54 protein-coding genes, 1 tRNA gene and 1 pseudogene (1 of these 56 cut by a window edge) are annotated in these 56575 nt (G+C 71.8%); 28 read left to right on the top strand and 28 right to left on the bottom strand.

Going from position 1 to position 56575, the window contains the following annotated elements; all coding sequences use genetic code 11:
- Positions 1-77, bottom strand: partial view of an MDR family MFS transporter gene (locus IE318_RS17660; protein ID WP_189901430.1) — the 5' end (the start) only. Its footprint begins 2038 nt before the window's first position; 77 of the gene's 2115 nt are visible here — the first part of the coding sequence; the start codon lies at positions 75-77; the stop codon falls past the left edge of the window.
- Positions 78-699: 622 nt separating this feature from the next.
- On the opposite strand from IE318_RS17660, the gene IE318_RS44935 reads away from it, so the two are divergent.
- A complete protein-coding gene (locus IE318_RS44935) occupies positions 700-2169 on the top strand; it encodes a peptidoglycan-binding protein (protein ID WP_229903573.1) in 1470 nt (489 codons plus the stop codon).
- Positions 2170-2171: 2 nt separating this feature from the next.
- On the opposite strand, the gene IE318_RS17650 is transcribed toward IE318_RS44935, so the two are convergent.
- The gene (locus IE318_RS17650; RefSeq protein ID WP_189901428.1) at positions 2172-2831 is read right to left on the bottom strand and encodes an HAD-IA family hydrolase; all 660 of its coding nucleotides are present in this window, start codon (positions 2829-2831) and stop codon (positions 2172-2174) included.
- A 241-nt stretch (positions 2832-3072) separates the two neighbouring features.
- A complete protein-coding gene (locus IE318_RS17645; protein ID WP_030169663.1) occupies positions 3073-3651 on the bottom strand; it encodes a TMEM165/GDT1 family protein in 579 nt (192 codons plus the stop codon).
- A 387-nt stretch (positions 3652-4038) separates the two neighbouring features.
- On the opposite strand from IE318_RS17645, the gene IE318_RS17640 reads away from it, so the two are divergent.
- The 4 genes from IE318_RS17640 (at position 4039) to IE318_RS17625 (ending at position 8289) form a co-directional block, all read left to right on the top strand.
- Positions 4039-4692, top strand: a complete 654-nt coding sequence (locus IE318_RS17640) for an HNH endonuclease family protein (RefSeq protein WP_189901426.1) — start codon at positions 4039-4041, stop codon at positions 4690-4692.
- Positions 4693-4886: 194 nt separating this feature from the next.
- Entirely contained in the window at positions 4887-6530 is a 1644-nt protein-coding gene (locus tag IE318_RS17635; protein WP_189901424.1) for an alkaline phosphatase D family protein, read from the top strand.
- A 282-nt stretch (positions 6531-6812) separates the two neighbouring features.
- Positions 6813-7265, top strand: a complete 453-nt coding sequence (locus IE318_RS17630) for a DoxX family protein (protein WP_030169672.1) — start codon at positions 6813-6815, stop codon at positions 7263-7265.
- Between the two features lie 388 nt (positions 7266-7653).
- Positions 7654-8289: a DedA family protein gene (locus IE318_RS17625; protein WP_189901422.1), complete on the top strand. Its 636-nt coding sequence runs from the start codon at positions 7654-7656 to the stop codon at positions 8287-8289.
- 58 nt (positions 8290-8347) lie between these two features.
- Here IE318_RS17625 and IE318_RS17620 read toward each other — a convergent pair whose 3' ends face one another.
- Entirely contained in the window at positions 8348-8581 is a 234-nt protein-coding gene (locus IE318_RS17620) for a DUF2277 domain-containing protein (protein ID WP_189901419.1), read from the bottom strand.
- A gap of 141 nt (positions 8582-8722) precedes the next feature.
- Here IE318_RS17620 and IE318_RS17615 point away from each other — a divergent pair, with 141 nt between their 5' ends.
- Positions 8723-9511, top strand: coding sequence for an MBL fold metallo-hydrolase (locus tag IE318_RS17615; RefSeq protein ID WP_189901417.1), 789 nt, complete (start codon positions 8723-8725; stop codon positions 9509-9511).
- A 97-nt stretch (positions 9512-9608) separates the two neighbouring features.
- Here the strand turns inward: IE318_RS17615 and IE318_RS17610 are convergent, their stop codons facing one another.
- Positions 9609-10121, bottom strand: coding sequence for a GNAT family N-acetyltransferase (locus IE318_RS17610; protein WP_189901532.1), 513 nt, complete (start codon positions 10119-10121; stop codon positions 9609-9611).
- Positions 10122-10279: 158 nt separating this feature from the next.
- On the opposite strand from IE318_RS17610, the gene IE318_RS17605 reads away from it, so the two are divergent.
- The 4 genes from IE318_RS17605 to IE318_RS17590 all read left to right on the top strand — a co-directional run bounded on the left by IE318_RS17605 (position 10280) and on the right by IE318_RS17590 (position 13258).
- Positions 10280-10630 carry a DUF8825 domain-containing protein gene (locus IE318_RS17605; protein ID WP_189901415.1) on the top strand — a complete coding sequence of 117 codons (351 nt, stop codon included), beginning with the start codon at positions 10280-10282 and terminating at the stop codon, positions 10628-10630.
- Between the two features lie 85 nt (positions 10631-10715).
- A tRNA-Val gene (locus tag IE318_RS17600) sits at positions 10716-10790 on the top strand.
- Between the two features lie 275 nt (positions 10791-11065).
- Complete coding sequence (locus IE318_RS17595) at positions 11066-11836, top strand: DUF4097 family beta strand repeat-containing protein (protein WP_189901413.1); 771 nt, start codon at positions 11066-11068, stop codon at positions 11834-11836.
- Between the two features lie 72 nt (positions 11837-11908).
- Positions 11909-13258 carry a coiled-coil domain-containing protein gene (locus IE318_RS17590; protein WP_189901411.1) on the top strand — a complete coding sequence of 450 codons (1350 nt, stop codon included), beginning with the start codon at positions 11909-11911 and terminating at the stop codon, positions 13256-13258.
- A gap of 67 nt (positions 13259-13325) precedes the next feature.
- Here IE318_RS17590 and IE318_RS17585 read toward each other — a convergent pair whose 3' ends face one another.
- The 3 genes from IE318_RS17585 to IE318_RS17575 all read right to left on the bottom strand — a co-directional run bounded on the left by IE318_RS17585 (position 13326) and on the right by IE318_RS17575 (position 18280).
- On the bottom strand, positions 13326-14510 hold the full coding sequence (locus tag IE318_RS17585) for an amidase domain-containing protein (protein ID WP_189901409.1): 1185 nt from the start codon (positions 14508-14510) through the stop codon (positions 13326-13328).
- 119 nt (positions 14511-14629) lie between these two features.
- Entirely contained in the window at positions 14630-15916 is a 1287-nt protein-coding gene (locus tag IE318_RS17580) for a polysaccharide deacetylase family protein (RefSeq protein ID WP_189901407.1), read from the bottom strand.
- Between the two features lie 132 nt (positions 15917-16048).
- Positions 16049-18280: a transglycosylase domain-containing protein gene (locus IE318_RS17575; RefSeq protein ID WP_189901530.1), complete on the bottom strand. Its 2232-nt coding sequence runs from the start codon at positions 18278-18280 to the stop codon at positions 16049-16051.
- Positions 18281-18812: 532 nt separating this feature from the next.
- Here IE318_RS17575 and IE318_RS17570 point away from each other — a divergent pair.
- Positions 18813-19043 carry an FmdB family zinc ribbon protein gene (locus IE318_RS17570; RefSeq protein ID WP_030169696.1) on the top strand — a complete coding sequence of 77 codons (231 nt, stop codon included), beginning with the start codon at positions 18813-18815 and terminating at the stop codon, positions 19041-19043.
- Between the two features lie 44 nt (positions 19044-19087).
- Here IE318_RS17570 and IE318_RS17565 read toward each other — a convergent pair whose 3' ends face one another.
- The 3 genes from IE318_RS17565 to IE318_RS17555 all read right to left on the bottom strand — a co-directional run bounded on the left by IE318_RS17565 (position 19088) and on the right by IE318_RS17555 (position 23588).
- A complete protein-coding gene (locus tag IE318_RS17565) occupies positions 19088-19900 on the bottom strand; it encodes an HAD family hydrolase (RefSeq protein ID WP_189901405.1) in 813 nt (270 codons plus the stop codon).
- Positions 19900-22356 carry a phosphoribosyltransferase gene (locus IE318_RS17560; protein ID WP_189901403.1) on the bottom strand — a complete coding sequence of 819 codons (2457 nt, stop codon included), beginning with the start codon at positions 22354-22356 and terminating at the stop codon, positions 19900-19902. Before IE318_RS17560 ends, IE318_RS17565 begins: the two co-directional genes overlap by 1 nt.
- Before the next feature lie 62 nt (positions 22357-22418).
- Positions 22419-23588: an HpcH/HpaI aldolase/citrate lyase family protein gene (locus IE318_RS17555; protein WP_189901401.1), complete on the bottom strand. Its 1170-nt coding sequence runs from the start codon at positions 23586-23588 to the stop codon at positions 22419-22421.
- Between the two features lie 199 nt (positions 23589-23787).
- On the opposite strand from IE318_RS17555, the gene IE318_RS17550 reads away from it, so the two are divergent.
- On the top strand, positions 23788-24558 hold the full coding sequence (locus IE318_RS17550) for a TerD family protein (protein ID WP_030169708.1): 771 nt from the start codon (positions 23788-23790) through the stop codon (positions 24556-24558).
- A 9-nt stretch (positions 24559-24567) separates the two neighbouring features.
- Here IE318_RS17550 and IE318_RS17545 read toward each other — a convergent pair whose 3' ends face one another.
- The 6 genes from IE318_RS17545 to IE318_RS17520 all read right to left on the bottom strand — a co-directional run bounded on the left by IE318_RS17545 (position 24568) and on the right by IE318_RS17520 (position 29210).
- A complete protein-coding gene (locus tag IE318_RS17545) occupies positions 24568-25305 on the bottom strand; it encodes a TerD family protein (protein ID WP_189901399.1) in 738 nt (245 codons plus the stop codon).
- Between the two features lie 131 nt (positions 25306-25436).
- Entirely contained in the window at positions 25437-26585 is a 1149-nt protein-coding gene (locus IE318_RS17540) for a DUF475 domain-containing protein (RefSeq protein ID WP_030169716.1), read from the bottom strand.
- Between the two features lie 51 nt (positions 26586-26636).
- Positions 26637-27215 carry a TerD family protein gene (locus tag IE318_RS17535; RefSeq protein WP_030169719.1) on the bottom strand — a complete coding sequence of 193 codons (579 nt, stop codon included), beginning with the start codon at positions 27213-27215 and terminating at the stop codon, positions 26637-26639.
- Positions 27216-27341: 126 nt separating this feature from the next.
- Entirely contained in the window at positions 27342-27917 is a 576-nt protein-coding gene (locus IE318_RS17530) for a TerD family protein (protein ID WP_030169722.1), read from the bottom strand.
- Between the two features lie 157 nt (positions 27918-28074).
- Positions 28075-28533 carry a peroxiredoxin gene (locus tag IE318_RS17525; RefSeq protein ID WP_030169725.1) on the bottom strand — a complete coding sequence of 153 codons (459 nt, stop codon included), beginning with the start codon at positions 28531-28533 and terminating at the stop codon, positions 28075-28077.
- Between the two features lie 239 nt (positions 28534-28772).
- Complete coding sequence (locus tag IE318_RS17520) at positions 28773-29210, bottom strand: DUF3052 domain-containing protein (RefSeq protein WP_030169728.1); 438 nt, start codon at positions 29208-29210, stop codon at positions 28773-28775.
- Positions 29211-29625: 415 nt separating this feature from the next.
- On the opposite strand from IE318_RS17520, the gene aceE reads away from it, so the two are divergent.
- Together aceE and IE318_RS17510 are read left to right on the top strand one after the other, a co-directional pair.
- Positions 29626-32382 carry a pyruvate dehydrogenase (acetyl-transferring), homodimeric type gene (gene aceE / locus IE318_RS17515; RefSeq protein WP_189901397.1) on the top strand — a complete coding sequence of 919 codons (2757 nt, stop codon included), beginning with the start codon at positions 29626-29628 and terminating at the stop codon, positions 32380-32382.
- Between the two features lie 71 nt (positions 32383-32453).
- Positions 32454-33200: pseudogene (locus tag IE318_RS17510) on the top strand (potassium channel family protein); the annotation flags it as partial.
- 24 nt (positions 33201-33224) lie between these two features.
- On the opposite strand, the gene IE318_RS44930 reads toward IE318_RS17510, so the two are convergent.
- Together IE318_RS44930 and IE318_RS17505 are read right to left on the bottom strand one after the other, a co-directional pair.
- Positions 33225-33536: a small hydrophobic protein gene (locus IE318_RS44930; protein WP_229903564.1), complete on the bottom strand. Its 312-nt coding sequence runs from the start codon at positions 33534-33536 to the stop codon at positions 33225-33227.
- Between the two features lie 289 nt (positions 33537-33825).
- Positions 33826-35439, bottom strand: a complete 1614-nt coding sequence (locus IE318_RS17505; protein ID WP_030169739.1) for an MFS transporter — start codon at positions 35437-35439, stop codon at positions 33826-33828.
- Positions 35440-35561: 122 nt separating this feature from the next.
- On the opposite strand from IE318_RS17505, the gene IE318_RS17500 reads away from it, so the two are divergent.
- The 3 genes from IE318_RS17500 (at position 35562) to IE318_RS17490 (ending at position 38643) form a co-directional block, all read left to right on the top strand.
- Entirely contained in the window at positions 35562-36242 is a 681-nt protein-coding gene (locus IE318_RS17500) for a TetR family transcriptional regulator (RefSeq protein ID WP_189901395.1), read from the top strand.
- Between the two features lie 241 nt (positions 36243-36483).
- On the top strand, positions 36484-37701 hold the full coding sequence (locus IE318_RS17495; RefSeq protein WP_189901393.1) for an alpha/beta hydrolase: 1218 nt from the start codon (positions 36484-36486) through the stop codon (positions 37699-37701).
- Positions 37702-37767: 66 nt separating this feature from the next.
- On the top strand, positions 37768-38643 hold the full coding sequence (locus tag IE318_RS17490; protein WP_189901390.1) for a DUF4429 domain-containing protein: 876 nt from the start codon (positions 37768-37770) through the stop codon (positions 38641-38643).
- Between the two features lie 81 nt (positions 38644-38724).
- Here the strand turns inward: IE318_RS17490 and IE318_RS17485 are convergent, their stop codons facing one another.
- Together IE318_RS17485 and IE318_RS17480 are read right to left on the bottom strand one after the other, a co-directional pair.
- Positions 38725-39741, bottom strand: coding sequence for an aldo/keto reductase (locus IE318_RS17485; RefSeq protein WP_189901388.1), 1017 nt, complete (start codon positions 39739-39741; stop codon positions 38725-38727).
- Entirely contained in the window at positions 39738-40238 is a 501-nt protein-coding gene (locus IE318_RS17480) for a MerR family transcriptional regulator (protein WP_189901386.1), read from the bottom strand. The genes IE318_RS17485 and IE318_RS17480 overlap by 4 nt, the downstream gene beginning before the upstream one ends.
- Before the next feature lie 105 nt (positions 40239-40343).
- Between IE318_RS17480 and IE318_RS17475 the strand changes: the two genes are divergently transcribed.
- Entirely contained in the window at positions 40344-40814 is a 471-nt protein-coding gene (locus tag IE318_RS17475) for a GNAT family N-acetyltransferase (RefSeq protein ID WP_189901384.1), read from the top strand.
- A 17-nt stretch (positions 40815-40831) separates the two neighbouring features.
- The gene (locus tag IE318_RS17470; RefSeq protein ID WP_189901382.1) at positions 40832-41650 is read left to right on the top strand and encodes a serine hydrolase domain-containing protein; all 819 of its coding nucleotides are present in this window, start codon (positions 40832-40834) and stop codon (positions 41648-41650) included.
- Positions 41651-41689: 39 nt separating this feature from the next.
- On the opposite strand, the gene IE318_RS17465 is transcribed toward IE318_RS17470, so the two are convergent.
- Positions 41690-42430, bottom strand: coding sequence for a TetR/AcrR family transcriptional regulator C-terminal domain-containing protein (locus IE318_RS17465; RefSeq protein WP_189901528.1), 741 nt, complete (start codon positions 42428-42430; stop codon positions 41690-41692).
- 155 nt (positions 42431-42585) lie between these two features.
- Between IE318_RS17465 and IE318_RS17460 the strand changes: the two genes are divergently transcribed.
- The gene (locus IE318_RS17460; RefSeq protein WP_189901526.1) at positions 42586-44241 is read left to right on the top strand and encodes a CocE/NonD family hydrolase; all 1656 of its coding nucleotides are present in this window, start codon (positions 42586-42588) and stop codon (positions 44239-44241) included.
- On the opposite strand, the gene IE318_RS17455 is transcribed toward IE318_RS17460, so the two are convergent.
- Positions 44162-44827, bottom strand: coding sequence for a pirin family protein (locus IE318_RS17455; protein WP_030169769.1), 666 nt, complete (start codon positions 44825-44827; stop codon positions 44162-44164). The two genes, IE318_RS17460 and IE318_RS17455, sit on opposite strands and share 80 nt — an antisense overlap.
- A 157-nt stretch (positions 44828-44984) precedes the next feature.
- Here IE318_RS17455 and fasR point away from each other — a divergent pair, with 157 nt between their 5' ends.
- The 5 genes from fasR (at position 44985) to fabF (ending at position 49996) form a co-directional block, all read left to right on the top strand.
- The gene (gene fasR, locus IE318_RS17450) at positions 44985-46190 is read left to right on the top strand and encodes a fatty acid biosynthesis transcriptional regulator FasR (protein ID WP_030169773.1); all 1206 of its coding nucleotides are present in this window, start codon (positions 44985-44987) and stop codon (positions 46188-46190) included.
- Between the two features lie 89 nt (positions 46191-46279).
- The gene (locus IE318_RS17445) at positions 46280-47197 is read left to right on the top strand and encodes an ACP S-malonyltransferase (RefSeq protein ID WP_030169776.1); all 918 of its coding nucleotides are present in this window, start codon (positions 46280-46282) and stop codon (positions 47195-47197) included.
- A gap of 22 nt (positions 47198-47219) precedes the next feature.
- Positions 47220-48287: a ketoacyl-ACP synthase III gene (locus tag IE318_RS17440; protein WP_030169779.1), complete on the top strand. Its 1068-nt coding sequence runs from the start codon at positions 47220-47222 to the stop codon at positions 48285-48287.
- Positions 48288-48388: 101 nt separating this feature from the next.
- Positions 48389-48637 carry an acyl carrier protein gene (locus IE318_RS17435; RefSeq protein WP_018545314.1) on the top strand — a complete coding sequence of 83 codons (249 nt, stop codon included), beginning with the start codon at positions 48389-48391 and terminating at the stop codon, positions 48635-48637.
- 87 nt (positions 48638-48724) lie between these two features.
- Positions 48725-49996 (top strand): beta-ketoacyl-ACP synthase II, encoded by a 1272-nt coding sequence (gene fabF / locus IE318_RS17430; RefSeq protein WP_030169782.1) that lies wholly within the window; start codon positions 48725-48727, stop codon positions 49994-49996.
- Between the two features lie 141 nt (positions 49997-50137).
- On the opposite strand, the gene IE318_RS17425 is transcribed toward fabF, so the two are convergent.
- Positions 50138-50632, bottom strand: a complete 495-nt coding sequence (locus IE318_RS17425; protein ID WP_030173395.1) for a DUF3145 domain-containing protein — start codon at positions 50630-50632, stop codon at positions 50138-50140.
- Between the two features lie 269 nt (positions 50633-50901).
- Here IE318_RS17425 and IE318_RS17420 point away from each other — a divergent pair, with 269 nt between their 5' ends.
- Together IE318_RS17420 and IE318_RS17415 are read left to right on the top strand one after the other, a co-directional pair.
- A complete protein-coding gene (locus IE318_RS17420) occupies positions 50902-51798 on the top strand; it encodes an SGNH/GDSL hydrolase family protein (RefSeq protein WP_189901380.1) in 897 nt (298 codons plus the stop codon).
- A gap of 15 nt (positions 51799-51813) precedes the next feature.
- A complete protein-coding gene (locus IE318_RS17415; protein WP_189901378.1) occupies positions 51814-52791 on the top strand; it encodes an aldose epimerase family protein in 978 nt (325 codons plus the stop codon).
- A 1-nt stretch (position 52792) separates the two neighbouring features.
- Here IE318_RS17415 and IE318_RS17410 read toward each other — a convergent pair whose 3' ends face one another.
- The 3 genes from IE318_RS17410 to IE318_RS17400 form a co-directional block, all read right to left on the bottom strand.
- Positions 52793-53773 carry a hypothetical protein gene (locus IE318_RS17410; protein WP_189901376.1) on the bottom strand — a complete coding sequence of 327 codons (981 nt, stop codon included), beginning with the start codon at positions 53771-53773 and terminating at the stop codon, positions 52793-52795.
- 216 nt (positions 53774-53989) lie between these two features.
- The gene (locus IE318_RS17405) at positions 53990-54397 is read right to left on the bottom strand and encodes a RidA family protein (protein WP_189901373.1); all 408 of its coding nucleotides are present in this window, start codon (positions 54395-54397) and stop codon (positions 53990-53992) included.
- Positions 54398-54408: 11 nt separating this feature from the next.
- A complete protein-coding gene (locus IE318_RS17400; RefSeq protein ID WP_189901372.1) occupies positions 54409-55260 on the bottom strand; it encodes an NAD(P)-dependent oxidoreductase in 852 nt (283 codons plus the stop codon).
- A gap of 49 nt (positions 55261-55309) precedes the next feature.
- Between IE318_RS17400 and IE318_RS17395 the strand changes: the two genes are divergently transcribed.
- Positions 55310-56305 carry a LysR family transcriptional regulator gene (locus IE318_RS17395; RefSeq protein WP_030173375.1) on the top strand — a complete coding sequence of 332 codons (996 nt, stop codon included), beginning with the start codon at positions 55310-55312 and terminating at the stop codon, positions 56303-56305.
- On the opposite strand, the gene IE318_RS44925 is transcribed toward IE318_RS17395, so the two are convergent.
- Positions 56268-56575: EI24 domain-containing protein (locus IE318_RS44925; protein ID WP_229903563.1), on the bottom strand; the 308-nt coding region annotated here is incomplete at its 5' end. The two genes, IE318_RS17395 and IE318_RS44925, sit on opposite strands and share 38 nt — an antisense overlap.

The following is a 56575-nucleotide window of genomic DNA, read 5'->3' as shown; positions in this document are numbered from 1 at the left end:
GACCGGGCGCCGTCACCGTCCGGCACATCGCCCGTGGTGCCCGTTGCCCCGGTCCTGCCGTGCCCATCCCCGGCCATGAGACCTCCCGACGCTTGCGTGACTTGTTCCATCCTCATCGGTGTGTCCCGCTATGGCCTGTTGAGTCCCGCTCGGAGGCCGCCATTCCGGGGGCTTCGGGGAGGCGGTGTGGAGAGGATCTGCATAATCCTTGGAGTTCTCTAGGGGAGGGACCGACGCGTGGAACAGCCGAACGGGCACGTCTGCCCGGAGTGCGGAGCACCCCGGGCCACGGACAACTCCCCGTCGTGCGCCTGCGCCCGGCGAGCAGCCGACGCCCTGCGCGACACCCGCACAGCCGAGGCAGCCGCAGCGGAGGACTTCGACCCCCTGCGCATACGGCCATACGTGAACGTGGGCAGACCGCCGGGGGCACCGGGCACGACGGGGGCAACAGGAACAACGGACGCTGCGGGCGCTACGGGCGCTACGAGAGCAGGGGACGCGGAGGGCGCGGAGGGCGCGGGGCGCACCGGGGAGGCGGGGAGCCACAGGGACGCGGGGCACGGCGGGCACTCCGGGGACACGGGGACACACGGAGGCGCGGAGGCTGCCGCCGTCGGCCGCCGGGAGGCGGGAGACGCCGGGCGCCTGGCGGACGGTGCATACGGTGCGGGCCGCCGCAGCGGTCACCCGGAGGGCGTGGGCCATACGGGGCAGACCGGCAGAGAGAGCGGCGCGGTACAAGCCCACGGCGAGAGCGGCACGGCACACCCCGGCGGCCCGGAGGGTGCTGCGCACGGCCCCGTCGCGGACAACACCCGGCAGATGCCCGGCACCGGCAGCAGCGTGCACGCCTCCGACGAGAGCGGCACGACGCACCCCGGCCACGCAGGCGGCACGGCGCACAGCCCCGGCTCGGGCAGTGTTGCGTGCACCCCTCACACGGACGGCACCGCACACACAACCGGCGCGGACGGCACCCCGCACACGCCCGGCACGGGCAGCACCGTGCACACCTCCGACGAGAGCGGCACGACGCACCCCGGCCACGCGGACGGCACAGCACACGGCCCCGGCTCGGGCGGTGCCGTACACGCCCCCGGGGAGGGCGACACCATGCGCATCCCCCGCGTGGACGACACCGTGCGCGCGCCCCGGGAGAGCGGCACCGCACAAACCGCCGGCGGGACGGGCACCGCACAAACCGCCGGCGGGACGGGCGCCGTACACACCTCCGGCGCGGACACCACAAGGCACATCCCCCGCGCGGACGGCACCCCCGGTTCCGCCGGTACCGTGCCCACCGGCAACGGCCCAGGCGCCGCCGGCCCTCCCGAGGCGGAGACGCGTCCCGTGGCTGCCGTCGAGGAGACGATGCAGTTGCGGCCGGCCATGTTGCCCACTCCGTTGGCGCCGCGGGCGGGTGAGCCGACTGCCTCGGACCTGAGCCTGTTCGACTCCGGCGGCGCCGGCCGCGACGGCGGTCCGGCGGGCGCGCCGGGCCGGCCCGGCGAGGACGGGGCGCGGGGGCGCGCGGCGCGCGGTCGGCGTCGGCCCGGCGCCCTGCTCGCGGTGTCCGGAGCCGTGGTCGCGGTCGTGGCGGCGGCCGGGTACGCGAGCGGGCTGTTCTCGTACGAGTCCCCGGCGCGGGACGGGGCCGCGGCCCAGGAGGTGCGGGAGAGCATCCCGGACGGCCCGTCGCACACGGCCTCGCCGTCCTCGCCGGCGGCCACCGCCTCGTCGACCTCGCCGTCGGTGTCCGCGTCGGCGAGCGCGTCGCCGTCCCGCAGCGCGAGTCCTTCGCCGTCACCGTCGCCCTCGGCGACGAGCGCCTCGCCGACGCCGTCGCCGTCGGGTTCCGGGTCCGGCTCGGGGCAGGGCGCGGAGCCTCCCGCGCCGACACAGACCGCGGCGACGGTCAGGGCCACGGCGACCGCGCAGCCCGCCCCCGTCCTGCGCCGGGGCGACCGCGGCCCCGAGGTGACCGAACTCCAGCAGCGCCTGGCCCAGTTGTCCCTGTACACCGGCCGGATCGACGGCGTCTTCGGCCAGCGGCTGGAGAACTCCGTACGCACCTACCAGTGGGCCCGCGGCGTCACCTCGGACGGCCTCGGGGTCTACGGAGCGGCGACACGGGCGAGCCTGGAGTCGGAGACGTCGCGCCCCTGACGTCAGCCGATGTGCAGACGGACGGCGCCGGACTCCGCCGGCTCGACGCGGACCTGGGTGAGGTCCCGTACCACCACGTCCGGGCGGTGGAAGCCGGCGCGCGGGCCGACGCCGACCACGCGCATCCCGGCGGCGCGCCCGGCCGCGATGCCCGCGCCGGAGTCCTCGAAGACGACGCAGTCGGCGGGGGCGACGCCCAGTTCGGCGGCGCCCTTCAGGAAGCCCTCGGGGTCGGGCTTGCTCGCGCCGACGGACTCGGCGGTGATGCGCACGTCGGGCAGCGGCAGGCCGGCGGCGGCCATCCGGGCGGTGGACAGACCCACGTCGGCCGAGGTCACGAGCGCGTGCGCCACCCCGAGCAGGGAGGCGAGGAACTCCGGCGCGCCGGGCACCGGGACGACGCCGTCCATGTCCGCGGTCTCCTCGGCGAGCATGCGGGCGTTGTCGGCGAGGTTCTGCTCCTTGGACCGGTTCGGCAGCAGCACCGCCATCGAGGCGTGGCCCTGGCGACCGTGGACGACCTTCAGCACCTCGTCGCCGTCCAGACCGTGCCGGTCGGCCCAGCGCCGCCAGATCCGTTCCACGACGGCGTCGGAATTGACGAGGGTGCCGTCCATGTCCAGCAGGAGGGCGCGGGCGGTGAGCACGGCGGTGGCCGTCATCGGCAGCTCCAAGGCGGCGGAAGGGTCGGGCGTACGGAGTTGGGAGGCACGTAACGGATGGGCCCCGGGTGCCCCCGGAATCCCGGAGCCCCTCGGAGCTCCCGCGGGGACAAGGCGGCCCCGCCCGCCGGTCAGGGGAAGCGGGCGGGAACCACTTTGTTCCCCCACGGTACAAAACCAATCCGTATCCCGCCACCGCCCCACCGCCCGTTCATCCGGAGCCGGCCCTCCCGCGGCCCGCTCAGGCCACCGCCTCCCACAGGCTCCACGCGCCGAGCGCGGCCATCAGAAGGGCCGCGATCTTGGTGATCAGGGCCAGCGGAACCCGCTTCATCAGCGCCTTTCCGCCCACGATGCCGAGGCCCGCCACCGCCCAGAGGGCCAGCACCGCGCCCAGACCCACGGAGACCGGGTCGTCGTAACGGGCCGCGAGGTTCGCCGTCATGATCTGGGTGAGGTCGCCGAACTCGGCGACGAGGATGAGCATGAAGCCGGTCCCGGCGACCTTCCAGAAGGACTGGTCCTCGGGCCGGCGTATCTCTTCCTCGCCGTCGTCCTTCTTGAGCAGCAGCACCGCCGCGCCACCGAGGAAGAGCACGCCGGTGAGCGCGTGCACGATCCGCTGCGGCAGCAGGGTCAGCGCGCTGCCCGCCGCCACGGCGAGGGCCACGTGCAGCAGGAACGCGGCGGCGACGCCGGCGAAGACGTACGAGGCGCGGTAGCGGGTGCCGAGGACGAGTCCCGCGAGGGCCGTCTTGTCCGGCAGTTCGGCGAGGAAGACGACGCCGAAGACGAGCGCCAGGACGCTGAGACTGATCATTCCTTCTCAATCGGTCGGGGCCGCCCGGCCGAGAGGGTGCGACGTTCGCGATCAGACGCCTCGGCAGGGCAGCACACGTATGCACCCGTGCCGTACGCACGGGTGTGCACTGCTTGCCGAAGGTCTCGCCGGCCGACCTCACCGTCCTACGGTGCGAGGTCCGCCTCCGGGCGCCGGCTCAGGCGGGCTGAGCAGTATGTCGACGGTCCCGGCGTAGGGCTACTCCCCTTCTGCGCCGCCCATGGTACGGGATCCGAAAGTTCAGCCGCGAACCTTGTCGTGTCATGAACGCGTCACTAGCTTCTTACCGGACACACACCTCCCCGCAACGTGGCGCCGCGAGCATTCCCTCGCTCGCCCCACACCCCACCCCAAAAGGGAGTTCACGTGACTCGTTCCTCGAAGGTCTACGCGCGTCGACGGCTGAGCATACTCGCGGCCCTCACCGGACTCATAGCCTCCGTCGCACTGTTCAACTCCCCGACCGCCTCCGCCGCCCTCCCCACGCCGATCAGCGCCTCCACCGCCCGCAGCTACCTCTCCACCCTCACCGTGGCCGCCGAGAACCGCACCGGCTACAGCCGCGACCTGTTCCCGACCTGGATCACCATCTCCGGCACCTGCAACACCCGCGAGTGGATCCTCAAGCGGGACGGCACCAACGTCGTCACCGACTCCTCCTGCGCCGCCACCAGCGGCAGCTGGTACTCCCCCTACGACGGCGCGACCTGGACCGCCGCCTCCGACCTGGACATCGACCACCTCGTGCCGCTGGCCGAGGCCTGGGACTCCGGCGCGAGCAAGTGGACCACCTCGCAGCGCCAGGCCTTCGCCAACGACGTCACCCGCCCCCAGCTCCTCGCCGTCACCGACAACGTCAACCAGGCCAAGGGCGACCAGGACCCGGCGACCTGGATGCCGTCCCGGACCGCGTACCGCTGCACGTACGTCCGCGCCTGGGTCCAGGTGAAGTACTACTACAACCTCTCGGTCGACTCGGCGGAGAAGAGCGCCCTGCAGAACTACCTCGCCGGCTGCTGATCGCACGGGTCTGTCCGCCCTCCACCGTCGTTCAATACCGTACGGATCGACGGAGGAGGGCGAGCCGAAGGGGCGCGCCGGTGTCGGGGCGGCGAACGCGCGGAGGCCCGAAGGGCTGAGCACGTTCGCCGCCCCGACACCGGCTGAAGCGCCCCGGAGGCGAGCCCGACCATGGAAAGGGGCGGGCGATCGCCGTGGCCGGACTGCGCCTGGGACCACTGCTGAGGTACGTCGACGGCTCGTCCGCGACCGTATGGCTCGAGGCGAGCCGGCCGTGCACCGCCGAGGTCCGCTGCTCCGGCGGCGCCGGCGGCACCGCCCGCACCTTCCAGATCGAGGGCCACCACTACGCCGTCGTCCCGGTGACCGGTCTCACGCCCGGCACGTCGGTGCCGTACGAGGTCCTGCTCGACGGCACCCGTGTGTGGCCGCTGCCCGGCTCGCCCTTCCCGCCCTCCGTCATCCACGCGCCCGGCCCCGGCGACCGCCTCCGTGTCGCCTTCGGCTCCTGCCGCTGGGCGGCGCCCCCGGCGGACGGCAAGGACCCGGCCGGGCCCGACGCGCTGGACGCACTGGCGGCGCGGATCGCCGCCGACCCCGAGGGCGAGCGCCCCGACGTGCTGCTGCTCCTGGGCGACCAGGTCTACGCCGACGAGACCTCCGAGGCGACCCGGCGCCGGCTCGCCGCGCGCCGCGACCCGGCCGACCCTCCGGGCAGCGAGGTGGCGGACTACGAGGAGTACACCGGGCTCTACCACGAGTCCTGGCGCGACCCGGAGGTGCGCTGGCTGCTGTCCACCGTGTCCAGCTGCATGATCTTCGACGACCACGACGTCATCGACGACTGGAACACCTCCGCCGCCTGGCTCGCCGACATGCGGGCCACCCACTGGTGGCGGGAGCGGCTGCTGAGCGGCCTGATGTCCTACTGGGTGCACCAGCACCTGGGCAACCTCTCCCCCGCCGAGCTGGCCGCCGACCCGCTCTACGCCGCCGTACGGGCGACCCCGGACGGCACCCACGCACTGCGGACCTTCGCTGCCCGCGCGGAGGCCGACCCCGCCTCGGTGCGCTGGAGCTACCGCCGCGAATTCGGCCGGGTCCGGGTGCTGATGGTGGACACGCGGGCGGCCCGGGTCCTGGACGAGGACGACCGGGCGATGCTCGATCCCGGGGAGGCCGGGTGGCTGCGGGACCAGGTGCTCGCGGACCCCGGCTCCTGCGACCACCTCCTGATCGGCACCTCGCTGCCCTGGCTGCTGCCCCACCTCGTGCACGAGGCCGAGGCGTGGGACGCGGCGCTGTGCAGGGGCGCGCGGGGCCCGCACTGGGCCCGGTTCGGGGAGCGGCTGCGGCAGCGCGCGGACCTGGAGCACTGGGCGGCGTTCCCGGCGTCCTTCGAGGCGCTGGCCGACCTGATCGCGGAGGCGGGGTCGGCCCCCGGGGCGCCCGCGACGATCTGCGTGCTCTCCGGTGACGTCCACCACGCCTACGTCGCCGAGCCCGCGTGGCGGTCGGGGCCGGTGGACTCCCGGGTGGTGCAGCTCACCTGTTCCCCCGTGCACAACTCGGTGCCGCTGTCGATGCGGCTGGGCTTCCGCTTCGGCTGGAGCGCGGCGGCGCGGGCCCTGGGACGCCTTTTCGCCCGGCACGGGAGCTGTGTCGAGCCATCTGTCACCTGGCGGCGCACGGGCGGTCCCTGGTTCGGCAACCAGTTCATGACCCTCACACTGCACGGTCGTTCAGCACGGCTGCGGCTGGAGCGGGCCCGGGCGCAGGCCGCGGCGGGTGGGCGGGCCCGGCTCGAGACGACGGCCGAGCGCGAACTCGCCCAGTAGGACGCGGGTGGTCCACCCGGCGGCACGCCCCGCTGTCCCCGATTGTCCGCGGCGCCGCCCGCTCGCACACTTCCCGCATTCCGCGCCGTACCACCGCAAAGAAAGCGACAGACGGAACCGCCGGCGTGGCCCGGATTGGCTAGATGTTGAACTTGCAAGCACAGATTAGGGAGACCTAATCTCATCAGCTGTTCGAACATCCGTCCTGTGCCGGTACCCCCTTCCCAGGCGCCGGCACCCCTGACACCGGCTCCCTAGAAGGAGACTCCCCCCATGACCGGCCTGACCGGACGCCTCAACTCCACACAGCCGTACGCCCTCGGCCTCTACCGGGTTGTCGTGGGCCTGCTGTTCACCTGTCACGGTGCCGCCTCGCTGTTCGGTGTGCTCGGCGGGGCGATGGGCACCCATGGCGGCACCATCGCGGCCGGCACCTGGCCGGGCTGGTACGCGGCGGTGATCCAGCTCGTCGGCGGCGCGTTCGTCCTACTGGGCCTGGGCACCCGTGCCGCCGCGTTCATCGCCTCGGGGTCCATGGCGTTCGCCTACTTCGACATCCACCAGAAGGCGGCCCTGTGGCCGATCGAGAACGGCGGCGAGGCGTCGGCGATGTTCTGCTGGGCCTTCCTGCTGCTGGTCTTCACCGGCTCCGGCGCGTTCGGGCTGGACACGCTGCTCGCCAGGCGCTGGGCGCAGCAGCAGCCCACGGCCGAGCAGACACCGGTCGCGGCCTGACGGTCGAGACCTGACCGGTGGCGGCCCGGCGGTCGAGACCTGACCGGTGGCGGCCCGGCGGCCGGGGCGACCGGTCCCGGCCGGACCGGATCGGACCCGTTACTGCCCGGCGGCCCGGGGCCTGGCGGTCGACTCCCGGACGGGCGTCGGCCGTCAGGGCCTCGGGCCGCCGTTCGGTCGCCGTTCTGCCGTGTTCTGCCATCGTCTCGACGCCCTTGCTTCGACTGTTTTTGCCGCCTTTCCGGCGTAACAACGAACACATATGCCCCCGACGCACCCCCTGTCACATCCGCGGCGTACGCTGTATGGCTGTTCACAGGCCGCCCCTGCCGCTCCCCCGCGACGTCGCGGCACGGTCCGGTACACGGGGGAGTTCAGGGAGTCGTCGGTGCTGGAGAGTGTGGCGAGGGTGGGGTCGCTCACCGGCGCACCATGGATCTATGTCGTGGTGGCGCTGTCGGTGCTGCTCGACGTCTTCCTGCCCGTGCTGCCCAGCGGCGTTCTGGTCGTCACCGCGGCCACGGCGGCCGCCGCCGGTTCGGGTGCCGCGACGGGGCGGGTCCCCGGGGACGTGCCCGACATCCTGGCGCTGATCCTGTGCGCGGCGACGGCGTCGGTGCTGGGCGACCTCGTCGCCTACCGGCTGGCCTGGCGCGGCGGCGAGCGGCTGGACCGTGCGATCGCCCGTTCCCGGAGGCTCAGCTCGGCGCAGGAACGACTCGGCGCGGCCCTGTCCCGGGGCGGCGGCGTGCTGGTCCTGATCGCCCGCTTCGCCCCGGCCGGCCGCTCGGTCGTCTCCTTCAGCGCCGGCGCGACCCATCGCCGGGTCCGGGAGTTCCTGCCCTGGTCCGCCCTCGCCGGTCTGACCTGGGCCGCCTACAGCGTCGCCCTCGGCTACTTCGGCACGCGCTGGCTGGGCGCCGCCTGGCTGGCGACGGGCGTGTCGGTGGCGGCCCTGTTCGCGGCGGGCGCGGCAGCGGCGTATCTGATGCGCAGGGCCCCGGCAGGTTCTGAGGCGTCCTAGGATCCAGGCAGCCTCGGGGGCTCAGAGGTTCCGGGGCCCCGTCCGCGTTCCGGCCGGGTCAGCCGGCCTTGCGCACCGCCGCCTGACCCCGTACCTCCAGCCCCGCCAGCAACTCCTCGGTCGCCGCCGCGATCGCCTCGACCGCGTGGTCGAAGACCTCACGGTTGTGCGCGGCGGGAGCCCGGAAGCCCGAGACCTTCCGCACGAACTGCAGCGCGGCGGCCCGGATCTCCTCCTGGGTCGCCTCCTCGGGCAACGCGGGCGGACGCAGTGTCTTGATACTCCGGCACATGCGTCCAGTCTCTCCTGTCCGCCGTTCGGCGTCCGCCGTTTCTGTCCGCCGTTCCGTGTCCGGCGTCGTACGTCCCGCGTCGCAGGTCCCGCCCCGCCCGGCGGAAGGAATACCTCCGGTCCGCCTCCACTTGCACCGGACATGACCACCGTGGAGATCACCTACATCGGCGGCCCGACCGCTGTCATCGAGCTCGCCGGGCTGCGCCTGCTCACCGACCCCACCTTCGACGCCCCCGGCGCCTACCCGATCGGCTCGCGTGAACTGACCAAGACGGCCGGCCCGGCCCGTCGGCCCGCCGACATCGGCCCGGTCGACGCGGTGCTGCTCTCCCACGACCAGCACCCGGACAATCTCGACACCTCCGGCCGCGCCTACCTCGCGACCGCTCCCCTGGCCCTGTCCACGCCGTCGGCCGAGGCCCGTCTGGGCGCGCCCGTGCGGGCGCTGGCCCCCTGGGAGCGCGTCGAACTGCCGCTGCCCGGCGACGGGGCCCTCCACGTCACCGCCGTCCCCGCCCTGCACGGCCCCGTGGGCTCCGAGGCCCTCGTCGGCGAGGTGACCGGCTTCGTCCTCTCCGGCGACGACCTGCCCAAGGTCTACGTCAGCGGCGACAACGCCTCCCTGGACCTGGTCCGCGAGATCGCCCGCCGGGAGGGCCCCTTCGACATCGCCGTGCTCTTCGCGGGCGCCGCGCGGACCCCCCTCGTCCCGGACGCCCCGCTCACCCTCACCAGCGCGCAGGCGGCCGAGGCCGCCCGGATCCTCGGCGCCCGTCATGTCGTGCCGCTGCACTTCGAGCACTGGGCGCACTTCACCGAGGACGGTTCCGCCCTGACGAAGGCCTTCGCCGAGGCGGGCCTCACCGAACGGCTGCACCTGCTCGCCCCCGGCGCCTCCGTCCGGATGTCCGTGGTGGACCCGCTGTGACACTCCGGACCTCGTGACACGGGAGCTCGCGCTCAGGCGGTGATCGGCCCCAGGGCCTCCGGCATCCGTGCCCCTGCTCAGGCCGGCACGGTGGTACTCACCCGGAGGCGAGGTCGAACCGCCAGTCGTTCGACGTGAGCCAGTGGCCCTTCGGATACTCGAAGTCCACCGGTCCGAGCAGGGTGAACCCGGCCGCGCGGCACACCGCGTTCGAGGCGGCGTGGTCCACGCTCGGATACGCGTGCAGGTACCTGTGCCGGCCGGCGGCCCGCGCCTCGGCCACGACGGCCCGTGCCGCCCCCGCCGCCAGCCCACGCCCCTGGAACGCGGGTGATATCCCCCACCCGGTCTCCCAGACGGTGGTGTCCCGCCACTGCCGCTCCCAGAACCCGATGACGCCCACGGCCTGCCCGCTGTCCGCCAGCACCGCCCGGTACATCCGCCCCGCCTCCAACTCCAGGTAGCGCCGGTGGCGGGAGGCGAGCTTCTCCTCGCTCTCCGGGCCGCCCAGATGCGCCGTCATCTCGGGGCTGTTGTGCAGCCGCAGCAACCAGAAGTCGTCCTCGGTCCACGGCTCCAGCCGTAGCGCCGCCCCCTCCGTCCTGCCCATGTCGCCACCGGTCCCGTCCGCTCCGTATCCCGCTGTCTCCATTGCGTCACCGTAGAACAGGGGTCTGACAACGGGCCGCCCGCGGCGGGGGCACATCGAACACACGAGCCCATCGAAGCGAGTCGCGACCCTAAATCGAACAGGCGTAGCATTGCGCCGTGGCTACGCCCTATGACTTCCCGAGTGACCTCCTGGCCGGCCAGGAGGAGCTGCATCAGGTCCGGGCCGAGCTCGCGGCCCTGCTCAAACGGCTGCCCTGGTCGGTCGAACCGCTGGACGGTTTCAGTGACGCAGGCGGCTGGCGCAAGGTGGAGCGCCCGGCCTCCCCCGGCTGGACGGCCGACGAGCAGGCCGAGGTCGAAAAGCTCCGCCGGCGGGAGCACGAGCTCGCCGTGTTCGTCACCACCCACCGGTACTGGTCCGGGTTCACCGGCCCCGACCGCGTCGACGCCCGCAGCCGGCTCAAGCACGCCCGCGAGGACCCGGAGGACGAGGAGGGGAACGCGTGAGGCCCCCACCGCTCCCGCCGCCCGCGCTGCGCACAACCGGTTTGCGGGACAGTCCCCCTGGCAGGGTAGGCTGTCCACTCGTCCCGGGTGCGTAGCTCAGGGGTAGAGCGCCTGCCTTACAAGCAGGATGTCGGCGGTTCGAAACCGTCCGCGCCCACCAGTCGCAGGACACACGCAAGGCCCAGGTCCCTCGGGGTGACACCCGTCGGCCTGGGCCTTCGTCGTGTCTCCGAAAGGCCCCGGCGCGAAGTCTCCGGGAAGCCCCCCGGGAAGCCCCCCGGAAGGGCCCTGGAAGGGCCCCGCGGGGGGTTATCCCCACCCCGAACCCGGCAGCGCTCCGGATTCCCCGGCCGGACGGCGCTTCCTACGCTCGAAGCGATCAACCTGCTCGTCGTCCACACCAGGACTCGTTGTCCACACCACGGGGAGACCGTCATGTCCCGCACCGTTCCCGTCCGTGCCGTCGCCGTCACCGGCGTCGTCGCGGCCCTGCTCGCCACAGCCACGGCCTGCGGCGCCTCGGCCGGCGACGACAAGCATCCCGACCACCGCTCCTTCGCCCTGCACGGACGCACCCTGACCGTCGACTCCGACGACTCGGCCCTGGAGATCGTCGCCGCCGACGGCAACAAGGCGGGAGTCGTCCAGGTCACCCGGTGGTTCCAGGGGTCGGTGGCGGTCGGTGGCGACCCCAGGGTGACCTGGTCCATGAAGGACGACCGGCTGGTGCTGCGGATGAAGTGCTCCGGGGTCATCGCCGACTGCTCCGCCAAGCACCTCATCGAGGTGCCGCGCGGGATCACCGTGAAGGTCGAGGACGGGGACGGCAGCGTACGGGCGCACGGGTTCAAGGACCCGCTGAACATCCACACCTCCGACGGGTCCGTGCACGTCACCGACTCCACCGGGCCGCTCCAGCTCCGCTCCGGCGACGGGTCCGTGCGCGCCGAGGTGTCCTCGCGCCAGGTGCGGGCCACCACCGGTGACGGCTCGGTCCGCCTTCAACTCGGCGTCGTGCCGGACCTGGTGGACTCGCGCTCCGGCGACGGCTCCGTCAGCATCGCGCTGCCCCACGCCACGTACCGGGTGACGACGAGGACCGGCGACGGCTCCGTGCATGTCTCGGTGCCCCGCGACGACTCCAGCTCTCATGTGGTGTCCGCGCGCACAGGGGACGGCAGCGTTTCGGTGCGTACGGCGAACTGATCGGCCCGTGTGTTCGTCCTGTACAGGTGGGAGAATGAATCCACGCAGGGCGGAACAACGCGGGAGAGGGATGTGACGGCCACACCGGCGCGCGGGGGGACATCGGCGGCGTGTGACGTCCTCGTCCTGCTCGGCCTGCCCCTGCTCGCCGCGCTCGCGCTGCCCGCCGCCTTCGCGGGCGGCGGCACCCGGCGCTGGTTCGGCGGCCGGGCCGAGAGCCAGCGGGCCGAGGCGCAGGCGGCGAAGGACGCGGCGGCCGCCGCTTTCTACGAACTGGACACCACGCAGCGCGACCTGCGGATCTCGATGGAGACGATCACGGCGGTCGACGACTCCCCCGCGGCGCGGCGCGCGGTCGCCGACTTCCAGGCGCTCGGCCGGCGGATCGACGAGGTCAGCCAACGCTACATCCAGGCCGTGGACGCGCAGGATCTCGACCGGGACGACCTGGAGGCCTCCGCCGCCGCCCGGGCGCGCGCCGGCCTGGTCGCCGCCAAGGACGAACTGCAGAACGCCAAACGGGAGCTGGACCGTTTCGCCAGTGGTCTCGGGCCGCTGCTCGGCAAGGCCGAGACCCGGCTGGCCCGGCTGGCACCCGCCGTGGAGCGGGCCCGGCAGGCCCTGCGGGCCGCCGGCGACGCCCTGGACGCCGTGCGCGGCTCGGGGCTCAGGGCGGACGACCTGGCCGCACGGCTCGCGGCGCTCGCCCCCGAGCTGACCAAGCTGAACCAGGGCGCGGGACAGCACGGTGTGGAGCAGACCCTGGAGCGTGCCGAGCGGGTGGCGCGGGAGGCGGAGGCGATCCGGGCGGAGGCCGGGCGGCTGCCGGAGAAGGCCGCCGAGATCGACCACCGGCTGGTGTCGCTGCGCACCCGGGCGGAGGCGCTGACCACACGGGCCGGGCAGGTGGAGCCGGTGCTGAGCGAGCTGCGGCGCCGGTTCACGGCGCCCTGCTGGCAGGACCTTCAGCATGTGCCGGAGCAGGCCGCCGGCAATGTCCGGCAGGCCGAGCTGAAGCTGACGGAGGCGCAGGCCGCGCGGGACGCGCAGCGCTGGCCGGACGCGACCGCGCTGTTGTCGACCGTGCGGGCGCTGCTGAACACCACCGACGAGTCGATCTCGGCCGCCGGGGACCGCCTGGCCCGGCTGAACGCGGTGCAGAAGGACCCGCAGGCGGAGATCGAGCGGACCCGGTTCGCGGTCCGGGACGCGCAGCGGCTGGCCATGACGGGCCGTACGACACCGGATCCCCGGCATGCCCGCCCGCTGGACGAGGCCGTGGCCCGGCTGGACGGGGCGGTGGCCGGCCTGGAGGGCCGCCATCCCGACTACTGGCACTTCCTGACGGAGACCGAGGCTGTCCGGCGGACGGCGGCCCAGGTGGTCGCGCGGATCCGCGAGGAGCGGGGAGCCGGCCACTGAGGCGGGGAGCCGGCCGCCGGGGCGAGGCCCCGCGCCGGCCCGGCTCCCACCCCCGTGAGAACACCGCTCAGGTGCGGTAGGCGTAGTAGTACGCGTTCGGGTACGACGCGATGAGGCTCGCCACCGACCGGTTGTAGGTGTTGGTGGAGTGGTACGACACGTAGGGCACGCCCGAGACGCGCGAGGTGACGATCATCGAGTGGTCCTTGGACCCGTCCCGGTTGAAGTCCATCTGCAGGACGTCACCGACGTCCAGCTGGTAGACGTACGGCAGGCTGGTGACCCGCTTGGAGGACAGGGCGAACCAGGAGAACTCGTTGACGCCGACGAACGAGTCCGACTGGATGTCGGCGGTGCCGAACCAGTTGTGCCAGTCGTTGGTGTAGCCCGGGACGTGCTTCCAGCCGCCGGCCTTGAGGGACTGGCTGACGAAGTTGGTGCAGTCGCCCCCGGCACCCTGCCCGTTGAAGTTCGGGTACGCCGGGTTGTAGCTGCTCCAGTACTTCTTCGCGTACGCGGCCATCGCCTTGTAGTCGTACGTACCGGAGGTCAGGTTCTTCGCCTTGGCCGGCGCGCTGCGCGAGGTCGAGGCACGCGGCGCCACCGGCGGGGTGTCGTCACCGGTGTCCGGCGTGGCGACGGTCGGGCTGGCGACCTGGTTGACGGCGACGCCGTCGTCGGTGTCGCGGATGCCGGTCAGCTGCCAGTTGCCGTGCTTGTCGGCCTGGAAGGACAGCTCGTGGTGGGCCTGGAAGCCGGTGGTCTTCGGCTCGTCGCCCCGTACCTTCTCGTACGTCAGGGTCGTGGTCTCGGTGACGGCGACCTTGGCCTTGCGGCCCTTCACCTGCGTGGCGTCCAGGGTCACGCTGGTGCTGGCCGAGCTGTACTTCTCGCCGAGCTGCGCCAGGCGGGACTTGCGGCCGCGCAGCTGGGACAGCGCGGAGTCCTCCGTGCGCGACTGCGTGCCGGACAGGCGGACCTTGCCGGAGAAGCGGGAGGTCAGCTGCTTGTCCTGCTTCCCGGACCGGCCGCTCTCGGTGTTGTCCACCAGGGCCTGGGTGCGGTCGGTGAAGACCGCGTCGGCGAGCTTCTGGAAGGTGGCCTTGGTGGCCGCGTCCACCGTCGGGTCGTCGGTGACCGCCGCGCCCGCGCTCCAGTTGGGCACCAGGGCCACGCCGGCGACCACCGAGGCGGCCGCGGCCGTGACTATGGTGGTGCGGCGCCGCTTACGGCTCAGTTTTCTTGATTTCAATGATGTTCCCCTCTACGCCGGTACACCTACCGGGCGGTCGCATCTTCGCATGACGCGCGAGGCGGGTGTGAAGAGGGTGTGCACAAGTGGAACCAAGGGGTTATAGGGGCCACTTGACGTCACTTGACCACCTGTGACCAGTCGGGGGACTGGGCCGGATCCAGGGCGCGCAGCCGTTGCAGCGTCTCCGGCTTCTGAACGTCCAGCCAGTCCGCGAGCTCCTTGAACGACACGCACTTGACGCCCGGTTTGGTGCAGACGTTCTTGACGACCTGGTCGATGGACTTCATGTAGATGCCGCCGTTCCAGTCCTCGAAGTGGTTGCCGATGAACAGCGGGGCGCGGCTGCCGTAGTAGACGCGGTTGAAGCCGGCCATGTAGGAGTCGACGGTCTGCTGCTCCCACTGCGGGTACTTGGCCGGGTCGCCCTTGGTCTCGCCGTCGGACTGGTTGTAGAGGAAGTTGAAGTCCATGGACAGGCCCTGGAACTTGCCGTTCTCGTACGGCAGCATTTGCAGCGGGAAGTCCCAGATGCCGTTCTTCTTCACCGGCCAGATCTGGAAGTCGCCGGGCGAGGAGGCGTCGTAGCGCCAGCCGTAGTCCTTGACGGCCTTCAGCAGGTTGGGCTGCCCCTCCAGGCAGGGCGCGCGCCCGCCGGTGACCTCCTTCCTGAAGTCGAAGGGCAGCGGGGGGATGTCGGTGAAGCCGGTGTTGGTCTTCCACTTCTCCACGAACGAGTAGAACTGGTCGATCTCGCTCTTCCACTCCTCGACGCTCCAGTCGCCGCCGCCCTTGGCGCCGCAGAAGTGGCCGTTGAAGTGGGTGCCTATCTCGTTGCCCTGGTCGTAGGCGAGGCGCAGCTGCTCCAGGGTCTCGCGTATGTGCTCGTCGGTGGCGTAGTCGATGGCGGCGTCGCCCGGCGAGTGCATCGGGCCGTGGTAGAGGGACTTCTTGCTCTTGGGCAGCAGGTAGATGCCCGTGAGGAAGAAGGTCATGTGGGCGTTGTACTCCTGGGCCATCTCCCGGTAGTGCGAGAACAGGTGGTCACTGCCCTCCAGGGCGCCGTCCCAGGAGAACACCACGAACTGCGGTGGTTTTTCACCCGGTTTGAGCGGTTCGGGCTTCAACTCGCCCTTCTGCGGGCCCGTGTACGAGGTGGAGCCGTCACCGAGCACATGGGTCCTGCCGTCCCACTTCGGCTCCTTGGTCGCCGTCGGCGAGGGACTCCTGGCGCCGCCCTTGGAGCCGGCGGAGGCGGTCGGCGTGGTGGAGTCGGGGCGGGTGAGCGCCAGGAAGCCCGCCACGACGGAGGCGACGACCAGGAGGGCCGCCAGGGTGAGGAACTGCGGGTGGGTGGGTCGGCGGCGAGCGCGGGCCTTGCGGCGGCGGCCGGAGGTCGGCTTCATGGGCGGCTCGAATCTGCGGGTGTCTGCGGGGGGGCTGCGGCGGTTCGCACGGTCTGCGCGGTCCGCGGGAGTCTTCGGTTGCGGGGCGTACGGGTCGATGGGGCCGGTGCCGGTGCGGCGGTCCGCCCGGGGTCAGCCGAGCGGTGCCATGGCGCCGGCCCATATGGAGTACGGAACGCTGTCGGCGGTGGTTCCCGCGAGTCCCTTCAGTGGCAGTGGTTCGAGGCTTTTCGCCAGATCCATCCGATAGACGACCACCGCCGTGGACACCGACCTGGCGGTGCCGACGTACCAGGCGGCCTTGTCGTCCTCGGTGGTGCCGGCCTTGCCGGCCACCACGGCCGTCGAGGGCGTCGCGGCCGCGGCGGAGGCCGCGGCGGGGTGGGCGGTGCGGAAGGCGTCGGCGAGCGCGTCGGTGACCTGCTGGGCCACCTGGGCGCTGACCGCCCGGCTCGCGGCCGAGGTCTCGAGCCGTACCGCCGAGCCGTTGCGGGTGATCCGCCGCACCGAGTACGGCTCGGTGTGCAGTCCCCCGGCGGCGAAGGTGGCGTAGCCGTTGGCCATGCGGATCGCGCTCGGCGTGGAGCTGCCCTGGGACAGGGAGGGCACCTGCGGGCCGATGCTGGAGGACAGCAGCCCTGCCGCCTCGGCGGTCTGCTTGACCTGGTCCAGGCCGGTGTCCATGCCGAGCTGCATGAACGGCGTGTTCACCGACTGCGCGAGCGCCTTGCGCAGGCTGATCCGGCCGTAGGACTTCTTGCCGTCGTTGTGCGCGGCGACCTTGCGGCCGCTGCGGTCCCAGTACGGCCCCTCGGGGGTGGTGACGGGCACGGCGTCGTCCCCGTTGTAGACGGTGTCCGGGGTGATCTGCTCGCGGGGCGCGTCACGCCGTTTGACGACCCCGTGCTGCAGGCCGGCCGCGTACACGAACGGCTGGAAGGCCGAACCGGCCGGGACGGTGGAGGCGTTGGACTCGTTGAAGCCCTGCGTACGGTGGTCGGGGCCGCCGTAGACGGCGAGGATGCGGCCGTCGGCGGCCACCGAGGCGGCACCGTAGTGGGCGGTCTTCGCCGCCTTCGGGTCCTTCGCCTTCGCGTCCTTGCGGGCCTTGGTGACGACGTCGGTGAGCGTGGCCTCCCGCTTGCGGTCGAACGTGGTGTAGATCTGGTAGCCGCCCAGGTCGAAGTCCTTGTCGGACAGGTGCGCGGACTTCTTCGCATACTGCGAGGCCAGTTCGACCAGGTAGTCGGTCTGCTGGCCGGTGTCGTACAGCGGGTTGCGCTTGAGCGGCTCGGGGAACGTCTTGTACTGGACGCGCTCGGCCGGCGACAGCTTGCCGATCTTGACCATGCGGTCCAGGATCCAGCTCCAGCGCTCCACGGCGCGGTCGTGGTTCTTCGGGTTCAGGGTGGGGTCGTAGAGGCCGGCGCCCTTGAGCAGGGAGGCGAGGAAGGCGGCCTCGCTGACGTTGAGTTCGCTGACGTCCTTGCCGTAGTAGGCCTGGGCGGCGCGCTGGATGCCGTAGGTGCCGCGGCCGAACCAGCTGGTGTTGAGATAGCCCTCGAGGATCTTGTCCTTGCTCATCCTGTTGTCGAGCTTGAGGGAGATCATCGCCTCGGTGAACTTGCGGCTGACCGTCTGGTTCTGGGTCAGGTAGACGTTCTTGACGTACTGCTGGGTGATGGTCGAGCCGCCCTCGGTGTCACCCTCGCCGACCGTGCGCCACAGGGCGCGGGTGATGCCCTTGAAGGAGATGCCCGGGTCGCTGTAGAAGCTCTCGTTCTCGGCGGCGAGGACGGCCCAGCGGACGTCCTCGGGTATGTCCTTCAGCGGCATCGCCTGCCGCTGCACCCAGCCGGTGCGGGCCATCGGGGTGCCGTCGGACCAGAAGTAGACGTTGTCCTGCTGGGTGGCGTAGGTGTTCAGGTTCTGCGGTATGTCCGTGGCGGCGTAGGCGACGACCAGGAACAGGCCGGTCAGGCCGATGGTGGAGAAGACGATGCCGATCCACTGCCGCCAGGAGGGCATCCAGCGGCGCCAGCCGGTACGGCCGGGGCGCGGGTAGACCGGTTTCAGCTTCCGGGCGTACGGGGCGACCACCGCGGCGACGGGCGCCAGGCGGCGGGTGACCGGAGCGAGGCGCCGTCCGGCCTCGGTCCTCAGCCGGGCGAGGGCCGGGGGCAGGGCGAGCTTCGTGCTGCGCGGCTTGCGGCGGTCGGCCCGCCGGCCGGCGGGCGAAGCAGCTTGGCCGTTCGTCGGGTCGGTCGCCTGACCGGTGCTCCGGCCGGGGGTCCGCTGCCGGACGATGTGCAGCTGCATGGTCTCGTGCGGCCGCTTGCGGAGGGTGTCGACCTTGAGCTGCATGGTCTCGTCCGGCCGGGGCGCTGCGGCCTCGGCCTGCGGCCGCGCCGGCTTCGCCGGGTTCGCCGGTTTCTCCCGGTTCTGCTGCTTGCGCAGGGCCTCGACCTTCAACTGCATGGTCTCGTCCGGCCGGGACGGAACGGCCTCCGGCTTCGCCGGGTTCTGCTGTTTGCGCAGGGCGTCGACGTTCAGCTGCATCGTCGCGTCCGCCGGCGGCGGCGCGCCGTCGTCGGGCGCTCCCCCGGGCGCGACGCGGCGCTCACCGGACCGGCGGCCTTCCTCCGGAAGGCCCTCCCCCTGCCCTGCCTCGGTCACGACTGCGTCTCCCTCCGCACTCCGTGTTGCTCGCGCGGGTCGACACAGCTGCCGCACACGCGGCCGCCAGCCCCCATCACTCCCAGCCGCCTCGCGGCTCTCGCGGCCGTACAAAATTATCAGCCGTCTTTTCAATATCTCCGCATGAGAACGGGACAGAAACGAACACACAAGAAACACAGATCTCTGTGCGTCTGGTCACTCCCGTTAATGTGGAGCCATGCCTCGCTACGAGTACCGCTGCCGGAGCTGCGGCGACACCTTCGAACTGAGCCGTCCCATGGCGGAATCCGCCGCTCCGGCGGCCTGCCCCGCCGGTCACGACGACACCGTCAAGCTGCTGTCCACGGTCGCGGTGGGCGGCTCGGCGACGGCCCCCTCCGCAGCGCCCCGGTCCGGCGGCGCGGGTGGCGGCGGAGGGTGCTGCGGCGGGGGCTGCTGCGGCGGCTGACGACCGGTCCGGCCGTACGGCTCGGTGGGACGGTCCCGTACGGCCTACCGCGGCGCCCGGGTGGCCTTGAGGAACTCCCGTACGATCCGCTCCCCGGCCAGCACCCCGCGCTCGGGCAGCGCGCTGATGCCGGGTGCGGTCCAGCCCGTGTCGGCCAGTTCGCCGTGACCGGGGCGCCAGCCGCGGTCCACGGCCAGCAGCAGATCGGCGTCCAGCAGCGAGTCGCCCGCCCCGAGCACCAGGTCGGTGCCGGTGCGGCGGGCGACCTCACGGACGGCGGCGCTCTTGGTGAGCGGCTTGGGTACGGCGTAGATCTTCCGGCCCTGCAGGGAGACCGTCCAGCCGAGGTTCTCCGCCCAGGCGCCCAGCTCCTTCACCCAGTCCTCGGGGAGCAGTTCGCGCTCCACGACGAGATAGGCGAACAGGTCCTCGGCGACCCGGTGCTTGCGCACCCACACCGGGTCGGCGGTGCGCAGCAGATGCTCGCGCACCTCGGCGAGCGGCGCGCACTCGCCGGCCAGCCGCTCGGTGACCCGCCGGTGCCAGTCGGCGTCCGACACCCCGTCCACCAGCAGATGGCCGCCGTTGGCGCAGATCGCGTACGCCGGCGCCGGACCCGGCAGGTTGATGCGCAGGTACTGCTTGCGGGTGCGGGTCGTGGTCGGCACGAACACCGCCGTGTCCCCGAGGTCGGTCAGCAACTGGGCGGCCGTCTCCGTCATGTACGACAGCGGCCTGCTCTCGTGCACCTCCACGCACAGCAACCGTGGCGCCCGCGCGTCCGGCATGGTCAGCGCCAGCGCCGCCGACGAGTAGATGAGCGTACGGTCGAGGTCGCTCGCCACCACCACCGGCATCAGCCGTTCACCGCCTTGCCGTCGGCGCCGGTCGCACCGCGCGTGTAGCGGGGGTGGATCAGACCCACGCAGGTGTACGGCAGTTCGTCCACCTCCTCGACCGGAACCCCTCTCTGCTCGGCCAGCAGGCGTACGTGGTCCAGGTCGGCGCCCGCCCCGGACCACGCGAGGATCTTCCACGGCACCCGGCGCAGCAGCACCCGCGTGGTCTCCCCGACGCCCGGCTTGACCAGGTTCACGTCGTGGATGCCGTACTCCTCGCTGATCCGCTCGACCGCCGCCCAGCCCTCCCAGGTCGGGGTGCGGTCGGCGGACAGCAGCTCCTTGGCGGCCTGCTCGACGGCGTCGGCCACCTCCGGGAAGCGGGCGGAGACGGTGTCGAGGAAGACGCCCGAGACGTCGGCGCCGGCGAGTTCGCGGTAGAACTTCGCGCCGTGGAAGTCGTCGGGGCCGACCAGGTCCGCGCGCAGGACGGTGCGCGAAATCAGCCCGGAGACGGTGGAGTTCAGGCAGGCGGAGGGTATGAGGAAGTCCTCCCGGGTGCCGTAGGTGCGTACGCACGAGCCCGGGTCGGCGAGCACGGCGATCTCCGGGTCGAAGCCGGTGATCCCCTCCTTCTCCTCGAACTCCCGGACGGCCTGGGCGAGTTCCCGGGTGATGGCCCCCTTGCCGGTCCAGCCGTCGACGAAGACCACGTCCGCGGGGTCGTGCCGGTCGGCCAGCCAGCGCAGCGCGTTGGCGTCGATGCCCCGGCCGCGCACGATCGACACGGCGTAGTGCGGCAGGTCCAGGCCGTGCCGGAACCGGGCCCAGCGGCGCATCAGCACACCGACCGGGGTGCCGGCGCGGGCGAGCGAGACCAGGACGGGCCGCGGCGACCGCTCGGCGAGGACGGTCTCGGTGACCGCGCCGACGGCCCGCGCGATCCGGTCCGCCGAGGCGTCGAGCGCCGCCTGGAAGAGCTCCTGGTACTGCTCGCTGGGCTGGTACTCCACCGGCAGCGACTCGGCGTAGTGCGCCCCGCCGCTCTGGATCGCCTCCTCGCGCTCCTCGGTCGGCGCCTCCAGCGTCACGTCCGAGAGGTCCTGCAGCAGCCAGCCGACCTCCTCGGGCGCGTACGAGGAGAAGGCGGGGCCGCGGAGGGGCTCGGGCAGCATACGGGGCCTTTCGGGGCTGGGTGCGGGGGCGGGGACGTAGGACGGTACGACCGCGAGCAGGACGTGCGGGGTGTGCCCGGCGAGCTGGGCCAGCAGGCCGTCGGGGGCGTGCAGCGCGGGGGTGTCGGCGGCCGAGTCGACGACGGCGACGACGGCGTCGAAGCCCGCCCCTGCCACGTTGTACGCGTAGCGCTCGCCGGGGCCGTCGGCCGGGTCGTCGTGCGCCGGGAAGACCAGGCGGGTGCGGATCGCGTACCCGGGGTCGTCGACCGCGAGGACCGGGGAGCGGGTCGTGGTGGAGTAGCGCACCTCGGCGGCCACGACCTGCTCCAGCTCGCGGGCGAGCCGCAGCGGCGCGTACATCAGCTCCTCGAAGCCGAGGACCAGCACCCGGCGGGCGGTCCCGGGCAGCGCCTCGGCGACCCGGGCGGTCATGTCGGGCAGGGCGCGCTCCAGCCGGTCCCGGTGCCCGGGCGTGAACCCGTGCCGGCCGCCGTCGGGCACGCCGCGGGGCCAGCGCAGGTCGACTCGGGTGACGCGGCCGCGGGTGCGCTGGGCGGGCAGGGTGGCCGTCTCGTGCCGAGCGACCAGCGCCTGTCCCTTCTCCAGCACGCCGTCGGGAAGGCGTACGGTCCCGGAGGCGGCCGCGACCAGGTCCACACGGGCGCCGATCTCCTGGGCGAACTCGTCCAGGCGAGCGGTGTCGGCCGGTGAGCGCATGTCGACCAGGGCGACCACCACGTACCGCCGGCGCGGATGGCGGGAGTGCAGGTCGCGGATGGTGTTCAGGACGGTGTTGCCGGTGGAGAACTCGTCGTCCACGAGGACCAGCGGGCCGTCCCCGGACAGCAGCGCCGGGTCCTCGGGCAGCAGCAGGTGCGAGGTGGCGTGCGAGTGGGACTCCTCGAAGCCGCCCGCCGGGGCGAGGCCGGGGACGGGGCGGCGCGTGGAGTGCAGGTAGGTGGCCGGGCCCAGGCCGTCGGCGACCGAGTGGCCGAGGCCCGTCGCGGTCTCCGCGTAGCCCAGGACGACCGCCGTGGCGGCCTCCGGCTCGCCCAGCAGCTCCCGCACCCGGCGGCCCAGCGCGAATCCGTGGCCGTACACCACCGACGGCGACTGCGGTACGTGCTTGCCGAGCACGTTGGACACGAGCAGGTGCGCCCGCTTGGGGTTGCGGCGCAGCGCGAGCCCCAGCAGGCCGGTCAGCTCCTCGCCGCCCAGCAGCTCGACCCCGAGCCGCTCGGCGACCCAGGTGCCGGACCAGACTCCGTCGTTTCCTGCCGTGTTCCTGCGGTTCATGCGTTTCCTGTGGATTCCCTGTGGTGGGTGGGCGAGGGTCGTCGGCCGCGGTGCGCAGCGGGTCAGTCGGGGATTCCGGCGGCGAGCAGCTCCACGAAGCCGACGTCCTCCCTCGCGACACCGAAGACCTCCGCCCGCAGCAGGGTCCGCTCGGCCCAGGCGCGGTGCGGCTTCACCTCGTTCATCTTGTTCGTGTACGCCGACCTGAGCACTCCCCCGCCGCCCCGCTCCGGCCGCAGGATGTCCGCCGCGTCACTGAACTCCTCGTGACTGACCACCGACAGCGCGTGCACGGGCAGGACATGGGAGGGGTGGATGCAGGTCTTGCCCAGCAGCCCGTTGGCCTGGTCCAGGGAGATCTCCCGCAGCAGCCCGTCCATCGCGTGCTCGATCAGTCTCGCGCGCAGCTCGACCGCCTGCACCTCCAGGAAGGGGCTCTGCCGCAGCTGCGGCTTGAACATCCGCTCCGGCGCCCGGAAGTACTCCCACACCGGGCCGGTCACCGTGAACCCGGTGCCGTCGGCCCGGCCCAGCATGTTCACCACGTCGGCGATCACCGAGGCGACGACCTGGACGTCGTAGGCCGTCATGTCCGGGGCCCTGCGCAGGCCGTACGACGAGCAGAAGTCGGTGACGCCCAGGCGCAGCGCCAGCACCCGGTCGCGGTACTTGTCGACCGCGCGGAAGATGCCCTCCAGGGTGTCCACCCGCGACTCGCGGTACAGCAGCTCGGGGGACTCCAGCACCGGCATGGCGAACAGCCGGCGTCCGCTCGCCGTCTCGGCGGCCTGCAGCGCCTCCAGGAAGGGCAGGCCCCGCTCCCCGGTGAACTTCGGCAGCACGAATCCGGACAGCAGCCGCACGGACGACCCCAGCCGGCGCACCAGGTCGGGTATCTGCTCGGCGGCGCGGACCCGGATGAACAGCAGGGGCAGGTCGGCGCCGCCGGGGCGCGCGGCCAGCTCGGCGAACTGCCGGACGAGGTTCTCCTCGCCGTGCTCCACGTCCGCGTCGTCTATCGAGTCCTCCAGGCAGAGCACCATCGAGACCACGCCGCGCGCGGCCTGCTTGAGGATGTCGTCGGCCAGGCGCGGGCGGGTGGCGGGGCTGTAGAGCGTGGCGCCCAGCGCGGCGGAGAGCAGCCGGGCCGGGGAGTCGGCGGTGAACTCCCCCGGCTCCCGGTGGAAGAGGTGCTGCCGCACCTCAGGAGCGAGGTGCCCGAAGTGACGCATGAAGCTCCCCCGTGGTGATGGCGAGTGGCCGGTTCGGAACGGCTGGACCGCCCGGTCCTTCGAAAGAAAGGTGGCCGGTAATAGTACGTACAAATCAGTTTCAGAGGTTCCCGCCGGGCATGAACTTCTGGTAAAGCAGGCGGGATCCGCGTCGGACCCCGCGTTGTCGTGGCCAGGACGGAGAGGGCAGGATGACCGCATGACGCACGCGATGGTGAAGGGGTCGAACGTCCCGCTGGACGCCGCCACGGTACGGGCCGTGGTGCGGTGGACGCCCGGCCAGGGGGTGCCGGACGTCGACGCTTCGGCGCTGCTCCTGGGGTCCGACGGTCGTGTGCGCTCCGACGAGGACTTCGTGTTCTACAACCAGCCCCGGCACCCCTCCGGGAAGGTGTGGCGGCTCGGCAAGCGGCGGATCGCGGAGGGCATGACCGACACGGTCCAGACGGACCTCGCGGGCGTCGACCCCGGGGTCGGCCGGATCCTGGTGGTCGCCTCGGCGGACGGCGTCACCTTCGACCGCGTACGGGCGCTGCGCATCCTGCTGTACGACGCGGCCGTCGCGGACGGGGAGCCGCTGGCGTACTTCGACATCAAGCCCGAGACCGGTCAGGAGACCGCGCTGATCTGCGGGGAGCTGTACCGGCGGGGTGAGGGGTGGAAGTTCCGCGCGCTGGGCGAGGGCTACTCGAACGGGCTGAAGGGGCTTGCCACGGACTTCGGGATCTCGGTGGACGAGGGCGAGGAGGCGGAGGCGCCGGTGGCGCAGCCGCTGCCGCCGGAGCAGCCCTCGTACGGGTATCCGCCGCAGCAGGCCACCGCGGCGGTGGCGCCGGCGGTGGTGGCGGCTCCGGCTCAGCCCGCGTACGGGTATCCGCAGTCGGGGTACGGCTATCCGCCGGCCGTCGCGGTGGTGCCCGACCCGGAGTTCCGCCTGCCGCCGCAGGGGCCACAGTTCATCGGGCGGTGAGGTGAGCGCTCACCTGTCCGCCTTCGTCTTGTAGCCCCGGCCCCACTGGAGGCCCCAGCCGTACAGGCGGTCGAGTTCCGACTGGAAGCCGTAGACGAACTTGACCTCGCGGCGGACGACGAGTTCGCCCTTGATGTTCTCGATCAGGACGACCGCGCAGGAGCGGGCCTGGGGCTGGCGGTCGTCCAGGCCGATCTCGATGCGGGGGCCGTTGCTCGGGTAGAGCGTGACGATCGCGTGGGTGCGGTCGAAGGCGGGGGTCTGGTCGTAGATGTAGACGAAGACCAGCAGGCGCTTGATGGCGTCGCGGTGGTCGAGGTTGACGTAGATCGTCTCACCGGACGCGGAGCCGAACCGGTCGTCGCCGCTGAGCTTGACGTATGGCGGGGCGTTCACGTCGCCCAGGAAGCCGCCGAGCGGCTGGACGACGCCCTTGGTGCCGTCGGTCAGCTCGTACAGGCAGCCGAGGTCGAGGTCGACGTTGACCATCGACTGGCTGTGTCCGAGCACCTCCGGCGGCTTCAGCGCCTTGAACGGGTGGCGCAGCAGGCTCTGCCGGGCCGAGCCGCCGATGTCGGAGGTGCGCATCCGCCAGGTCAGGTTGATGCGCAGATGCCCGGTGGCGGCGCCCTGCTTGGTCAGAGACACCTGGTGGTGCCGTTTGGTCAGTTCGATCGCGTTGGACGCGGCGCTGCCCGAGTCGAACTCGGACGCGCGTCCGCCCAGCAGACCGTCGAAGAATCCCATCTCCCGCCCCCAGCCTCACCGCTCTCGCCGCCCCCGCCCCGTACGCAGCGGGGCGGCCCCGGGACCCGGCTCGGATCGCCGTCGTCCTCGTCGGCCGCCCCGCTCAGAAGCGTTCCTCCTGCCGGGGGGTGTCACACCCCCGAGGAGACCTCGGCCTTCTCGCCGGAGCCCGTCGCCTTTCCTTCCTCGGCCGCGAGCGCCCGGTTGCGGCGCACCGAGGACCAGAAGGACCAGGCGATGAGGATCACGCCGACCAGGCCGGTGATGACCTCGTTGATCTCGTACTGGATGGTGACCATGAGGATCACGGCCAGGGCGCCGATCGCGTAGTGGGCGCCGTGCTCCAGGTAGACGTAGTCGTCGAGGGTGCCCTGGCGGACCAGGTAGACCGTGAGGGAACGGACGTACATGGCGCCGATGCCGAGGCCGAGGGCCATCATGACGATGTCGTTGGTGATGGCGAAGGCGCCGATCACGCCGTCGAAGGAGAAGGACGCGTCCAGGACCTCCAGGTAGAGGAACATGAAGAACGCGGCCTGGCCGGCCAGCTTCACGGCCGAGCGCGGCTTGCCCTCGCGGGCGGCCTCTTCCTCCTCCTCGTGCTCGCGCTCCTCCTCTTCCTCCAGCCGGTCCTCGAAGTAGCCGGACAGGCCGCCGACGACCATGTACGTGATCAGACCGGCGATGCCGGCGATCAGGACCGTCTGCGCCTTGTCGACGTGCGCGCCGCCGTGCTGGTGGGCGTGGGTGGCGAAGGTGAAGGAGGTGATCAGCAGGACGACCAGCGCGATGCAGACCGACAGCATGTCGACCTTGCCGAGCTTGGCCAGCGGGCGCTCGATCCAGCGCAGCCACTGGATGTCCCGGTCCTCGAAGATGAAGTCCAGGAAGATCATCAACAGGAACATGCCGCCGAAGGCCGCGATCGCCGGGTGGGCGTCCGTGACCAGCTGCTGGTAGCGGTCCTTGTCGCTGAACGCCAGGTGGACGGCCTCGATGGGGCCCATCTTGGCCGTGATCGCCACGATGACGACGGGGAAGACCAGCCGCATCCCGAAGACCGCGATCAGAACGCCGACCGTGAGGAAGATCTTCTGCCAGAAGGCGTTCATCTTCTTCAGGATTCCGGCGTTGACCACTGCGTTGTCGAACGACAGCGAGATCTCGAGGATGGCGAGGATCGCCACCACCCCGAAGGCGGTCCACCCCCCGTAGAACAACGCGGCGACGAGGCCGAGCGCGGTGATCGCGAACGACCAGCCGAAGGTTTTCAGAAGCACTGGCTACCCAATCCGTATGTGTACGGGTCTCCCCCGTCGCCGTACCCGGCTTTACGAAACATTGACTCCGAAGTCTAGAGCGATGCCGCGCAAACCGGAGGCGTACCCCTGTCCCACCGCCCGGAACTTCCATTCGCCCTGGTAGCGGTAGAGCTCGCCGAAGATCATGGCGGTCTCGGTGGAGGCGTCCTCGCTCAGGTCGTAGCGGGCGAGCTCCTGGCCGTCGGCCTGGTTGACGACGCGGATGAAGGCGTTGGAGACCTGGCCGAAGGTCTGTCCGCGCTCGTCGGCCATGTGGATGGAGACCGGGAAGACGATCTTCTCGCACTGCGGCGGCACCTTGGTGAGGTCCACCAGGATCGACTCGTCGTCGCCCTCGCCCTCACCGGTGAGGTTGTCGCCGGTGTGCTCGACCGAGCCGTCCGGGCTCTTGAGCTGGTTGTAGAAGACGAACCACTCGTCGCCCAGCACCCGGTTGCCCGCGGAGCACAGCAGCGCGCTGGCGTCGAGGTCGAAGGGCGCTCCGGTGGTGGAGCGCGCGTCCCAGCCGAGCCCGACCATGACGTTGGTCAGGTTCGGTGCGGCCTTGGACAGGGAGACGTTGCCCCCCTTGGCGAGCGTGACGCCCATGATGCTGGTCCTCCCCGGGGATGGTGCCTGTGTGGGTTCCTGCGCGTCCGGCGCCGCGTGGAAACACGCGGCGCCGGACGATCAGGCGTTCTGTTGTGCGGATGTTCGATCGCGCGGGACGTCGGCTCAGACGTTGACGCCGAAGTCCTGGGCGATGCCACGCAGGCCCGAGGCGTAGCCCTGGCCGATGGCGCGGAACTTCCACTCCGCGCCGTGGCGGTAGAGCTCGCCGAAGACCATGGCCGTCTCGGTGGAGGCGTCCTCGCTGAGGTCGTAGCGGGCGATCTCCGCGCCGCCGGCCTGGTTCACCACGCGGATGTAGGCGTTGCGGACCTGGCCGAAGGACTGCTGGCGGTTCTCCGCCTCGTAGATCGAGACGGGGAAGACGATCTTCTCTACGTCGGCGGGGACCGCGGCGAGGTTCACCTTGATCACCTCGTCGTCGCCCTCGCCCTCACCGGTGAGGTTGTCGCCGGTGTGCTCGACCGAGCCGTCCGGGCTCTTGAGGTTGTTGAAGAAGACGAAGTTCTGGTCGTTGCCGACCTTCCCGGAGTTGTTCAGCAGCAGCGCGCTGGCGTCGAGGTCGAAGTCGGTGCCGGTGGTGGTGCGGGCGTCCCAGCCCAGACCGACGAGGACCGCGGTCAGGCCCGGGGCCTCCTTCGTCAGCGATACGTTGCCGCCCTTGCTGAGGCTGACTCCCACGAGTCCTCCATTGGTGTCCGGGGGCGGGGAGCCCCGTCGTGCATCGGATATGGGATCAACGTGTCGATCCTAGTGAGGGGTTCCCGCCCCACGCAGGCCCCGCAACCGAAGAATCCCAGGTGTCGATTCCCCTCCCCGAACCCCGGCCACGCCAGGCTCAGAGGGTCTCGAGGGCCTTCACGTACTCGTTCAGGTCGCGGGCGTCGGGGAGGGCGTTGACGACGGTCCAGCGGACGATGCCGTCCTTGTCGATGATGAAGGTTCCGCGCACGGCGCAACCCTTGTCCTCGTCGAAGACGCCGTAGTCGCGCGAGGTGTTGCCGTGCGGCCAGAAGTCGCTCAGCAGCGGGTACTCCAGGCCCTCCTGCTCGGCGAAGACGCGCAGGGTGTGGATGGAGTCGTTGGAGACGGCGAGGAGCTGGGTGTCGTCGTTGACGAACTTGGGCAGGTTGTCGCGCAGCGCGCACAGCTCGCCGGTGCACACGCCGGTGAAGGCGAACGGGTAGAAGAGCAGCACCACGTTCTTCTCACCGCGGAAGTCGGACAGCTTCACGGTGCGGCCGTGGTTGTCCTTGAGCTCGAAGTCGGGTGCCTTGTCGCCGACCTGGATCGCCATCGTCCTGCTTTCCCTTCGGTGGGACTGTTCGGGTGAGACCACCCTACGCAGCACCCACCGCGGGCCCGCGGACGGGCCGAGGGTGAGTCGACCCGTCCGCCGCCACGACGGGTCCGGGCGCGTCGGGTCCGCGGGTCTCCGGACGTCCGTGTTCCCGGTTTCCGGTTTCCGGGCCGCGGACGTCCGCCGCATGGCGGCGCGTCCGCGGCCCGGGACCGGCCGGCGCTCGTGCCGGGCCGCTACTTCTTGGACTTCGCGGCCTTCGGCGTCAGCAGCCTGGTGCCGTTCCAGTCCTTGCCCACGCTGACGCTCTTGGTCTGCGACAGTCCCGCCGTCGTCGCGGCGTCGCCGATGTCGCTGGGCTCGACGTATCCGTCCCGGCCGGTCTTCGGCGTCAGGAGCAGGATCACACCGCCCTCGTCGAGGAAGCCGAGGGTGTCGACCAGCGTGTCCGTCAGGTCGCCGTCCTCGTCGCGGAACCACAGCACCACGGCGTCGGCCACGTCGTCGTAGTCCTCGTCGACGAGCTCGCTGCCGATCGCTTCCTCGATGGACTCGCGGAGCTCCTGGTCGACGTCGTCGTCGAAGCCGATCTCCTGGACCACCTGCCCGGGCTGGAATCCCAGCCTGGCGGCCGGGTTAGTCCGCTCCTCCGCGTGGTCCGCGGTCGCGCTCACGGGTTGCCTCCTGATGGTGTTGCGATATGGGTCTTCAGCCACGCGCGTGCGCGAAGCATTGGCCGTAGTCCACACGGGCGGGCCGGATCGCGCAAGTACCCGGCGGTCCGGACCGCCGAAACGGTGACGTTCCCGGCTGTGTCGCCGCAACTCCTGACACCGTATCGCGATCAGCGGTGACTCACACCACACCCTTCTGCCCGCTTTTGCGTGTTTGAGAACCCCCGGCGGGCAGGAGAACCAGCAGGAATCCTCCGGTTACCGAGCAGTAGAGATGACGTGCGACTCACGCCAGGTACACGATGGGGAACGGTGCAGGCACAGACAGGCAAACCCACTGGAACCCAGGGAAAGTCCAGAAAATACCCCCAGAACCACCCCAGATATGTCAGCCCTCTGACAGGTAAGGAACAGCGTGGCTTCCGGATCCGATCGAAACCCGATCATCATTGGCGGCCTTCCGAGTCAGGTTCCTGACTTCGATCCCGAGGAGACCCAGGAGTGGCTCGACTCGCTCGACGCCGCCGTCGACGAGCGAGGCCGGGAACGGGCCCGCTACCTCATGCTCCGGCTGATCGAACGCGCCCGCGAGCGGCGCGTGGCCGTGCCGGAGATGCGCAGCACCGACTACGTCAACACCATCCCCACCAAGAACGAGCCGTTCTTCCCGGGCAACGAGGAGATCGAGCGCAAGATCCTCAACGCCACCCGCTGGAACGCCGCGGTGATGGTCTCCCGCGCCCAGCGCCCCGGCATCGGCGTCGGCGGCCACATCGCCACCTTCGCCTCCTCCGCCTCGCTCTACGACGTCGGCTTCAACCACTTCTTCCGCGGCAAGGACGACGGCCGCGGCGGCGACCAGGTCTTCTTCCAGGGCCACGCCTCACCGGGCATCTACGCGCGCGCGTACCTGCTGGACCGGCTCAGCGAAGAGCACCTGGACGGCTTCCGCCAGGAGAAGTCCAAGGCGCCCTACGGCCTGTCCAGCTACCCGCACCCGCGCTCCATGCCGGACTTCTGGGAGTTCCCGACGGTCTCCATGGGCCTCGGCCCGATCGCCGCGATCTACCAGGCCCGGATGAACCGGTACATGCACGCGCGCGGCATCGCGGACACCTCCGACTCGCACGTGTGGGCGTTCCTGGGCGACGGCGAGATGGACGAACCGGAGTCGCTCGGCCAGCTGTCCATCGCCGCCCGTGAGGGCCTGGACAACCTGACCTTCGTGGTCAACTGCAACCTGCAGCGCCTGGACGGCCCGGTGCGCGGCAACGGCAAGATCATCCAGGAGCTGGAGTCGGTCTTCCGCGGCGCCGGCTGGAACGTGATCAAGCTGATCTGGGACCGCACCTGGGACCCGCTGCTCGCCCAGGACCGCGACGGCGTGCTGGTCAACAAGATGAACACCACGCCGGACGGCGCCTTCCAGACCTACGCCACCGAGTCCGGCGCCTACATCCGCGAGCACTTCTTCGGCGACGACCACCGGCTGCGCAAGATGGTCGAGAACATGACCGACCAGCAGATCCTGCACCTGGGCCGCGGCGGTCACGACCACCGGAAGATCTACGCGGCGTACAAGGCGGCCCTGGAGCACAAGGGCCAGCCCACGGTGATCCTGGCCAAGACGGTCAAGGGCTGGACGCTGGGCCCGAACTTCGAGGGCCGCAACGCCACGCACCAGATGAAGAAGCTCACGGTCGACGACCTCAAGCGCTTCCGGGACCGGCTGCACCTGCCGATCTCCGACCGGGAGCTGGAGTCCGGCCCGCCGCCGTACTACCACCCGGGCCGGGACACGGACGAGATCCAGTACATGCACGACCGCCGCAAGGGGTGCGGCGGCTACGTCCCGACCCGGATCGTGCGCGCCGAGCCGCTCGCCCTGCCCGACGACAAGGCGTACGCGTCCGTGAAGAAGGGCTCCGGCCAACAGGCCATCGCCACCACCATGGCGTTCGTGCGGCTGCTGAAGGACCTCATGCGGGACAAGGAGCTCGGCCGGCGGTTCGTGCTGATCGCGCCGGACGAGTACCGCACGTTCGGCATGGACTCGTTCTTCCCGAGCGCGAAGATCTACAACCCGCTCGGTCAGCAGTACGAGTCGGTGGACCGCGATCTGCTGCTCGCCTACAAGGAGTCGCCGACCGGGCAGATGCTGCACGACGGCATCTCCGAGGCGGGCTGCACCGCCTCGCTGATCGCCGCGGGCTCGGCCTACGCCACCCACGGCGAGCCGCTGATCCCGGTCTACGTGTTCTACTCGATGTTCGGTTTCCAGCGCACCGGAGATCAGTTCTGGCAGATGGCCGACCAGCTGGCCCGCGGATTCGTCCTGGGCGCGACCGCCGGACGTACGACTCTGACCGGTGAGGGGCTCCAGCACGCCGACGGCCACTCGCAGCTGCTCGCCTCCACGAACCCGGCGTGCGTGGCGTACGACCCGGCGTACGCCTACGAGATCGCGCACATCGTGCAGGACGGCCTGCGCCGGATGTACGGCGGGGAGGCCGAGAACCCCGGGCACCCGCACGGCGAGGACGTCTTCTACTACCTGACCGTCTACAACGAGCCGATCCGGCAGCCGGCCGAGCCCGCGAACGTGGACGTCGAGGGCATCCTCAAGGGCGTCCACCGGATCGCCCCGGGCACGGACGGCGAGATCCCGGCGCAGATCATGGCCAGCGGCGTGGCGGTGCCGTGGGCCCTGGAGGCGCAGAGGATCCTCGCCGAGGACTGGAACGTCAAGGCGGACGTCTGGTCGGCGACCTCCTGGAACGAACTGCGCCGCGAGGCCGTGGCCTGCGAGGAGCACAACCTGCTGCACCCGGAGGAGGAGCAGCGGGTGCCGTGGGTGACGCGGAAGCTGAGCGGGGCCGAGGGCCCGTTCGTGGCCGTGTCCGACTGGATGCGGTCGGTGCCGGACCAGATCGCCCGCTGGGTGCCGGGTCCGTACCAGTCGCTGGGCGCCGACGGCTTCGGCTTCGCCGACACCCGGGGGGCGGCCCGGCGGTTCTTCCACATCGACGCCCAGTCGATCGTGGTGGCCGTGCTGACCGAGCTGGCCCGCCAGGGCAAGGTCGACCGGTCGGTGCTCAAGCAGGCCATCGACCGCTACCAGGTCCTCGACGTCACGGCGGCCCACCCGGGCGCGGCGGGCGGCGACGCGTAGCAGGTCGGGGCGCGTGGGGATCGGTCACACGGTTCCCCGCGCCCCTTCCGGGCCGGACCTACGATGCGGGCATGGACGATCTGTCGGCACAGGCCCGTTGGGAACGGCGTACGCAGCGGCCCCTGCTGGTGCTCGCGCTGGCGTTCGCCGCGGCCTACGCCGTGCCGATCGTGCACAGCTCCGCGAGCCGGCCGGTGACGCTGGCCTGCACCGTGGTGGAGTGGGTGGTCTGGGGCGCGTTCGCCGCCGACTACCTGATGCGGCTCGGACTCGCCCGGCGGCGCAGGGAGTTCGTACGGGGCCACTGGCTGGACCTGTGCGCGGTGGTGCTGCCGATCCTCCAGCCGCTGCGGCTGCTGCGCCTGGTGTCCACGCTCATGCTGGTGGGGCGGCGGGCGCGGATGGCCGAGCAGATCCGGCTGACGACGTATGTCGCCGGGGCCGTGGTCGGGCTGCTGATGTTCGGGTCGCTGGCGGTGCTGTCGGTGGAGCGGGACTCGCCGAACGGGAACATCAAGACGCTGGGTGACGCGGTGTGGTGGTCGTTCACGACGATGACGACCGTCGGCTACGGCGACCACGCGCCGACCACCGGCCTGGGGCGGATGCTGGCCGTCGGCCTGATGCTGGCCGGGATCGCGCTGCTCGGTGTGGTGACCGCGAACATCGCGGCATGGTTCATCGCCCGCTTCGAGCGCGACGACGTCGTCGAACGCCGGCAGACGGAGGCCATCGAGGAACTGGCCGAGGAGGTGCGCAGGCTCCGGGCCGAGGTGATGGCCCTGAACTCGAAGGAGGGCCCCCGGCCTTCGGCCGGAGGCCCTGTTCGCGGCCGCCCGGGATCAGAACATGCCGTTGCCCCAGGTGGCCGCTCCCGCCAGCGAGATGACGGCGATGAGCGTGTCGATGGCGCCCAGTACGAGGGCGACCAGGGCCGGGACCGAGCGGTCGACTCCCGCCCAACTGCGGCCCATCGCCAGCCATCCGCAGACGACCGCCACCGGGCCGAGGACGATGCCCAGCGCGAAGAATCCGGCGATCGCGCAGACGGTTCCGATGATCCCGAGCGTCGCGCTGTCCGGCCTGTTCCGTGACCACGTCCGGCCACGTGAACGGGGGTGTGCGCGCGTTCCGTGTCCGAAGCCCGTCATCATCAACTCCTCGAACCCCGCGTCTGGTTGGGGTTCTGTCGGGGTTCATGTATGCGGGTACCCCGGTTCCGGAGCTCATGCCTCGCACCCCTTGACCGATGTGCGGACCGCGTCCGCTGCCTGCGCGCTGCCCCCCTCCAGCAGCGCGCCGCAGACGGTCGTCCTCCGTCCCCTGCGCAGGACGTGACCCACTGTGACCTGCCGCGCGCTCCGGGGGCGAGCCGTCCTGCGCAGCGTCACCCTGATGGGCGAACCGCGGCCGACGGAACCGGAGGTCCGCCGGCCGGGTGCGTCAGATGTGGCCGACGCCCGCGCCCGCCTCCGCGTTCTGCCCGCGCTTGGTGAGCAGCGCGACCAGGACGGCCACGGCCGCGACACCGGCGGCGACGAGAGAGGCCAGGCTCATGCCGGAGATGAACGTGTCGTGCGCGACGGAGGTGATCTTCGCCGCGACCGCCTCCGGCACACCCTTCGGCACCGGCGCCACGCCGACCTGGACGGCCTCGGAGGCCTGGTCCGCCTGGGCGGCCGTGAGCGGCGGGAGCCCGGCGTCCTTCCAGTTGCCCGCCAGGTCGTTGTCGACCTTGGACGCCATCACGGCGCCCAGCACGGCCGTACCGAGGCTGCCGCCGATCTGCATCGCGGCCTGCTGGAGACCGCCGGCCACGCCGGACAGCTCCATGGGCGCGTTGCCGACGATGACCTCGGTGGCGCCGACCATGACCGGGGCCAGACCGAGGCCGAGCAGGGCGAACCAGAGCGACATGGTGGCGCTGCCGGTGTCCGTCTCCAGGGTGGACATGCCGTACATGGCGACGGCGGTGGCGAGCATGCCGCCGGCCAGCGGGATCCGCGGGCCGAGCTTGGTGATCAGCGCGCCCGCGAGCGGCGAACCGACGATCATCATGCCGGTGAGCGGCAGCAGGTGCAGACCGGCGTCGATCGGGCTCATCCCGTGGACGTTCTGGAGGTAGAAGGTGACGAAGAACAGGCCGCCCATGAACGCGATGGCCATCAGGACCATCAGGACGACGCCCGCGGACAGCGCGACGGAGCGGAACATCCCGAGCGGGATCAGCGGCTCCTTCACCTTCGTCTCCCAGAAGGCGAAGAGGGCGAAGCCGAGCACGGACGCGGCGATGAACGTCCACGTCCGGCCGTCGCCCCAGCCCCAGCTCGGCGCCTTGATCAGGGCCCAGACCAGGCAGAACATCGCCCCGGAGAGCAGCACGATGCCGGGGATGTCGAAGGAGCGCGGCGCGTTCTCGGCGCGGTGGTCGAGCAGGATGATCAGCCCGAGGATCAGGGCGAGGGCGCCGACGGGCACGTTGATGAAGAACACCGACTGCCAGTTGACGTGCTCGACGAGGACACCGCCGAGGATCGGGCCGCCCGCGGTGGAGGCGCCGATGACCATGCCCCAGATGCCGATGGCCATGTTGAGCTTCTCGGCCGGGAAGGTGGCCCGCAGCAGACCGAGCGCGGCCGGCATCAGCAGCGCGCCGAACAGGCCCTGGAAGACGCGGAAGGTCACGACCATCGCGATGCTGTTCGACAGGCCGATGGCCCCGGAGGCGGCGGCGAAGCCGGTCACGCCGATGAGGAAGGTCTGCCGGTGCCCGAAGCGGTCGCCGAGCTTGCCCGCGGTGATCAGGGAGACCGCGAGAGCCAGGAAGTAGCCGTTGGTGATCCACTGCACGTCGGCGAAGCTGGCGTGCAGATCCTTCTGGATGGCCGGGTTGGCGATGGCCACGATGGTGCCGTCGAGGGCCACCATCATGACGCCCACGGCGACGGTGATCAGGGTGAACCACGGGTGCCCGCGCAAGCCCTGGGGCGGCGCGGGGTCCGACGGGGCTGGCGCCTTGTCCCCCGGCCCTGTCGATTCGATGGTCTGACTAGTCATACATTCGAGGCTAATGTCAGCCACTGACAAAAGACAAACGGATTCACAAGTCGGTAACTGACATGTAGCACCCCTATAGTCTGAACAGGGGAAACAGTTCACCGGGAGGGCCGGAGACGTTGATGGAGACGGTGGGGGCCGCCGAGGCGGCGCCACGCCCAGGGCTACGCGAACGCAAGAAGCAGCGCACCCGGGACGCACTGCTGCGGGCCGCGCTGGAACTGTTCACCACCCGCGGGTACGAGCAGACGACGGTCGACGACATCGCGGAGGCCGTGGACGTCTCGCAGCGCACCTTCTTCCGCTACTTCCCGGGCAAGGAGGAGGCCGCCTTCGCCGTGCAGGACATGGTGGAGGAGCAGTTCCTCGAGTCCCTGCGCGCCCGTCCGCCCCACGAGGCCCCGCTGGAGGCGCTGCGCCGGGCGGTGCTGGACAACTGGGACCGGATCGGCGAGGCCATCATGAGCCTCGTCCCCCTCGAACTGCACCTGCGCATGTTCCGGGCGATCGAGTCGACGCCAGCCCTGCTCGCCGCGCATCTGCGCCGCTCGGTGGAGACCGAGGAGCAGCTGGCGCGCCTGCTCGCCGCGCGTGAGGGCCTCGACGTGGACACCGACCCGCGCCCGCGCCTGCTGACGGCCGCGTTCGGCGGGGTCATGCGGGTGACGGGGCGTCAGTGGAGCACGAGCGAGGACCTCAGCCTGGAGGGGATCCGGGCGCTCACGGCCGCGTACCTCGACCAGATGGGACCGGCCCTGACCGGGAACTGGCGGGCCACCGGACCTTCCGGCAGCGGCGGTTGAGTGGCGGGCCTCACACAGGTGCGTCCGCAGGGCGCCCGCGGGGCAACGGCGCGGCAATGGCGGGGGCGAACGCACGGCCTACGCGGGGGCGACCGCAGCCGCCGAACTGCCGTACGGACAGCCGATCTTGAACACGTGTACGGAAGGCGGGGGGACTGAGACTCCCGTCACGTCCCTCAAAACGTGATCCCCGTCACTCGGTTAACGCGAGACCGGCTCGTTCTCCTAGTGTGTCCTCCCAGTGACTTCCTTCGACACCTCCCCGCAGCTCAATGTCTGGCGCGCGCTGCTCGCACTGGCCGTGGTCTTCGTGATGCTGGCGACCACCGGCTGGACCGCCGTGCGCGGCCACCGCGGGTCCACCGCTCTCCAGGCGTCGCTGTCCGCGTGGGAGCACGGACGGCTGCACGGGCACCGGCTGCCGGACCCCGACGCGGCCCCCGCCCTGCTGACGCGTTTCTTCGCCTCGCTCGGCGCCCAGGACCGCGCCCGGCTCGCCCACCGCTATCCGCTGGCGGTCGGCAACATGAACGGCGCTCCCGTCCGGCTGCGTTACCAGGCCAACCGCATCGCGCTCGACCAGGCACGCAAGGTCGAACTCAAACGCATGCACGACAGCCGGCTCACCCCCGCCGGGCAGCAGGACGCGGGCCGCCGTATGCACCGCTTCACGGCGCTGACGGCCAAGGACCGCCACATCCTCGCCTTCGACCCCGAGGGCTCCGGCCGGGTCGCGGAGGTCTTCGGCGACCTGACGAAGGCCGAGCGGGTCTCGGTCGTCGTCCCCGGTGTGGACACCGACCTGTTCACCTTCCGCAAGACCTACCGCCCGTACTCGGCGCCGTACGGCATGGCCAAGTCGCTCTACACGGCCGAGCGCACGGCGTCCCCCGGCACGCGTACGGCCGTGATCGCCTGGGCCGACTACACCGCGCCCAGCGGGCTCGGCGTGGACGCGGCCACCGCGATGCGCGCCGAGGACGGCGCCCAGCGGCTGAACAAGATGCTCGGCGGGCTGCCCGGCCGCTCCCCCGTCGCCCTGTTCTGCCACAGCTACGGCTCGGTGGTCTGCGGGCTGGCGGCGCACGAACTGCCGCACCGCGTGACCGACATAGCGGTCGCCGCGAGCCCCGGCATGCGGGTGCGGAAGGCCTCCCACCTGCGCACCGACGCGCATGTGTGGGCGATGCGGGACGCCACCGACTGGATCCGGGACGTGCCGTACATGGAGCTCGGGGGCCTCGGCCACGGAGCCGACCCGGTCTCCGACGCGTTCGGGGCGCGGGTGCTGTCGGCCCAGGAGGCCGAGGGCCACGCCGGTTACTTCGAGCCGGGCACCGACAGCCTGACCAACTTCGCCGAGATCGGCGTCGGCTCGTACGAGTCCGTGCGGTGCGCCCATGACAACGACGGATGCCGGGCGGGTTTGTCCGCCACGACGACGGCCGGACGCGCGTAGAGACAGCAGGAAGTGCGGTCTGCGCGAGGAGGGACGCGGAAGCTCGTGCCGCCTACGATGAGCCGCATGGGTGACGTACTGACCGGATTTCACGCTGCCTGGGAGTTCGAGTCCGATTCCGTGCTCATCCGCTACGAACGGGGGATACGGACACCGAAGCTCTTCCAGGCACTCGGCGAGCGCCGGGTGCCCCTGGCCGCGCTCGCGCGGGTCACGCTCGCTCCGGGCCGGCGCGGGACCGTGGTCCTGCGTGCCGAGCCCCGTCCGGGCGCCGATCCGCTGATGGACGCGGCCGACGGACAGCTCAAGGAGGGCTGCGACCCCTATCGGCTGGTGCTGCCCGCCGAACGGGAGACGCTCGCCGAGTACTACGCCGACGAACTGCGCACACGGATCACCGAGACCGGCCCCGCCGACCACCACCTGGTGGCCGCGCCGGGGGCGCCGCAGCAGTTCAAGGCCTACGACGGCAAGGCGTCCTTCGACGGCACGGCGGTGCGGTTCCGTTGGTCGTGGACCGGGGCGTCCTCGGCGAAGTGGAAGGCCGGCGACCAGAGCTTTCCGGTCGGCGAACTGAGCGGGGTGGAGTGGCGCTCGCCGGAGGTCTTCGACGGGCACCTGCGGCTGCTACGACGGGCCACGGGCACCACGCAGGGCACCGCCGGGCACACCGTGCAGCAGGCCCAGCGACCGCAGCCGGACCAGGATCCGGCCGCGGTCGTGTTCGGCCTCGGCTACGGGCCGGTGCACGAGTCGCTGCCGTTCGCCGCGGCGGTACTGGCCGCGGTACGCGCGGCGACCCCGGTGCCGGTCCCGGCCCCGCGCCGCGACCCCGCCGACATCGCCGACCGCATCCGCCACCTCGGCGAACTCCACCAGGCAGGCCTGGTGACGGACGAGGAGTTCACCGTGAAGAAGGCGGAACTCCTGGCAGAGTTGTAGCTCGCTCCGGCGGGTGCGGCTCGCCGGCGGACGGGTGTGGACGCTCACCCCGACTGCCCGCAGCCACCGGCTCCGCTTCCCCTACTCCCGCCCCGCCGAAGCGAACGACATGTCCGGGTACCTCGTACCCACCACCTGCCCGGCGATCGGCTCCAGCGAGGCCAGCTCCTCCCCCGACAGCACGACCCCCGCCGCCCCCACGTTCTCCTCCACCCGCCCCGGCTTCCGCGTCCCCGGAATCGGCACGACCGCGAGCCCGTGGACGGCCGCTCGCTGCTGCACCCACGCCAGCGCGACCTGCGCGAGCGAGACGTCGTGCGCCTTGGCGACGGTACGGATCGGCTCCAGCAGGGCCGCGTTCGCCGTGGCGTTCTCGCCCTGGAAGCGGGGGTGCGTGCGGCGGACGTCGTCCTCGGTCAGGTCCTGCTCCGCCTGCACGAAACCGCCGGTGAGGAAGCCCCGCCCGAGCGGCGAGTACGGCACCAGCGCCACACCCAGCTCACGCGCGGCCGGCACCACCTTCGCCTCGATGTCCCGGCTGAACAGCGACCACTCCGACTGCACGGCGGCGATCGGGTGCACGGCCTGCGCGGCCCGCAGCTCGTCGGCGGTGACCTCGCTCAGGCCCAGGTGCTTGACCTTGCCCTCGCGCACCAGCTCGGCCATCGTCCCGACGGTCTCCTCGATGGGAACGTGCACGTCCCGCCGGTGCATGTAGTACAGGTCGATCACGTCGACGCCCAGGCGTTCCAGGCTCGCCTCGACGGCCTGCCGGATGTAGGGCGGGTCGTTGCGGATGATCCGCTTGGTCGGGTCGTCCGGCGGGATCGACAGGGCGAACTTCGTGGCGATCACGACCTCGTCCCGGTGCGCCCGGAAGAAGGGGGAGAGGAACCTCTCGTTCTCCCCCGCGCCGTAGGCGTCCGCCGTGTCGTAGAGGGTCACGCCCAGTTCCAGGGCCCGCTCCAGCGTGGCGCGGGACGCCTCGGCGTCCGTGGGGCCGTAGGCGAAGCTCATGCCCATGCAGCCCAGGCCCTGGACGCCCACCTCCGGTCCGCCCTCGCCGAGCCGTACCGTCGGGATCCTGCTGTCGGTCATCGAGTGCCGTTCCTCTCGGTCTCGTAGCGGTGTCCGGCCTGCGCGTAGAAGCCGATCTTGCGGTCCAGGACCGCGAGCGTGTCGCGGAGTTCGGCGATGCGGGCGAGGACGTCCCGGCGGGTCGCCTCCAGCAGCTCGTAGCGCTCGCCGTACGTGCTCTCGCCCGCGCGCACCAGCTCCGCGTAGCGGACCATGTCGGCGACCGGCATGCCGGTCAGCCGGAGCTTGCCGACGAGGTCGAGCCAGTCCAGGTCGCGGTTGGTGTAGCGGCGCTGGCCGGTGTGCGAGCGGTCGACGTGGGCCATCAGGCCGATGCGCTCGTACCAGCGCAGTGTGTGGGCCGTGAGCCCGGTGAAGGCGACGACCTCGCTGATCGTGTACTGGTCCTGCCCGTCGGGACGCGGGTGGCGCGGGGGCGGGGCGGAACAGATGTCGGTGCGGGTGGGAGCCTGCGGGGTTTCCTCGGTGGCCACGGCCGTGGTCTGCATCACCGTCATGGCCTCCACGCTATGACGTTGGAGTGCACTCCAAGCAAGCCGAACCGGATGCGGCGGCCGAAAAGCGCAGGACACGACGCGGGCCCGGTGGCTAGCGTGCGGGGCATGAGTGTCGTACGACGTGCCGAGCCGGCCGACGCGGAGGAAGTGCTGCGCCTGCGCCAGGTCATGATCGACTCGATGTTCGAGGCCGACCGGTCCACCGACTGGCACGCCGAGTCCCTGCCCACCCTGCGCGCGAAGCTCGCCGAGCCGGACGGGACCTTCGCCGCCTTCGTCGTCGACCACCCCGAGCGGCCGGGAGCGCTGGCCGCGCTGGTGGCGGGCACGCTCGACTACCGGATCGGACGGTCGGCCAACCCGCTCGGCACGGTCGGCTACGTCTTCAGCGTCGCCACCGACCCGGACGCCCGCCGCCGCGGGTACGCGCGCGCGTGCATGGACACGCTTCTGAAGTGGTTCCGCGAGCGCGGCGCCGACCGGGTGCAGCTCACCACGTCCGCCGAGGGGGCGCCGCTGTACGCCTCCCTGGGCTTCCGGCCGAAGCCCGACCCGTTGCTGGAGCTGCGGCTGTGAGCGCTTAGGCTCGACGCATGTCGTTGAACAGCCTGGCGTCGATCGAGAACTGGCCGGTTCCCACCGCCGCGGCGGGCGTGGTCCGCGCGGACGGCACGGTCGTGGGCACCCATGGCCCGGCCGACCGGCGTTTTGCCCTCGCCTCGGTGACCAAGCCCCTGGCGGCCTACGCGGTGCTGGTGGCGTACGAGGAGGGCGCGATCGAACTGGACGAGCCGGCCGGCCCGCCCGGCGCGACCGTCCGCCACCTGCTCGCCCACACCTCCGGCCTGGCCTTCGACGAACACCGGGTGACGGCCCCGCCCGGGGAGCGCCGCCTGTACTCGAACGCCGGCTTCGAGCAGCTGGGCGACCACGTCTCGAAGGCCACGGACATCCCGTTCTCCGACTACCTGCACCAGGCGGTCCTGGAGCCGCTGGGCATGACGCGGACGACGCTGGACGGCTCCCCGGCGAAGGACGGCGTCTCCACGGTCGAGGACCTCCTCCGCTTCGCCGCCGAGCTCCAGGCCCCGCGCCTGCTCGACCCGCGCACGGTCGCCGAGGCGATGACGGTCCAGTACCCGGGCACGAAGGGCGTCCTGCCGGGCTACGGCCACCAGAACCCCAACGACTGGGGCCTCGGCTTCGAGATCCGCGCCTCCAAGTCCCCCCACTGGACGGGCTCTTCCTCCTCCTCCCGCACCTTCGGCCACTTCGGCCAGTCGGGCACGTTCCTGTGGATCGACCCGGACGCAGGGGCGGCTTGCGTGGCCCTGACGGACCGCGCCTTCGGCCCCTGGGCCGTCGAGGCGTGGCCGCCCTTCACCGACGGGGTCCTCACGGAACTCCGCTGACACCACCGAACCTGCCCCGAGCGGCCTTCGCGCGGCGGATCAATCGGCGTCGAGGCCGTCGACCAGACGGTTGAGGAAGCGGGTGAAGGTGGCTTCGGGGGTGAGGGGGCGTCCGGTCGAGGCGAGGGCCTCGGCGAGTTCCGGGTGGTGGCCGTCGGCGGCGACGGCGGCGAGGTAGCGGGCTTCGGCGGCGCTTCGGTCCGGGGACCGTGCGGCCGCGGCCTGGGTGATCTCGTGGCTGACGTGCCCGGCCACGAAGGCGGTGAGCTGGGCGAAGACCTCCAGCCTCGCCGCGCCGTCCAGCCCGCTGGGCCGCAGCGCGGCCAGGGCCCGCTCCAGGAAGGCCAGCGTGTTGGGGCCCGGGGTGCGGCGAGTGGCCAGGGCGGCGGGCAGCCAGGGATGGCGCAGCATGTGGGCACGCTGGAGGTGGGCGATGGCCTTCAGGTCGGCCCGCCAGTCGCCGGTGAGCGGATTCGTGGTCGGCAGCTCGCCGCTGACGTGATCGACCATCAGCTCCAGCAGCGTCTCCTTGTCGGGGGCGTAGCTGTAGAGCGACATGACGCCGGCCCCGACCTCGGCGGCGACCCGCCGCATGGTGACCGCATCGAGTCCCTCCGCGTCCGCGAGAGCGACGGCTGCCGCAGTGATCGCCTCGCGGCTGAAGGAAGGCCTACGACCCCTGCGCCGCTCGGCGGAACGCAGCCAGAGCTGCTCGGGGTCGACGCCCGCGGCGCCGGATGCTCCGTCATCGGGCACGGTCTCGGACTCCTTCCCTGCCATCGAGGCGACTCTTGCGGAGATCATCCAAGCACCCTCTATTATCGTACGTCGTACGAGATAAAGGAGGGGGAACGATGCCATCACGCATGCCCGACGCCGAGGCCCGGCCCGTCCGGGTACCGCCCACCGGAAAGCCGCCGCTGTCCTCACGGATGATGAGGGCGACCTGGCGCCGCCTCCCGGCGAAACGGCACGAGGTCGGATGGGAGCCGGCACTGGAGGTGCCGGCCGCCGACGGCAGCCCGCTGCTCACCGACCACTACTTCCCGCGCGCGGAGGGCGACTTCCCCACCCTCCTCGTCCGCTCGCCCTACGGCCGAGGCCTGCCCTGGTCCCCCATGTACGGTCTGCTCTTCGCCGAGCAGGGCTTCCATGTGGTCCTGCAGAGCTGCCGCGGCACCGGCGGTTCGGGTGGTGCGTTCGACCTGTGGCGCAACGAGGCCGCCGACGGCCGGGCCACGGTGTCGTGGCTGCGCGAGCAACCCTGGTTCGACGGAACCCTGGGGACGGTCGGCCCCAGCTATCTCGGCTACGTGCAATGGGCCCTCGCCCTGGACCCGCCCCCGGAACTGAGGGCGATGGTGGTGCAGGTGGGCCTGCACGATCCCTACGCCCTGTTCCACGCGGACGGCGCGCTGCGCCTGGAGAACGCCCTGGCCGTCGGCGCGGGCATGACCTACCAGCACCAGGGCATGGCGCCGTTCCTGAGAGCCACCCTGCGCCTGCAGCGCCGCCTGCGCGACGTCACCATGGCGCAGCCCCTGCGCGGGGCGTACGCGTCCGCCCTCGGGGGCGAAGTGCCGTGGCTGGACGAGGTGATGACACACCCGGACCCCAAGGACACGTACTGGCACGGCGCGTCACTGGCGGAGGCGGCGGAGGGGCTCGGCGTGCCCACTGCCCTCATCACCGGATGGCACGACGTGCTGGCCGACCAGACCTTCGAGCAGTACGACCGGCTGCGCCGGGCCGGATGCGAGACCGCCCTGCTCGTCGGCCCCTGGACCCACGCCTCCGCCCTGCAACAGGGCTGGCCCGAGGTCTTCGCCGAGAGCCTCGCCTGGCTGCGCGCCCACCTGTGCGCCGACCCCTCCGGCCTGCGTCCGACGGCCGTACGCGTGCACATCGGCGGCGAGAACACCTGGCGGGACCTCGAGGACTGGCCGCCGCCCCTCGCCGCCACCCCGTGGTACCCCAGCCCGGACGGGCACCTCATGCAGCAGGCCCCCACGGACTCCGCACCGCTGACGACGTTCCGCTACGACCCGGCCGACCCCACCCCGTCCCTCGGCGGCCCTCTGCTCTCCCGCACCGCCGGCCCGCGCGACAACGGCCCCCTGGAAGCCCGGGACGACGTCCTGACGTTCACCGGCCCTCCACTGACCGAGCCCGTCGACATCCTGGGCCCGGTCTCCGCACGTCTGACCATCTCCACGGACACCGGCTACGCCGACGTCTTCACCCGCCTGTGCGACGTGGACCCACAAGGCCGCTCCGTCAACATCTGTGACGGACTGGGCCGACTCCGCACGACCGGAGAGGCGCCGTCTCGGATCACCGTGCCGATGAGCTCCACCGCCCACCGCTTCCCCGCCGGCCACCGCATCCGCTGGCAGATCAGCGGCGGCGCCCACCCCCGCTACGCCCGCGCCTCCGGCACCGGCCGGTCACCGGCGGACGCCACGACCTTCGTCCCCGTGTGCATCACACTCCACACGGACTCGGCGTTGATCATTCCCCGGCCATCTCCCACATCAGCAACTCCGCCCCCGTCACCCCCACCGCCTCCAGTTCCCCGCCCGCGTCCGTGATCCGGGCGGCGTCCCCCGCCCCCAACCGCTCGCCGTCCAGCACCACTTCACCCCGTACGACGTGGACGTAGACGTACGCCGCCTCCGGCACCGCCGTGCGCTCGGCCGCCCCCAGGCGGCGTACGTGGAGCATGGCGCCGGCCTCCGGGACGGCGTAGGGGGTGGAGTCGGCGATGCCGTGGACGATTTCGTAGAAGGGGTCTCCGCCGGGTTCGAGAGGGGCCAGCCACATCTGGACGAAGGTCAGGGGGACGGTTGCGTCGTTGCGCTCGACGTGGCGGACGCCGGCCGCGGCGCTCAGGCGCTGGACGTCGCCGGGGCGGATCAGCGTCTCGTGGCCCGTGGAGTCGCGGTGGGTCAGTTCGCCGGTCACCACCCAGGTGACGATCTCCGTGTGGCTGTGCGGGTGCTCGTCGAAGCCGGCGCCCGGGGCCAGGTGCTCCTCGTTGCAGGCGATCAGGGCGCCGAAGCGGAGGTTGTCCGGATCGTAGTGGGGGCCGAAGGAGAAGGCGTGGCGGGTGGTGATGCCCGCCGCCGGGTCGCCGCCCTGGTAGCGCTCTGCCGCGCGCCGCACGTCCGTCGTCACGGAGACCACCGTAGACCCGCTCGTGAAACGCGCCTCGTGGAACCCGGTCCCGAGACCGATCCGAAAACCGGTCCGAAACCCGGTGGTGGGGCCCCTCACGGCCCGACCTCCGACCCGGCGGCACGCACTGACGTCCGGATAAGGCAGTCTTGTCCCCGTGCCCGAACCCGAATCCCGTCACGCCGATGCCCCAGCGCGCCCCGCTCATCCGCATACCGCGACCCTGAGACGGCTGGAGAAGTCCTCCGGCTCCCTCGCCGCACAGGCGATCGCGCGGATGGACGAGTCGCTGCCGTGGTACCGGGCCATGCCCCCGGAGAACCGCTCCTGGATCGGGTTGGTGGCCCAGGCCGGTATCGCCGCGTTCACCGAGTGGTTCCGGCACCCGGACGCCCCGCAGGCGATCTCGACGGATGTGTTCGGGACGGCTCCGCGTGAGCTGACGCGGGCGATCACGCTGCGGCAGACCGTGGAGATGGTGCGGACCACGATCGAGGTCATGGAGTCCGCCATCGACGAGGTGGCGGCGCCGGGGGACGAGGCCGTGCTGCGCGAGGCCCTGCTCGTCTACGCCCGGGAGATCGCCTTCGCCACCGCCCAGGTCTACGCCCAGGCCGCCGAGGCACGCGGTGCCTGGGACGCGCGGCTGGAGTCGCTCGTCGTCAACGCCGTGCTCAGCGGGGAGGCCGACGAGGGTGCCGTGTCGCGGGCCGCAGCGCTCGGCTGGAACTCGCCCGAGCATGTGTGCGTGGTGCTCGGGACCGCGCCCGACGGGGACTCCGAGCTGACCGTGGAGGCGATCAGGCGGGCGGCGCGGCACGCCAAGCTCCAGGTGCTCACCGGGGTTCTCGGGGAGCGGCTGGTGGTGATCGCGGGCGGCAGCGACAACCCGCTGGCCGTGGCGAAGTCGCTGATCGGGCCGTTCGCCGCCGGGCCTGTCGTGGCCGGGCCGGTGGTGCCCGATCTGCTCGCCGCGACCCGGTCCGCGCAGGCCGCCGCGGCCGGGCTGAAGGCCTGTTTCGCCTGGCAGGACGCCCCGCGCCCGGTGCTCGCCGACGATCTGCTCCCGGAGCGCGCCATCGCCGGTGACCCGAGCGCCCGGGAGCAGTTGGTAGAGGAGATCTACAGACCGCTGGAGGAGGCCGGGTCCGCGCTTCTGGAGACCTTGAGTGTCTATCTGGAGCAGGCGAGCAGCCTGGAAGGCGCCGCCCGGATGCTCTTCGTTCACCCGAACACCGTGCGCTACCGGCTCCGACGTGTGACAGACGTCACCGGATGGTCGCCGTCCGATGTACGATCCGCGTTCACACTGAGGATCGCCTTGATCCTGGGGCGTCTGGCCGACGGAGATCCCCAGACCTAGGCTTTTGTCGGGGGCCCACAAAACCCCTCCGTGTTCTTCGTCCCTGTCCCCACGGGCGGCTTCGGCCGTCCCCAAGAGAGAGTGTGAGAGTGCTCGTACTCGTCGCTCCCGGCCAGGGCGCCCAGACGCCCGGCTTCCTGACCCCCTGGCTCGAACTGCCCGGGGCAGCCGACCGTGTCACCGCCTGGTCGGACGCCATCGGACTGGACCTCGTCCACTACGGAACGCAGGCCGACGCGGACGCGATCCGCGACACCGCCGTGGCCCAGCCGCTGCTCGTCGCCGCCGGGATCCTGTCGGCCGCGGCACTCGGTGACGTGGCACCGGATGCCGTCGCCGGGCACAGCGTCGGTGAGATCACCGCCGCCGCCTTCGCGGGCGTCCTCAACGACACCTCCGCGCTGACGCTGGTGCGCAAGCGGGGTCTGGCGATGGCCGAGGCCGCCGCCGTCACCGAGACGGGCATGTCGGCGCTGCTCGGCGGCGACCCGGAGGTGTCCGTCAAGCACCTGGAGAAGCTGGGCCTCACCCCGGCCAACGTCAACGGCGCGGGCCAGATCGTGGCCGCAGGCACCATGGAGCAGCTCGCCGCGCTGAACGAGGACAAGCCCGAGGGCGTGCGCAAGGTCGTGCCGCTGAAGGTGGCCGGCGCCTTCCACACCCACCACATGGCCCCCGCGGTCGCGAAGCTGGCCGAGGCCGCCAAGGCGCTCGAGCCCACCGACCCGAAGGTCACCTACGTCTCCAACAAGGACGGCCGGGCGGTGCCGAGCGGCACCGAGGTCGTCGAGCGGCTCGTCGGCCAGGTCGCCAACCCGGTCCGTTGGGACCTGTGCATGGAGACCTTCAAGGAGCTCGGCGCCACCGCGCTGATCGAGGTGTGCCCCGGCGGCACGCTCACCGGTCTGGCCAAGCGGGCGCTGCCGGGCGTGAAGACGCTGGCGCTGAAGACCCCCGACGACCTCGACGCGGCCCGCGCGCTCATCGCCGAGCACACGAACGCCTGACGCCCTAAGGAGCCGATCGCACATGTCGAAGATCAAGCCCAGCAAGGGCGCCCCGTACGCGCGCATCCTCGGCGTGGGCGGCTACCGGCCCACGCGGGTGGTGCCCAACGAGGTGATCCTCGAGAAGATCGACTCGTCCGACGAGTGGATCCGCTCGCGCTCGGGCATCGAGACCCGGCACTGGGCGGGGCCCGACGAGACCGTCGCGGCGATGTCCATCGAGGCCGCCGGCAAGGCGATCGCGGACGCGGGGATCACCGCCGAGCAGATCGGCGCCGTGGTCGTCTCCACCGTCTCGCACTTCAGCCAGACCCCGGCCGTCGCCACCGAGATCGCCGACAAGCTGGGCACGGACAAGGCGGCCGCCTTCGACATCTCGGCCGGCTGCGCCGGCTTCGGCTACGGCCTCACCCTCGCCAAGGGCATGGTCGTGGAGGGTTCGGCGGAGTACGTCCTCGTCATCGGCGTGGAGCGGCTGAGCGACCTGACCGACCTGGAGGACCGGGCGACGGCCTTCCTGTTCGGTGACGGCGCCGGCGCGGTCGTGGTCGGCCCCTCGCAGGAGCCGGCGATCGGCCCGACGGTGTGGGGCTCGGAGGGCGACAAGGCCGGGACGATCAAGCAGACCGTCCCGTGGGACCGCTTCCTGCCCCACCCCCGTCTTCACTCCGGCGAGGGGACCCCCACCGGCGATGTGTCCGAGCTGCCGCTGGACAGCGAGGGCAACGTCAAGTTCCCTGCGATCACGCAGGAGGGCCAGGCGGTGTTCCGCTGGGCCGTGTTCGAGATGGCGAAGGTCGCCCAGCAGGCGCTGGACGCGGCCGGGATCAACCCGGACGACCTGGACGTCTTCATTCCGCACCAGGCCAACGTGCGGATCATCGACTCGATGGTGAAGACGCTGAAACTGCCGGAGCACGTCACGGTCGCCCGTGACATCCGCACCACCGGCAACACCTCGGCCGCCTCGATCCCGCTCGCGATGGAGCGGCTCCTGGCGACCGGCGAGGCGAAGAGCGGCGACACCGCGCTCGTCATCGGCTTCGGGGCGGGTCTCGTCTACGCCGCGACGGTCGTTACCCTCCCCTAGGCACTCCGTGCCGGATCATGCATCCGGGACGGCAACCGCAACACCTGCCGCTGCCGCGGCGGGCGCCACACCCTTACGGAACACAACGAAGGAGCGCCGACATGGCCGCCACTCAGGAAGAGATCGTCGCCGGTCTCGCCGAGATCGTGAACGAGATCGCCGGGATCCCCACCGAGGACGTCCAGCTGGACAAGTCCTTCACCGACGACCTGGACGTCGACTCGCTGTCCATGGTCGAGGTCGTCGTCGCCGCCGAGGAGCGCTTCGACGTCAAGATCCCCGACGAGGACGTCAAGAACCTCAAGACCGTCGGCGACGCGACCGACTACATCCTCAAGCACCAGGCCTGATCTACCGATCACTGCTTTGGGCTGACTGCCCCGCCACCCGGCGGTGGCGCCGTACGAATCCTCGTTTCCGTTGGAGAAAGAATTCCCGTGAGCTCGACCAATCGCACCGTGGTCGTCACCGGTATCGGCGCAACCACACCGCTGGGTGGCGACGCAGCCTCGACCTGGGAGGGTCTGGTCGCCGGCAAGTCCGGTGTCAAGCCTCTGACCCAGGAGTGGGCGGCCGAGCAGGCCGTCCGTATCGCGGCCCCGGTCGCCGTGGAGCCGACCGAGACCATTCCGCGGCCGCAGGCCCGCCGTCTGGACCGCTCGGCGCAGTTCGCGCTGATCGCCGCCCAGGAGGCCTGGAAGGACGCCGGTTTCACCGGTAAGGCCGGCGAGGACGGAAGCGTCGACCCGGACCGGCTGGGTGCGGTGATCGCCTCCGGCATCGGCGGCGTGACGACGCTGCTCGACCAGTACGACGTGCTGAAGGACAAGGGCGTCCGCCGGGTCTCCCCGCACACCGTGCCGATGCTGATGCCGAACGGCCCCTCGGCCAACGTCGGTCTGCTCGTGGGCGCCCGCGCCGGTGTGCACACCCCGGTCTCCGCCTGCGCGTCGGGCGCCGAGGCCATCGGTTACGCCATCGAGATGATCCGCACCGGCCGCGCCGACGTGGTCGTCGCCGGCGGTACGGAGGCGGCGATCCACCCGCTGCCGATCGCCGCGTTCGGCAACATGATGGCGATGTCCAAGAACAACGAGAACCCCGAGGGCGCCTCGCGCCCCTACGACGTCGACCGGGACGGTTTCGTCCTCGGCGAGGGCGCCGGTGTGCTCGTCCTGGAGTCCGCCGAGCACGCCGCCCGGCGTGGCGCCCGCGTCTACGCGGAGGCGGTCGGCCAGGGCATCTCCGCCGACAGCCACGACATCGTGCAGCCGGAGCCGGAGGGCCGCGGCATCTCGCACGCCCTGCAGAACCTGCTGGACCGCACCGACCTGGACCCGGCCGAGATCGTGCACGTCAACGCGCACGCCACGTCGACGCCGGCCGGTGACATCGCCGAGCTGAAGGCGCTGCGCAAGGTGTTCGGCGACGACGCCGACCACATGGCGGTCTCCGCGACCAAGTCGATGACCGGTCACCTGCTCGGTGGCGCGGGCGGCGTGGAGTCGGTGGCGACCGTGCTGGCCCTCTACAACCGGGTGGCCCCGCCCACCATCAACGTCGAGAACATCGACCCGGAGGCCGAGGCGAACGCGGACGTGGTCCGCGGCGAGGCCCGCAAGCTGCCCGTCGAGGGCCGCATCGCGGCCCTGAACGACTCGTTCGGGTTCGGTGGCCACAACGTGGTGCTGGCGTTCCGGACCGTCTGAGGAACTCCGGTACGTGCGTGAAGGGCCCCCACCGGTCGGTGGGGGCCCTTCACGCTGTGACCACCGGGTCCTGCTGTGACCGCTCGGCTCTGCCGCGCCCGCTCGGCTCTGCGGCGGCCTCGGGCCGTGTCTGAGAGACCGTCACACCACCTGGTGCAGCCAGCGCACCGGGGCACCCTCGCCCGCGTAGCGGAACGGCTCCAGTTCGTCGTCCCAGGGCTTGCCCAGGAGCCTGGCCAGTTCGGCCTCCAGGTCGCTCTCGCCGCGCTGGGAGCGGATCAGTGCGGCGCGCAGCCGGTCCTCGGGGATGAGGATGTCGCCGTGGATGCCGGTGACGGCGTGGAAGATGCCGAGGTCGGGGGTGCAGCTGTAGCGCTCGCCCTCGGCGGTCGCGCAGGGCTCGGCGGTGACCTCGAAGCGCAGCAGGTGCCAGCCGCGCAGCGCGGAGGCGAGCTTGGAGGCGGTGCCGGCCTCGCCCTGCCAGGAGAACTCCGAGCGCCAGGTGCCGGGCGCGGCGGGCTGCCGGATCCAGTCCAGGCTGACGCGTGTACCGAGCACCCCGGCGACGGCCCATTCGACGTGCGGGCACAGCGCGCGCGGCGCGGAGTGCACGTACAGAACTCCACGTGTCGTCACCGGGACCTCCGGGCAGAGCGGGACAGAGTGCGGGCGGGCGGCAGTGGCACTCGACCGCCCTGCTGATGGCGAGGCTACCGTGCGACGGGGCAAGGAGTGTGACGTACCGTCGGTCCCGGTGCCAGGAAGGGGCCCCCATTCACCCAGGGGGACGCTTGTACGGCTGTGCGCCGTCGCCTCGGGTGGGGGCGGGAACCCTCGCGCGTTCTTATGGAGGGGAGTGCCAGTTCTGCGCGAGGTTGCGCGCGACGACCGAGGGGATCACGAGGATGCGGAAGCGAAGCCACCGTATGCGGGCCGCTCATGCCGTCGTGGCGGCGGCCGTCCTGGTCACCGCGGGCTGTGACGTGGTCGGTGACAAGGCGTCCGCTCGTGACGCCCGTGCCAGAGCGGCCAAACCGTCCGCGTCGGCGACACCGGACTGGGACGCCAGTCCGGGCTCGATCGCCGCGGTCGGCGACTCCATCACCCGTGGCTTCGACACGTGCGCGGTGCTGTCGGACTGCCCGGAGGCGTCGTGGGCGACGGGCAGCGACCCCTCGGTGAACAGCCTGGCGGTGCGGCTGCTCGGGGCGGCCGGTGCGGCCCGGCGAAGCTGGAACCACGCGGTGACCGGCGCCCGGGTGGCGGATCTGAACGGCCAGATGGCCCAGGCGGTGCTGAACAAGCCGGAGCTGGTGGCGGTGATGGTCGGCGCCAATGACGCCTGCCGCGACTCCCCCGCCCGGATGACCTCGGTCGCGGACTTCCGCCGCGACTTCCAGAAGGCGATGGGCACCCTGCGCAAGGCGCTGCCCAAGGCGGAGGTGTACGTCTCCAGCGTGCCGAACCTGAAGCGGCTGTGGTCGCAGGGGCGGACCAACCCGCTCGGCAAGCAGATCTGGAAGCTGGGCCTGTGCCCGTCGATGCTGGGGGACGCGGACGCGCTGGACGACGCGGCCAAGCAGCGACGCGAGACGGTGCAGTCCCGGGTGGTGGACTACAACAAGGTGCTGGCCGAGGTGTGCGCGAAGGACCGCCGCTGCCGCTTCGACCACAACGCGGTCTTCGACTACCAGTTCGGCACGGCGCAGCTCAGCCACTGGGACTGGTTCCACCCGAGCCGCAACGGCCAGGCGCGGCTCGCGGAGATCGCCTACCGCACCGTCACCGCCAAGAGCCCGTGACCTAGGGTTTCCCCCATGAGTGAACTCTTCGGCGCACTGTCCGACGGCACCCCGGTCCACCGCTGGACGCTTCAGCGGGCCGGCGTGCGGGTGCGCGTGCTGTCGTACGGCGGGATCGTGCAGTCGGTGGAGGTCCCGGACCGGGACGGGCGCACCGCGGACGTGGTGCTGGGCTTCCCCGACCTGGACGGCTACCTCGCCCACCCCGAGCCGTTCCTCGGCGCCCTGATCGGCCGGTACGCCAACCGGATCGCCGGCGGCCGCTTCCCGCTGGACGAGCGGACGTACGCGCTCGCGCGCAACGACGGCCCCAACTCGCTGCACGGCGGCGAGCGCGGCTTCGACAAGCGGGTGTGGAACGTCACCGCCGTCGAGCACGGAGTGCGCCTGACCCGGGTCAGCCCACACGGCGAGGAGGGCTTCCCCGGCCGGCTGGAGGTCACGGCGACGTACACGCTGGACTCCTCGGGCGCCCTGCGCATCGCCTACGAGGCGGTCACGGACGCGCCGACCGTGGTCAACCTGACCAATCACACGTACTGGAACCTCGGCGGTGCCGGCTCGGGCGCGGCGGGCGGCCACGAACTGCGGCTCGCCGCCTCCCGCTACACCCCCGTCGACGAGCACCTCATCCCGGCCGGCGCCCCGGCGGAGGTGGAGGGGACCCGCTTCGACTTCCGGCAGTCCCGCAAGACCGGCTCCGGCTACGACCACAACTTCGTCCTCGACAAGGGCGTCACCCGGGCCGCCGAGGAGGTCGCCGAGCTCCACGACCCGGCGTCGGGCCGCACCCTGACGGTGGCGACGACGGAGCCGGGCATGCAGCTCTACACCGCCGACCACATCGCGGCGCCGTTCGCCCCCGGCGACGGGATCGCCCTGGAGACCCAGCACCACCCGGACTCCCCCAACCGCCCGGACTTCCCGACCACGGTGCTCCGTCCGGGTGAGGTGTACCGCTCGGAGACGGTGTACGGGTTCTCGGCGCGGTGATCTAGAGGCCCTCGCCGCGCATTCGCTTGGCCGCGCGGCCGAGCAGGGCGACCGCGCCCGCGCAGACGAGCAGCACCGCTCCGCCGATCAGCGTCGGCTGCACCTCGCCGCCCTTGATGCCCTCGCCGGTCACGGTGACCGCCAGCACCAGGATGACCGAGTACAGGCTCCGGCCGACCTTGGCGCCGGCCGGGATCACCTGGAGCAGCTGCGGGATGGTCGTCGCGGCGCCGAGCCCCATGGCGAACGGGATGAACGCGCCTCCCATCAGCGCCCCGAACCCCAAGGAGTTGCCGTAGGCGCCCCAGCCGGCGCCCTTGACCAGCAGATAGCCGGTGGCGGCGAAGGACAGCAGGACCAGCACGCCGTTGATGTACGCGGCCAGTGTGGCGGCCTTGCGGGCGCCGGGCAGGTGCGCCGCCGGGGAGCGCCAGGCGTCCGGGGTGATCAGGCGCAACTGCCGCTTCATGGCCTGCATCTGCGTCAGCGCGAGGACGCCCATGGCGACGAGGGCCAACCCGACGGCCGCGGCGCCGAAACCGGCCGGGGCGCGCGTGATGCCGTAGTGCGCGCCGCCGAAGGTGAGCGGGATGCCGAGCACGAAGCCGTAGGCGAGGAGCTTGGACTTCTTCTGGATCCCGAGGACCAGCGTCCGCTGGTCGGCGGTGAGGTTCGGGTCCAGCCGCACATGGCCTTCGCCGAGCCGCTGCAGCGGGGCCTGGGGCTGCTGCGGCGCCTGGGGGACGTAGGGCTGCTGGGGCGCGTAGGGCTGCGGGTACTGGCCCGGCTGCTGCCCGTACGGTGCCTGCTGCTGCCCTTGCTGCGGGTACGGTCCCGGCTGCCCGTAGCCGCCCTGCGGCGGGTACGGCTGCTGTCCGTACGGTCCGGGTCCCTGCGGGTACGGTCCTTGCTGCTGGGCCCCTTGCTGTCCGTACGGTCCCTGCTGCCCGTACGGCCCCGGCTGCTGCTGCCCCGGATACATCTGCGTCTCCCCCTGAACGGCCACCGGACCGGTCCGGTCCGGCGTTTCGGGCCGGGAGTCTGCCATATCCGGTCAGGACGCCACGAGCCCCGGCCCAGGGGTCAGGTCCCGGACCGGGGCTGCTCGTGGGGAGACTTGTCCCGGATCAGACACTAATCGCCGGGGTGCCGTTCCGGCCGCCGATCGAACGTCTGGCCGCAACCTCGTACGAACCCTTCACATTCCGGCGGTCGTCCCGGTCCGCGCGGGCACGGCGGCCACGAGCTCGACCTCGATCTGCGCCTCGGGCCGGAACAGCCGGGACACCTCGAAGGTCATGCTGGTGGGCGGGGTGCCGGTGAGGAACCGCCGCCGTACGGCACCGTACTCGGCGAGCTTGTCGATGTCGGTCAGATACGTGCGGATGCTGATCACGTCCGCCAGGCTCGCGCCGTGGGCGTCGAGGAGCGCGGCGATGGTCTCGAAGACACCGCGGCTCTGCTCGGCGAGCGTGGCGCCCTCGGCGATCTGGCCGGAGACGAACAACAGGGCGCTTCCGTCGGCGTGTTCGACGCGGGCGACCTGGGAGTAGTAGGGGCTCAGGGGCTGGGGCGCGCCGGCGGGGTTGCCGAGGGTGATCTGCATGTCGCTGCTCCTCACAGGGCGATACGGGACACGGCGGTGACGGGGTCCGCGGTGCGCAGGTGGGCGGCGGCCCGGGCGAGGTCGGCCTCGGCGAGTCCCGGCTCCCCGGCGGCCTCCCGGTAGCCCGCCAACACGGCCTTTACGGCGGGTAGTCCGGCGGCCGCGGTCGCGAGTTCCAGGTCCTTCACCGCCAGCGCGGTGGCGAAGTGCGCGTCCTCGGCGAAGGCCCGGGCGACCGCGCCGGCGAGCGGGCCGCCGGCGAGGGCGGTGCGCGCGGTGTCCTCGTCGAGGCCGAGCGCGTCGGCGAGCCGCAGTGCCTCGGCGACGAGCGCGACGCCGCTGATCACGGCGGCGTTGACGACCAGTTTGAGCGCGGCGCCGGAGCCGGTCGGGCCGGTGCGGGTGATCGTGCCGAGGTGGGCCAGGACGTGCTCGACGCCGGCCGGGTCGCCGCCCGCGAGGATGCCGAGCCGTCCGGCGGCCGCCCGGTCGGTGCTGCCCATGACCGGCGCGTCGACCAGGGTCGCCCGGTCGCCGAGGCGGGCGGCGAGGTCGCGTACCGCGTCCGGGCCGACGGTGGACATCTCCACCCAGTGCGCACCGGCCGGCAGCACGGGCAGGACGGCGTCGGCGACCTCGGCGAGCGCGGACGGCCCCGCGAGCATCGTGATCACCACGTCGGCGTCGCGTACGGCGTCGGCGGGGGACGCGGCGCGGACGGCGCCCTCGGCGACCAGCGGACCGGCCTTGGCGGCCGTACGGTTCCAGACGGTCACCGGATGGCCGGCGACGAGGAGACGCCGGGCCATGGGAGTACCCATGCGACCCAGCCCCAGAAAGGCGATCTTCTCGGTCTGTTGCATGCCGTCGACGCTAGGTTTGCGCCATGGATGCGACAAGCGAATGTCCGGCATGGCTGCCATGCTGACCACGCATGACGGCGCCGCGGGTGACGCCGCCGTTCCCGACCTGCCCACCGTCTGGCTGCGGGTGTTCCTGGAGGTGGCCCGGCACGGGTCGTTCACGGTGGCCGCGCGGACACTGGGCTGGACCCAGTCCGCGGTGTCCCGGCAGATCTCCGCACTGGAGTCGGCACTGGGCGGGGCCCGGCTGTTCGACCGGCTGCCGCGCGGAGTGCGGCTCACGGAGGCCGGCCGGGTGCTCGTCCCGCACGCGGAGGCCGTGGCGCGGTCGCTGCACGGCGCCGTGCGCGAGTTGGCGGCGCTGCGTGACGTGGCGGGCGGCCGGCTGCGGTTCGGCGCGTTCGCCACGGCCGACGCGGCGCTGGTGCCCTGGGCCCTGGCCGCCTTCCGGGCCCGCCACCCCGGGGTGCGCGTCTCCCGCGAGGAGGGCCTCACCCCGGCCCTGCTGGACCGGCTGACCGCCGGCCACCTGGACCTGGCGGTCGTCTCGACGACCCGGCCCGTCCCGCTGGAGGCGTACGAACTGCACCACCTGCTCGACGAGCCCCTCTACGTCGCCGTACCCGCCGGGCACCCGCTCGCCGGGCACCCCGGGCCGGTCGGCCTCGGCCGACTCGCCGACGCGGACTGGATCTCCGGCAGTCCACGGCCCGAGGGCACCCTGCTCGACGCGGTGCTGCGCCACGGCTTCCGCCCGCGCATCGCACACGTCGTCGCCGAGTGGACCGCCAAACAGGGCTACGTCGCCGCCGGGCTGGGCGTGACCCTGGTCCCGGCGCTCGCCGCCGCGTCCGTACGGCCCGACGTCGCGCTGGTCCCGCTGCGGGACGAGGACGCCCCGGCGCGGGCGGTGTACGCGGCGACCGTGCGGGGGCGGTCGCTGTCACCGGCCGCGCGGGCGTTCATCGGTGTTCTGCGGGAGGGGGTGGTCGCCGCGGTGCCGTCGGCTACCACGGGGTCCGCGGCGCCTGCGGTGCCCGGGTGACCGTGTCGCCGTCGCGGTTCGAGCCGTCGTCGCCCGTGTCGCGGTTCGAGCCGTGGTCGCCCGTGTCGCGGTCGCCCGTCTCGCCGTCGGTCCGGTCGACCGTCTCCTCGTCCAGCAGGTCGCGGGCGAGCAGGGTGGCGCCCGCGACCGCGCCCGGCATGAGGAACACGGCGACGAACGGCACCAGGAAGGCCAGACCCAGCGGCGCGCCGAAGCCCCAGACCAGCGCCTTGCGGGAGCGCAGCAGGGCGAGACGGTCGCGGAGTTCGA

The organism is Streptomyces spiralis, from assembly GCF_014654675.1.
GTDB classification, from domain to species: domain Bacteria; phylum Actinomycetota; class Actinomycetes; order Streptomycetales; family Streptomycetaceae; genus Streptomyces; species Streptomyces spiralis.
The sequence above is the reverse complement of the archived record's forward strand: the minus strand, read 5'-3'. Positions and strand labels throughout refer to the sequence as shown.

Coding starts and splice junctions, on each gene's coding strand:
- IE318_RS17650 (WP_189901428.1), bottom strand. CDS start 2,831: ATGACGGCCACCGCCGTGCTCACCGCCCGCGCCCTCCTGCTGGACATG.
- IE318_RS17645 (WP_030169663.1), bottom strand. CDS start 3,651: ATGATCAGTCTCAGCGTCCTGGCGCTCGTCTTCGGCGTCGTCTTCCTC.
- IE318_RS17620 (WP_189901419.1), bottom strand. CDS start 8,581: ATGTGCCGGAGTATCAAGACACTGCGTCCGCCCGCGTTGCCCGAGGAG.
- IE318_RS17615 (WP_189901417.1), top strand. CDS start 8,723: ATGACCACCGTGGAGATCACCTACATCGGCGGCCCGACCGCTGTCATC.
- IE318_RS17610 (WP_189901532.1), bottom strand. CDS start 10,121: ATGGGCAGGACGGAGGGGGCGGCGCTACGGCTGGAGCCGTGGACCGAG.
- IE318_RS17595 (WP_189901413.1), top strand. CDS start 11,066: ATGTCCCGCACCGTTCCCGTCCGTGCCGTCGCCGTCACCGGCGTCGTC.
- IE318_RS17580 (WP_189901407.1), bottom strand. CDS start 15,916: ATGAAGCCGACCTCCGGCCGCCGCCGCAAGGCCCGCGCTCGCCGCCGA.
- IE318_RS17575 (WP_189901530.1), bottom strand. CDS start 18,280: ATGCAGCTCAAGGTCGACACCCTCCGCAAGCGGCCGCACGAGACCATG.
- IE318_RS17570 (WP_030169696.1), top strand. CDS start 18,813: ATGCCTCGCTACGAGTACCGCTGCCGGAGCTGCGGCGACACCTTCGAA.
- IE318_RS17565 (WP_189901405.1), bottom strand. CDS start 19,900: ATGCCGGTGGTGGTGGCGAGCGACCTCGACCGTACGCTCATCTACTCG.
- IE318_RS17560 (WP_189901403.1), bottom strand. CDS start 22,356: ATGAACCGCAGGAACACGGCAGGAAACGACGGAGTCTGGTCCGGCACC.
- IE318_RS17555 (WP_189901401.1), bottom strand. CDS start 23,588: ATGCGTCACTTCGGGCACCTCGCTCCTGAGGTGCGGCAGCACCTCTTC.
- IE318_RS17550 (WP_030169708.1), top strand. CDS start 23,788: ATGACGCACGCGATGGTGAAGGGGTCGAACGTCCCGCTGGACGCCGCC.
- IE318_RS17545 (WP_189901399.1), bottom strand. CDS start 25,305: ATGGGATTCTTCGACGGTCTGCTGGGCGGACGCGCGTCCGAGTTCGAC.
- IE318_RS17535 (WP_030169719.1), bottom strand. CDS start 27,215: ATGGGCGTCACGCTCGCCAAGGGGGGCAACGTCTCCCTGTCCAAGGCC.
- IE318_RS17525 (WP_030169725.1), bottom strand. CDS start 28,533: ATGGCGATCCAGGTCGGCGACAAGGCACCCGACTTCGAGCTCAAGGAC.
- IE318_RS44930 (WP_229903564.1), bottom strand. CDS start 33,536: ATGATGACGGGCTTCGGACACGGAACGCGCGCACACCCCCGTTCACGT.
- IE318_RS17505 (WP_030169739.1), bottom strand. CDS start 35,439: ATGACTAGTCAGACCATCGAATCGACAGGGCCGGGGGACAAGGCGCCA.
- IE318_RS17500 (WP_189901395.1), top strand. CDS start 35,562: ATGGAGACGGTGGGGGCCGCCGAGGCGGCGCCACGCCCAGGGCTACGC.
- IE318_RS17490 (WP_189901390.1), top strand. CDS start 37,768: ATGGGTGACGTACTGACCGGATTTCACGCTGCCTGGGAGTTCGAGTCC.
- IE318_RS17485 (WP_189901388.1), bottom strand. CDS start 39,741: ATGACCGACAGCAGGATCCCGACGGTACGGCTCGGCGAGGGCGGACCG.
- IE318_RS17480 (WP_189901386.1), bottom strand. CDS start 40,238: ATGACGGTGATGCAGACCACGGCCGTGGCCACCGAGGAAACCCCGCAG.
- IE318_RS17475 (WP_189901384.1), top strand. CDS start 40,344: ATGAGTGTCGTACGACGTGCCGAGCCGGCCGACGCGGAGGAAGTGCTG.
- IE318_RS17470 (WP_189901382.1), top strand. CDS start 40,832: ATGTCGTTGAACAGCCTGGCGTCGATCGAGAACTGGCCGGTTCCCACC.
- IE318_RS17465 (WP_189901528.1), bottom strand. CDS start 42,430: ATGGCAGGGAAGGAGTCCGAGACCGTGCCCGATGACGGAGCATCCGGC.
- IE318_RS17460 (WP_189901526.1), top strand. CDS start 42,586: ATGAGGGCGACCTGGCGCCGCCTCCCGGCGAAACGGCACGAGGTCGGA.
- IE318_RS17440 (WP_030169779.1), top strand. CDS start 47,220: ATGTCGAAGATCAAGCCCAGCAAGGGCGCCCCGTACGCGCGCATCCTC.
- IE318_RS17435 (WP_018545314.1), top strand. CDS start 48,389: ATGGCCGCCACTCAGGAAGAGATCGTCGCCGGTCTCGCCGAGATCGTG.
- IE318_RS17420 (WP_189901380.1), top strand. CDS start 50,902: ATGCGGAAGCGAAGCCACCGTATGCGGGCCGCTCATGCCGTCGTGGCG.
- IE318_RS17415 (WP_189901378.1), top strand. CDS start 51,814: ATGAGTGAACTCTTCGGCGCACTGTCCGACGGCACCCCGGTCCACCGC.
- IE318_RS17410 (WP_189901376.1), bottom strand. CDS start 53,773: ATGTATCCGGGGCAGCAGCAGCCGGGGCCGTACGGGCAGCAGGGACCG.
- IE318_RS17405 (WP_189901373.1), bottom strand. CDS start 54,397: ATGCAGATCACCCTCGGCAACCCCGCCGGCGCGCCCCAGCCCCTGAGC.
- IE318_RS17400 (WP_189901372.1), bottom strand. CDS start 55,260: ATGCAACAGACCGAGAAGATCGCCTTTCTGGGGCTGGGTCGCATGGGT.
- IE318_RS17395 (WP_030173375.1), top strand. CDS start 55,310: ATGGCTGCCATGCTGACCACGCATGACGGCGCCGCGGGTGACGCCGCC.